53 protein-coding genes and 3 tRNA genes (1 of these 56 running past the window's edge) are annotated in these 56,764 nt (G+C 65.8%); 22 read left to right on the top strand and 34 right to left on the bottom strand.

The features are described from left to right. Window positions 1–169 carry the beginning of an SDR family oxidoreductase gene (locus tag FZ029_RS17415; RefSeq protein WP_149270459.1) on the bottom strand. 692 nt of this gene lie to the left of the window's left edge, so the window shows 169 of its 861 coding nt (coding positions 1–169); it begins with the start codon at window positions 167–169; the stop codon falls past the left edge of the window. A gap of 351 nt (window positions 170–520) precedes the next feature. Here FZ029_RS17415 and FZ029_RS17420 point away from each other — a divergent pair, with 351 nt between their 5' ends. Both FZ029_RS17420 and FZ029_RS17425 read left to right on the top strand, forming a co-directional pair. Further along, window positions 521–745: a zf-HC2 domain-containing protein gene (locus FZ029_RS17420; RefSeq protein ID WP_085089356.1), complete on the top strand. Its 225-nt coding sequence runs from the start codon at window positions 521–523 to the stop codon at window positions 743–745. Between the two features lie 108 nt (window positions 746–853). Continuing rightward, a complete protein-coding gene (locus FZ029_RS17425) occupies window positions 854–2,344 on the top strand; it encodes a hypothetical protein (RefSeq protein WP_149270461.1) in 1,491 nt (496 codons plus the stop codon). 15 nt (window positions 2,345–2,359) lie between these two features. Here FZ029_RS17425 and FZ029_RS17430 read toward each other — a convergent pair whose 3' ends face one another. Then, complete coding sequence (locus tag FZ029_RS17430; protein WP_149270463.1) at window positions 2,360–3,715, bottom strand: tetratricopeptide repeat protein; 1,356 nt, start codon at window positions 3,713–3,715, stop codon at window positions 2,360–2,362. Between the two features lie 669 nt (window positions 3,716–4,384). Between FZ029_RS17430 and FZ029_RS17435 the strand changes: the two genes are divergently transcribed. Together FZ029_RS17435 and rlmJ are read left to right on the top strand one after the other, a co-directional pair. Further along, the gene (locus tag FZ029_RS17435) at window positions 4,385–4,987 is read left to right on the top strand and encodes a transglycosylase SLT domain-containing protein (protein WP_247892354.1); all 603 of its coding nucleotides are present in this window, start codon (window positions 4,385–4,387) and stop codon (window positions 4,985–4,987) included. 70 nt (window positions 4,988–5,057) lie between these two features. Beyond that, complete coding sequence (gene rlmJ, locus FZ029_RS17440) at window positions 5,058–5,900, top strand: 23S rRNA (adenine(2030)-N(6))-methyltransferase RlmJ (protein ID WP_149270467.1); 843 nt, start codon at window positions 5,058–5,060, stop codon at window positions 5,898–5,900. Window positions 5,901–6,016: 116 nt separating this feature from the next. Here rlmJ and FZ029_RS17445 read toward each other — a convergent pair whose 3' ends face one another. From FZ029_RS17445 to FZ029_RS17475, 7 genes are all read right to left on the bottom strand, one after another. Beyond that, window positions 6,017–6,679: a phasin family protein gene (locus tag FZ029_RS17445; protein ID WP_149270468.1), complete on the bottom strand. Its 663-nt coding sequence runs from the start codon at window positions 6,677–6,679 to the stop codon at window positions 6,017–6,019. 236 nt (window positions 6,680–6,915) lie between these two features. Beyond that, window positions 6,916–7,914 carry a branched-chain amino acid ABC transporter permease gene (locus tag FZ029_RS17450; protein ID WP_149270470.1) on the bottom strand — a complete coding sequence of 333 codons (999 nt, stop codon included), beginning with the start codon at window positions 7,912–7,914 and terminating at the stop codon, window positions 6,916–6,918. Window positions 7,915–7,918: 4 nt separating this feature from the next. Further along, window positions 7,919–8,806 (bottom strand): branched-chain amino acid ABC transporter permease, encoded by an 888-nt coding sequence (locus FZ029_RS17455; protein WP_149270562.1) that lies wholly within the window; start codon window positions 8,804–8,806, stop codon window positions 7,919–7,921. A 123-nt stretch (window positions 8,807–8,929) separates the two neighbouring features. Beyond that, entirely contained in the window at window positions 8,930–10,159 is a 1,230-nt protein-coding gene (locus FZ029_RS17460; protein WP_149270472.1) for an ABC transporter substrate-binding protein, read from the bottom strand. Between the two features lie 209 nt (window positions 10,160–10,368). Beyond that, complete coding sequence (locus FZ029_RS17465) at window positions 10,369–11,760, bottom strand: sodium:proton antiporter (protein WP_247892355.1); 1,392 nt, start codon at window positions 11,758–11,760, stop codon at window positions 10,369–10,371. Between the two features lie 180 nt (window positions 11,761–11,940). Next, complete coding sequence (locus tag FZ029_RS17470) at window positions 11,941–12,414, bottom strand: MarR family winged helix-turn-helix transcriptional regulator (RefSeq protein WP_045580172.1); 474 nt, start codon at window positions 12,412–12,414, stop codon at window positions 11,941–11,943. A gap of 265 nt (window positions 12,415–12,679) precedes the next feature. Beyond that, window positions 12,680–13,741 (bottom strand): enoyl-CoA hydratase/isomerase family protein, encoded by a 1,062-nt coding sequence (locus tag FZ029_RS17475; protein WP_149270474.1) that lies wholly within the window; start codon window positions 13,739–13,741, stop codon window positions 12,680–12,682. A gap of 282 nt (window positions 13,742–14,023) precedes the next feature. On the opposite strand from FZ029_RS17475, the gene FZ029_RS17480 reads away from it, so the two are divergent. From FZ029_RS17480 to FZ029_RS17500, 5 genes are all read left to right on the top strand, one after another. Beyond that, complete coding sequence (locus tag FZ029_RS17480; RefSeq protein ID WP_149197042.1) at window positions 14,024–14,917, top strand: diacylglycerol kinase family protein; 894 nt, start codon at window positions 14,024–14,026, stop codon at window positions 14,915–14,917. Window positions 14,918–14,936: 19 nt separating this feature from the next. After that, window positions 14,937–15,860: a metallophosphoesterase gene (locus FZ029_RS17485; protein ID WP_149270476.1), complete on the top strand. Its 924-nt coding sequence runs from the start codon at window positions 14,937–14,939 to the stop codon at window positions 15,858–15,860. A 117-nt stretch (window positions 15,861–15,977) separates the two neighbouring features. Continuing rightward, window positions 15,978–16,982 (top strand): porphobilinogen synthase, encoded by a 1,005-nt coding sequence (hemB, locus tag FZ029_RS17490; protein WP_149270478.1) that lies wholly within the window; start codon window positions 15,978–15,980, stop codon window positions 16,980–16,982. Window positions 16,983–17,073: 91 nt separating this feature from the next. Beyond that, the gene (locus FZ029_RS17495; protein WP_247892356.1) at window positions 17,074–17,631 is read left to right on the top strand and encodes a YbhB/YbcL family Raf kinase inhibitor-like protein; all 558 of its coding nucleotides are present in this window, start codon (window positions 17,074–17,076) and stop codon (window positions 17,629–17,631) included. A 52-nt stretch (window positions 17,632–17,683) separates the two neighbouring features. Further along, the gene (locus FZ029_RS17500) at window positions 17,684–18,544 is read left to right on the top strand and encodes a helix-turn-helix transcriptional regulator (RefSeq protein WP_149270480.1); all 861 of its coding nucleotides are present in this window, start codon (window positions 17,684–17,686) and stop codon (window positions 18,542–18,544) included. Here FZ029_RS17500 and FZ029_RS17505 read toward each other — a convergent pair. After that, complete coding sequence (locus FZ029_RS17505; RefSeq protein ID WP_149270482.1) at window positions 18,516–19,166, bottom strand: TetR/AcrR family transcriptional regulator; 651 nt, start codon at window positions 19,164–19,166, stop codon at window positions 18,516–18,518. The genes FZ029_RS17500 and FZ029_RS17505 overlap by 29 nt on opposite strands. 95 nt (window positions 19,167–19,261) lie before the next feature. Here FZ029_RS17505 and FZ029_RS17510 point away from each other — a divergent pair, with 95 nt between their 5' ends. Continuing rightward, the gene (locus FZ029_RS17510) at window positions 19,262–20,245 is read left to right on the top strand and encodes an aldo/keto reductase (protein WP_149270483.1); all 984 of its coding nucleotides are present in this window, start codon (window positions 19,262–19,264) and stop codon (window positions 20,243–20,245) included. Window positions 20,246–21,013: 768 nt separating this feature from the next. Beyond that, on the top strand, window positions 21,014–22,024 hold the full coding sequence (locus FZ029_RS17515) for a hypothetical protein (protein ID WP_149270485.1): 1,011 nt from the start codon (window positions 21,014–21,016) through the stop codon (window positions 22,022–22,024). Between the two features lie 71 nt (window positions 22,025–22,095). On the opposite strand, the gene FZ029_RS17520 is transcribed toward FZ029_RS17515, so the two are convergent. The 3 genes from FZ029_RS17520 to dapA are packed head-to-tail and all read right to left on the bottom strand — an operon-like array spanning window position 22,096 to window position 24,502. Beyond that, a complete protein-coding gene (locus FZ029_RS17520) occupies window positions 22,096–23,118 on the bottom strand; it encodes a methyltransferase (protein WP_149270487.1) in 1,023 nt (340 codons plus the stop codon). A 4-nt stretch (window positions 23,119–23,122) separates the two neighbouring features. Then, window positions 23,123–23,596 carry an SsrA-binding protein SmpB gene (gene smpB, locus FZ029_RS17525; RefSeq protein WP_042704640.1) on the bottom strand — a complete coding sequence of 158 codons (474 nt, stop codon included), beginning with the start codon at window positions 23,594–23,596 and terminating at the stop codon, window positions 23,123–23,125. Between the two features lie 30 nt (window positions 23,597–23,626). After that, window positions 23,627–24,502 carry a 4-hydroxy-tetrahydrodipicolinate synthase gene (gene dapA, locus FZ029_RS17530; RefSeq protein WP_149270489.1) on the bottom strand — a complete coding sequence of 292 codons (876 nt, stop codon included), beginning with the start codon at window positions 24,500–24,502 and terminating at the stop codon, window positions 23,627–23,629. A gap of 36 nt (window positions 24,503–24,538) precedes the next feature. On the opposite strand from dapA, the gene FZ029_RS17535 reads away from it, so the two are divergent. After that, window positions 24,539–26,524, top strand: a complete 1,986-nt coding sequence (locus tag FZ029_RS17535; protein ID WP_247892357.1) for a lytic transglycosylase domain-containing protein — start codon at window positions 24,539–24,541, stop codon at window positions 26,522–26,524. 208 nt (window positions 26,525–26,732) lie between these two features. Here the strand turns inward: FZ029_RS17535 and FZ029_RS17540 are convergent, their stop codons facing one another. Together FZ029_RS17540 and FZ029_RS33310 are read right to left on the bottom strand one after the other, a co-directional pair. Beyond that, a complete protein-coding gene (locus FZ029_RS17540; protein WP_149197050.1) occupies window positions 26,733–26,921 on the bottom strand; it encodes a hypothetical protein in 189 nt (62 codons plus the stop codon). 39 nt (window positions 26,922–26,960) lie between these two features. Next, complete coding sequence (locus FZ029_RS33310) at window positions 26,961–27,146, bottom strand: entericidin A/B family lipoprotein (RefSeq protein WP_085089334.1); 186 nt, start codon at window positions 27,144–27,146, stop codon at window positions 26,961–26,963. Window positions 27,147–27,457: 311 nt separating this feature from the next. On the opposite strand from FZ029_RS33310, the gene FZ029_RS17550 reads away from it, so the two are divergent. The 4 genes from FZ029_RS17550 (at window position 27,458) to FZ029_RS17565 (ending at window position 32,563) form a co-directional block, all read left to right on the top strand. Further along, entirely contained in the window at window positions 27,458–28,816 is a 1,359-nt protein-coding gene (locus tag FZ029_RS17550) for an MATE family efflux transporter (protein ID WP_149270493.1), read from the top strand. Window positions 28,817–28,975: 159 nt separating this feature from the next. After that, entirely contained in the window at window positions 28,976–31,759 is a 2,784-nt protein-coding gene (gyrA, locus tag FZ029_RS17555; protein WP_149270495.1) for a DNA gyrase subunit A, read from the top strand. Between the two features lie 23 nt (window positions 31,760–31,782). Next, a complete protein-coding gene (gene coaD, locus FZ029_RS17560; protein WP_149270496.1) occupies window positions 31,783–32,346 on the top strand; it encodes a pantetheine-phosphate adenylyltransferase in 564 nt (187 codons plus the stop codon). 141 nt (window positions 32,347–32,487) lie between these two features. Further along, a tRNA-Lys gene (locus tag FZ029_RS17565) sits at window positions 32,488–32,563 on the top strand. A 28-nt stretch (window positions 32,564–32,591) separates the two neighbouring features. Here FZ029_RS17565 and FZ029_RS17570 read toward each other — a convergent pair. The 4 genes from FZ029_RS17570 to FZ029_RS17585 form a co-directional block, all read right to left on the bottom strand. Next, complete coding sequence (locus FZ029_RS17570; protein WP_149270498.1) at window positions 32,592–34,151, bottom strand: calcium-binding protein; 1,560 nt, start codon at window positions 34,149–34,151, stop codon at window positions 32,592–32,594. A 198-nt stretch (window positions 34,152–34,349) separates the two neighbouring features. Next, window positions 34,350–34,426, bottom strand: a tRNA-Arg gene (locus FZ029_RS17575). 17 nt (window positions 34,427–34,443) lie between these two features. Next, a complete protein-coding gene (locus tag FZ029_RS17580) occupies window positions 34,444–34,740 on the bottom strand; it encodes an ETC complex I subunit (protein ID WP_014247573.1) in 297 nt (98 codons plus the stop codon). Between the two features lie 77 nt (window positions 34,741–34,817). Continuing rightward, window positions 34,818–34,895 (bottom strand) — tRNA-Pro (locus FZ029_RS17585). Window positions 34,896–35,050: 155 nt separating this feature from the next. Between FZ029_RS17585 and FZ029_RS17590 the strand changes: the two genes are divergently transcribed. Beyond that, window positions 35,051–35,455: a hypothetical protein gene (locus tag FZ029_RS17590; RefSeq protein WP_149270500.1), complete on the top strand. Its 405-nt coding sequence runs from the start codon at window positions 35,051–35,053 to the stop codon at window positions 35,453–35,455. On the opposite strand, the gene FZ029_RS17595 is transcribed toward FZ029_RS17590, so the two are convergent. From FZ029_RS17595 to tpiA, 10 genes are all read right to left on the bottom strand, one after another. Continuing rightward, on the bottom strand, window positions 35,424–36,656 hold the full coding sequence (locus FZ029_RS17595) for an ABC transporter permease (protein ID WP_149270502.1): 1,233 nt from the start codon (window positions 36,654–36,656) through the stop codon (window positions 35,424–35,426). The genes FZ029_RS17590 and FZ029_RS17595 overlap by 32 nt on opposite strands. Then, window positions 36,653–37,375, bottom strand: coding sequence for an ABC transporter ATP-binding protein (locus FZ029_RS17600; protein WP_282184177.1), 723 nt, complete (start codon window positions 37,373–37,375; stop codon window positions 36,653–36,655). The genes FZ029_RS17595 and FZ029_RS17600 overlap by 4 nt, the downstream gene beginning before the upstream one ends. Beyond that, entirely contained in the window at window positions 37,365–39,011 is a 1,647-nt protein-coding gene (locus FZ029_RS17605) for an efflux RND transporter periplasmic adaptor subunit (RefSeq protein WP_149270503.1), read from the bottom strand. The genes FZ029_RS17600 and FZ029_RS17605 overlap by 11 nt, the downstream gene beginning before the upstream one ends. An 84-nt stretch (window positions 39,012–39,095) precedes the next feature. After that, window positions 39,096–39,566, bottom strand: coding sequence for a DUF192 domain-containing protein (locus tag FZ029_RS17610; protein WP_348771132.1), 471 nt, complete (start codon window positions 39,564–39,566; stop codon window positions 39,096–39,098). A gap of 45 nt (window positions 39,567–39,611) precedes the next feature. Further along, a complete protein-coding gene (kdsA, locus tag FZ029_RS17615) occupies window positions 39,612–40,439 on the bottom strand; it encodes a 3-deoxy-8-phosphooctulonate synthase (protein WP_149270505.1) in 828 nt (275 codons plus the stop codon). A gap of 127 nt (window positions 40,440–40,566) precedes the next feature. Further along, the gene (locus tag FZ029_RS17620; protein WP_149270507.1) at window positions 40,567–41,262 is read right to left on the bottom strand and encodes a dienelactone hydrolase family protein; all 696 of its coding nucleotides are present in this window, start codon (window positions 41,260–41,262) and stop codon (window positions 40,567–40,569) included. A gap of 74 nt (window positions 41,263–41,336) precedes the next feature. Continuing rightward, window positions 41,337–43,166, bottom strand: coding sequence for an autotransporter domain-containing protein (locus FZ029_RS17625; RefSeq protein WP_188051967.1), 1,830 nt, complete (start codon window positions 43,164–43,166; stop codon window positions 41,337–41,339). A gap of 277 nt (window positions 43,167–43,443) precedes the next feature. Next, a complete protein-coding gene (locus FZ029_RS17630) occupies window positions 43,444–45,075 on the bottom strand; it encodes a CTP synthase (RefSeq protein ID WP_149270510.1) in 1,632 nt (543 codons plus the stop codon). Between the two features lie 254 nt (window positions 45,076–45,329). Next, a complete protein-coding gene (secG, locus tag FZ029_RS17635) occupies window positions 45,330–45,653 on the bottom strand; it encodes a preprotein translocase subunit SecG (RefSeq protein ID WP_085089319.1) in 324 nt (107 codons plus the stop codon). Between the two features lie 167 nt (window positions 45,654–45,820). Next, window positions 45,821–46,576 (bottom strand): triose-phosphate isomerase, encoded by a 756-nt coding sequence (tpiA, locus tag FZ029_RS17640; RefSeq protein ID WP_149270512.1) that lies wholly within the window; start codon window positions 46,574–46,576, stop codon window positions 45,821–45,823. Window positions 46,577–46,856: 280 nt separating this feature from the next. Here tpiA and mbfA point away from each other — a divergent pair, with 280 nt between their 5' ends. Then, window positions 46,857–47,813 carry an iron exporter MbfA gene (gene mbfA / locus FZ029_RS17645; RefSeq protein ID WP_149197062.1) on the top strand — a complete coding sequence of 319 codons (957 nt, stop codon included), beginning with the start codon at window positions 46,857–46,859 and terminating at the stop codon, window positions 47,811–47,813. Between the two features lie 113 nt (window positions 47,814–47,926). Next, window positions 47,927–48,439 carry a MarR family transcriptional regulator gene (locus FZ029_RS17650; RefSeq protein ID WP_149270514.1) on the top strand — a complete coding sequence of 171 codons (513 nt, stop codon included), beginning with the start codon at window positions 47,927–47,929 and terminating at the stop codon, window positions 48,437–48,439. Window positions 48,440–48,474: 35 nt separating this feature from the next. Here the strand turns inward: FZ029_RS17650 and FZ029_RS17655 are convergent, their stop codons facing one another. Continuing rightward, window positions 48,475–48,750, bottom strand: a complete 276-nt coding sequence (locus FZ029_RS17655; protein WP_247892358.1) for a hypothetical protein — start codon at window positions 48,748–48,750, stop codon at window positions 48,475–48,477. 168 nt (window positions 48,751–48,918) lie between these two features. Here FZ029_RS17655 and FZ029_RS17660 point away from each other — a divergent pair, with 168 nt between their 5' ends. Next, on the top strand, window positions 48,919–49,620 hold the full coding sequence (locus FZ029_RS17660) for a response regulator (RefSeq protein WP_149270516.1): 702 nt from the start codon (window positions 48,919–48,921) through the stop codon (window positions 49,618–49,620). Next, a complete protein-coding gene (locus FZ029_RS17665) occupies window positions 49,617–51,023 on the top strand; it encodes an ATP-binding protein (protein WP_149270518.1) in 1,407 nt (468 codons plus the stop codon). Before FZ029_RS17660 ends, FZ029_RS17665 begins: the two co-directional genes overlap by 4 nt. Before the next feature lie 131 nt (window positions 51,024–51,154). Here the strand turns inward: FZ029_RS17665 and FZ029_RS17670 are convergent, their stop codons facing one another. Further along, complete coding sequence (locus FZ029_RS17670; protein WP_149197064.1) at window positions 51,155–51,844, bottom strand: response regulator transcription factor; 690 nt, start codon at window positions 51,842–51,844, stop codon at window positions 51,155–51,157. A 525-nt stretch (window positions 51,845–52,369) separates the two neighbouring features. Here FZ029_RS17670 and FZ029_RS33040 point away from each other — a divergent pair. Further along, complete coding sequence (locus FZ029_RS33040; protein ID WP_188051968.1) at window positions 52,370–52,543, top strand: hypothetical protein; 174 nt, start codon at window positions 52,370–52,372, stop codon at window positions 52,541–52,543. A 112-nt stretch (window positions 52,544–52,655) separates the two neighbouring features. On the opposite strand, the gene FZ029_RS17675 is transcribed toward FZ029_RS33040, so the two are convergent. The 3 genes from FZ029_RS17675 to hflK all read right to left on the bottom strand — a co-directional run bounded on the left by FZ029_RS17675 (window position 52,656) and on the right by hflK (window position 56,715). Further along, the gene (locus FZ029_RS17675) at window positions 52,656–54,308 is read right to left on the bottom strand and encodes a DegQ family serine endoprotease (RefSeq protein ID WP_246457439.1); all 1,653 of its coding nucleotides are present in this window, start codon (window positions 54,306–54,308) and stop codon (window positions 52,656–52,658) included. Between the two features lie 204 nt (window positions 54,309–54,512). Beyond that, window positions 54,513–55,448 carry a protease modulator HflC gene (gene hflC, locus FZ029_RS17680; RefSeq protein ID WP_149270520.1) on the bottom strand — a complete coding sequence of 312 codons (936 nt, stop codon included), beginning with the start codon at window positions 55,446–55,448 and terminating at the stop codon, window positions 54,513–54,515. A 13-nt stretch (window positions 55,449–55,461) separates the two neighbouring features. Beyond that, a complete protein-coding gene (hflK, locus tag FZ029_RS17685) occupies window positions 55,462–56,715 on the bottom strand; it encodes an FtsH protease activity modulator HflK (protein WP_149270522.1) in 1,254 nt (417 codons plus the stop codon). Window positions 56,716–56,764 lie beyond the last annotated feature (49 nt).

The following is a 56,764-nucleotide window of genomic DNA, read 5'->3' on the forward strand; positions in this document are numbered from 1 at the left end:
CCCGGCCGATGCCGCTGTCGCCGCCGGTGATCAATGCCACCTTGTCGCGCAGCTTGCCGCTGCCGCGGTAGGCGGGGCGCGTTTCCGACGGCTGGGGAGTCATGGGTGCCTGATGGCCCGGCTGCGTGTTCTGGTGCTGGGGCGGTTGTCTGCCCTCCTGTTGCGCCATAGCCATTCTCCTTCTTCGGCAACCCTGTCAGGGCGCGGATGGGGTGAGTTGCACAATCACAACAGTCCCCATTGCGCGGCGTTCCGTACCAACGGAAACCGGAACAATCGGCTGTACCGCCCTGTTACTTGGCCGGGCGACGCGAAAGAGGATGACAGCGCCGGTTTGCTCGCCTCGAAAGTGAGCTGTGATCGCGCCGTTTGTCGGACTGGTATGGCCGAGGATCATGCCCATAAGATGGGGTATGCGTCCTTTCGGCCGAGCTTTCCGGGAACGGCGGGGCCACCGGACGTGTCACGGTTGATCGTGTCCCAGGGGAGAACCCCGGCGACCCATCCGGGAACGACAGAGATGAAGCGTGTGACGATGACCGATATCAACGCCTATCTGGACGGCGCCCTGGACGAGCGGGAGCGCGCAGAATTCGAAAGCGTGGTCGAGAGCGATCCCGACGCAAAGGCGCTGCTCGCCCAGCATCGCCAGCATGTGGAGGAGCTTCATCGCCTGTACGACCCGGTCCTGAACGAAGAGGTGCCGCCCCGAATGCTGGAGCTGTTGCGCAAGCGGAACGGCTGACCGCCCGTCTACGAGCGCGATAATTTTTTTCGCCGTCCGGCGGCGCCTTGCGCTATTGCATGCGGCAGGCCCATCTTTGGGGGAAGGGCCGGTTCGGACGGATGAAGCATGGCGCCGAGACGAGCGGAACCGAGCATCCTGCTTGGTCCCATCCTGTATTTCCGTGGTGAGCAGCGCGACCGTTGGTGGCTGTCGGCACTGTTCGTTCTGGACGGGGAGGTCGAACCCGACGATCTGCGGGTGGATGGCGTCACCCTGCCCGTCCCGCCGCGTCATCTGACGCACTGGCGCCACCGCCAGCTCTGGCGATTCGACTTCGCCGTTCCGCGCGGCATGCGCGACACCGACGTCACCTACGGCTTTCCCGACGGCCCCCGCTGGACCGCGGTCGTTCCGGGTCGTCATTCACTCCCGCGCATGGCCATTCTTTACGGAAGCGGAATGACCGGCGGTGGCGCTTCGGAGAGCGGAGGCCCGACCGGAGCGTCACCGGCCCTCTGGTCCGATCTCCTGGCCCGGCATTCCCCCGACCGCTATCACCTGATGGTCCATGCCGGCGGACAGATCGACGGCGACGCCGTGACGGCCGCGGCTCCCCAGGCGAATGCCCTGCTGTCCGATGCCTCCCGCCGGCTTGGGCCCGCATTGCCCGGCGTGGCGGAAGAGCTGATGGCCGCCGGCTTCGACCGCATGCTGCGGACTTGGAGCGGTGCCGCCGCAGCGTCGGCGTTGGCCTCGATCCCTTCGGTCATGGTGTGGGACGGCGGCGATCTCGGCCGGTTGCTGGCCGGCGCCTGGGGCGGCCGGGAGGAGGGCGACGCCGCCTCGCGCAGCCTTCGTCCGCTGTTCGCGGCAACCCGCCGGCAGGTCCAGCTTTTCCAGACCGGCTCCGTCGCCGACAGCCCGCCCGATTGCCTGTGGGGATCGGAGTGCGGAACGCTGGCCCAGGGTTTCACCATGGGCGAAGTCGGACTGCTGACGCTCGACAATTGGAGCGACCGCAACGGCCGGCGCATGCTGTCGGAACGCAGCTGGAGCATGCTGCCGGACTGGCTCGACCGCTTCGCCGCCTGTCGCCACCTGATCCTGGTCAGCGGCGGGCCGCTGCTGACCCCGGCCGCCGCCTTGCTCGACCGGCTGGGCGGCGTGCTCCCCTCCCGGCTGCGCAGCCGGTTCGGCGATCACTGGTCGGCACCGGGACGCCATGCCGAATGGGAGCGGATGATCGGCACGCTGGCCGAATTCTCCCGACGCAGCGGCTGCCGGATCACGGTCGCTTCGCGCGGGATCGCCGGTGGGGCGGGGGCGCGGGGCGTGTTGCGCGGCGGCGGACTGGAGATGTGGCAGCTCTACGCGCCGCGCTTCACCACGACCACCACCCCGGCGGGGGGATGGAGGTGGCGGCTGGCGGAACCACTGGCCACCCGCCCTGACCATCCCCTGCCCGCCCACCGGTTCGAAATGCCGCCCTTCGCCGATGGCGGCCGGCGCTTGCTGTACGGTTCCGGCTGGATCGCCTGCAGCTTCGACGCCAAGGGGCAATTGCATGTACGCTGGTGCCTGCCCGGCGATACCGGCCGCTATACGCAGGCGATCTGACCCGCAACCGGATCGCTACCGTGCCGCCCGTTCCACCACGAACAGGAGACCGGGGACCGGGATGCCCTTTTCCCGTCGCGGAGTGCAGGGTTCCATCAGGCGGATGAGGAAGCCGGCCGCTTCTGCCGTTGCCCGGACATAATGTTCGGAATGGGCATAGCGGCGTGTCGCACCGAGCACGAAAGACTCGCCCGTAAGCGAGGCCGGTTCGCCCGGCAGGCGTTCGACGGTGGCCGCGAAACGGCCTCCCGGCGGAAGGGCGTGGGCGGCGGCCGCGAAGACAGGAACCAAGTCGCCGATATAGACCAGGACGTCGGCGGCGACCAGCAGGTCCCAGCCACCGGGCGTCCGCTCCATCGCCTCGACGACGTCGCCGACGGTCAGTTCATCATAAAGGCGGCGTTGCCTCGCCTTCTCGACCATCCGCGGCGACAGATCGACTCCGGCGAGCCGAGAGGCCAGTTGCTTGAAGGCGACGCCGGCCAGTCCGGTACCGCAACCAAGATCAAGGATGCGCAACCCAACAGCGCCGGGCGTGATGCGGTCGAGCGCCGACCTCAGCAGTTCAGGTGCCGCGTAGCCGAGCTTGCCCACCAGATCCTGGTCGAATCGGTCGGCATAGCGGTCGAACAGGGCGCGGACATAGGAGGCGGACAGGTCGGTGCCCTCCCCGGCCTCCAGCGCCGCGATCAGGCGTTCGATCGCCGCCGCCTCGTCCCCTTCGGCGACGGTTCGGGCGTGGCGCAACGCGGCCAGCGCCTTCGCCGGTTCGCGCAGGGCAAGCCAGCTGCGGCCCAATGCGTGATGGACGGACGCATCATCCTCAAGCCGCCGGGCCAGCGGCTGAAGCAGTTCTACCGCCGCCAGCGCATCACCGGACAGGGCAAGCGCCTCCGCCAGCGCGAGGACGGCGTCGCAGTCGTTGGGACGCAGCGCCACCGCCTCCCGGTACTCCTCCAACGCCTCCTCCTGGCGGCCGGCTGCGGCGAGGCAGCGGGCAAGGCCGAGTCGCGCCGGTGCCGAATCGCTCCGTTCCGCCACCAGGGCGTGGAACAACGCGTGTGCAGCATCGGTTTCGCCGCATTGCCGCAGAGCATCGGCCAGCATCAGCCGCCAGCCCCAATTGCCGGGTTCCAGAGTGACGGCGCGCCGGAAACAGGCGGCCACCTGCCCTATCGCCTCGGTCCCGCCGCCGGCTTCCGCCAGTGCGGACCATGCCTCCGCATGGGCGGGGTCGACGGCGACGCCGGCGCGGAATGCGCGCGCGGCTCCGACATTATCCCCCGCATAGAGCCGGTCGTAACCGAACCGGAACATTTGATGGAGATTGTAGATTTGCGGCTCGTCGCCGATGGAGGGATCCGCGGACACGGATGAAGTTCCTCTGATCGCGGGCTTCGGCCAGGGAAATGCCGCCGGCCCGGATAGCCCACCTCCGCCCGCCATCGGGCCGTCCCGGGCGTCGCTGCGGCACCGACCTGGTCCAGGGAACCGAGTCCAGGGAAACAGGGCGGCGGAGTTTACTGCCCCAACATGCTGCGCCGCGCAAGGGGGGTGCGAAAATCCTTCCGAAGTGTGATTCGGGCGACACGCGGTCGCAGTAGCCCCTTTTTTGTCCCCCATCCGAAGGGTCAAGAGGGGCAGCAGCACCACCCCAATCGATTTTGCCGGAAAATGTGGCGATTCAATGGCTTATGAACCTGACCGAAGCGCCTAAGCCGTCCGTCCGGCGAGCCCGAGTGACATCTGACGGACGAAAGCTGTGGTATTACCAGGGTGCAAGCGGGTTGACGATGGATCAAATTTTTGGAAGTGTTGCCGCGGCGCCCAATCGGGAGGCGCTGAACATCTGGGTAGGAGGCGGTCGCCGTAAGCGACTCGGTGACCGGAACAACGGCCCCGCGCGGGGGGTCAAACAGCCGCCGTATAACACGGGGCGACAGCAGAAGGAGGTTTGGGATGCGGGGACGAAATCAGCGCGTAGGCGCCACAACGTGTGGACGCTTCGCACTGGCTGCGGGACTGCTGACGGCTCCCCTGGTGGCGCTCTCCGTTTGCGGAACCGCCCAGGCCCAGACCGTTTCGAAGGAAAGCTGCGTCACCCACGCGGTGGAAGCCGAACAGAAGCTCGGCATTCCTTCCGGCATGCTGGTGGCCATCGCCCTGGTCGAGAGCGGCCAGGATGGCACTCCCCATCCCTTTGCCATGAGCGTGCAGGGCCGTCCCTACTACGCCCGCAACGTCAGCGACGCCGCCCGCCACCTTCGCGACCACCGCGGCCAGCTCCGCTCCAACACCTATGTCGGCTGCATGCAGCTGTCGGTCGCCACTCACCGTGGCGAGTTCCAGCCGCTGGAGAAGATCGTCGAGCCGCGCGACAACGTGTTCTACGCCGGTCAGCTTCTGGTCCGCTTCCATGGTGAGGAAGGCAACTGGAAGACCGCGCTGGCCCGCTACAACGGCAGCTCCGGTCGCCGCGCCCAGGCCTATGTCTGCAAGATCTGGCAGAGCCTGGGTGAACTGGACACGCAGAGCGCCAAGCTGCTGGCCTCTTCCCGCTGCGAGGATAGCGATCCCGTCAGCGTCGCCCCGCGCACCCGCCGCAGCTTCCACAATGCACAGCAGGTCGCGGCGATCAACTGATCCGTCCACCGACCGGCCGCGCCGGCAAGAGCGCTGGCGCCGCGTTGCATGATCGGGTAAACCCCGACGCATGAACTACCGCCACATCTTCCACGCCGGCAACCCGGCCGACGTGATGAAGCACGCCGTGCTGGCGCTGATCCTTGATCATCTGCGCGCCAAGCCGACGCCATTCTGCGTTCTGGACACCCATGCCGGCATCGGCCGCTACGACCTGACATCCGAAGCGGCGCGCAAGACCGGTGAGAGCGACGAGGGCATCGGCCGGCTGTTCGGCCATCCCCTGCCGCATCCGGCGCTGGCGCCCTATCTGGATGCCGTCCAGGCGCAGAACCCCGACGGCGCCCTGCGCTGGTATCCCGGCTCCCCGCGCATCGCCCGCGCCGCCCTCCGCCCGCAGGACCGCATGGTGCTGGTCGAGCTGCATCCGGATGACGCCGTCAGCCTGAAGGCGGAGTTCGCCGGCGACCGCTCCGTCGCCGTCCACCAGTCCGATGCCTACACCGCGCTGAAGGCCCATCTGCCGCCCAAGGAGAAGCGCGGGCTGGTGCTGATCGATCCGCCCTTCGAGCAGCCCGACGAGTTCGCCCGCATGGCCGAAGGGCTGGCGCAGGCGCACCGCCGCTGGTCCACCGGCATCTTCGCCCTGTGGTATCCGATCAAGGAGCGTGCGGCGGTCTGGCGCTTCCAGGATGCGGTGGAGAAGACCGGCATCCCGAAGGTGCTGATCGCGGAACTGACCTGGCATCCCGAGGACACCCATCTGCGGCTGAACGGCTCCGGCCTGCTGATCGTCAATCCGCCCTGGAAGCTCGACGAGACGCTGAAGGAAATGTTGCCGGCCCTGCACGGCAGCCTGCCCTCCACCGGCGGCGGGGCCGCGGTGAGCTGGCTCACGCCTGAAGCGTCCTAACGAGCGGGTAGGCCGCCTGTCCGGCGCAGAAAAAACCCCGGTCCTTGCGGGCCGGGGTTCAGTCAGGATGGAGACCGTTCGTTATCGATGGCGTGCCGGTGCAGTCGGCCAGACGCTCAGAAACGGCGTTCCGTTTGCTGCGCCGCACCTTCCAGGCGGGCGTTCAGCTTGCCGATCGCCGTGTTGGCGGTGCTCGCCGACATCTCCGAGATCTTGACGCTGCGGCTGAGGACCATCTGCATGTTGTCCTTCAGCATGCGGCTCTGCGCCGCGTAGAAATCGGGGACGGTCCGGCTGCGCAACAGCGCGTTCATTCCCTCGGCATTGCGCGAGGCGACGTCCTGCGCCAGCCCCATCCATTCGCGCCAGGCATTCTGCCAGCCGTCGGCCAGAACGCTGCCGCACTGGACCATGACGTCCATGGTTTCGCGGGTCTGGCTGGCGACCTCGCCCTGCGCCTCCTTCGACAGGCCCAGCGCACGCTGGAGCTGCTCGGTGGTGCGGCCGGCGACATCGGTGGCCTTGTTCATCATGGTGCCGGCGGTCTCGGCACCGCGGCGGGTCATGTCGGCACCCGCCCCCATTGCCTTCTGACCAGCGTTCAGGCTGGCATCGGCGGCCTGCCGGCCGGTCTCCGCCGCGTTCTCACCCATCGAGCGGGCGGCATCGGCGGCGCGGCGGGTGGTGGCCTCTCCGGCGCGCGTCATGTCCTCGACCGTGCCTTTCGCCCGGTCAGCGGTTTCACGCGCGCTGGTCGTGGTGTCCTTGTCCATAGCCATGCGGGATGCTCCTCGAATACGTTCGTCCGGGTGGACGCTTCTTCCCAAACCTCGCGTCGGTCATTTTGCTGCACCGCCGCACGCGTTGAGAGCTATAACACCCGATAAGCAGAACGTTCCAGGACGCAAAATAATAACCGCGCACCCGTTCTTTCGGGGTATGCGGTATTTTGAAACCGTAAGGTCTTACGGACGAAACACTTCTTAATATATTTGTCGTTTTTCAGACAAGTGATTCAACTGACCGGTTTCTGCTTCCCAAAGCGCGCCGCGATCTCCCCGGCGATTCCCCGGCGGAAGACCAGGACGCAGACGACGAAGATGCAGCCGATCACCACCGGCACCGGCAGGCTGGTCGCCGCCAGATAATTTTCCAGCGTCACCACCAGGGCGGCACCGATGACCGGGCCGGTCAGCGTACCCATGCCGCCCAGCAGCGTCATCAGCACGACTTCGCCCGACATCTGCCAGGTCACGTCGGTCAGCGTCGCCAATTGGAAGACGATGGCCTTGGTGCCGCCCGCCAGGCCGGCCAGCGACGCCGAGAGCACGAAGGCCAGCAGCTTGTAGCGGTCGGTGCGGTAGCCCAGAGAAATGGCGCGCGCCTCGTTCTCGCGGATCGCCTTCAGCACCTGCCCGAACGGCGAATGCACCGTTCGCCAGATGATGGCGAATCCGATCAGGAAGACGCCCAGCACCGTGTAGTACATGGCAAGAGGGTTGTGCAGGTCGAAGACGCCGAACAGGACCCCGCGCGGCACCGCCTGGATGCCATCCTCGCCATGGGTGAAGGGCAACTGCAGGGCCAGGAAATAGACCATCTGGCTCAACGCCAGCGTGATCATGGCGAAATAGATGCCCTGCCGGCGGATGGCGATCATACCGAACAGCAGCCCCAGGACGGCCCCGGCCAGGGTGCCCAGCAGGATCCCCAGTTCCGGCGACCAGCCCCACTCCTTCACCGCATGGGCGGTGACATAGGCGGCGCTGCCGAAGAATGCCGCGTGACCGAAGCTGAGCAGCCCGCCGAAGCCGATCAGCAGATTGAAGGCGCAGGCGAACAGCGCGAAGCACAGCACCTTCATCAGAAACACGGGATAGAGCAGGAACGGCACCGCCAGCAGAGCGGCCAGCACCACCAGCGCGCCAACCTTCGCCAGGGTCAGCCCCACCGTCGCTGGTCCGCCGGCCGCCTGTGCGGACGCTCGGCCGCTGCTCTGCGAATGAAGGCTCATGCGCTTACCTCTCCCGTCCGAACAGGCCGGCGGGCTTTACCATCAGCACCACCGCCATGATGACGAAGACCACGATGTTCGAGGCCTCCGGGTAGAAAACCTTGGTCAATCCTTCCAACAGGCCCAGCCCGTAGCCGGTCAGCACGGCGCCGAGGATGGAGCCCATGCCGCCGATCACCACCACCGCGAACACGACGATGATGAGGTGCGAGCCCATCAGCGGCGATACCTGATAGATAGGTGCCGCCAGCACGCCGGCGAGCCCGGCCAACGCCACGCCGAAGGCGTAGGTCAGCGTGACCATCCGCGGCACATTGATGCCGAAGGCCTGGACCAGCACCGGATTCTCCGTCGCGGCGCGCAAATAGGCGCCCAGCTTCGTCTTCTCGATGGCGATCCAGGTGCCGATGCAGACGAACAGCGATGCCACCACCACCCAGCCGCGGTAATTGGGCAGGAACATGAAGCCCAGGTTCCGGCCGCCACTGAGTTCGGCGGGAATGGGATAAGGCTGGCCGGAGACGCCATACTGGTGACGGAACGCCCCCTCGACGATCAAAGCCAGCCCGAAGGTCAGCAGCAGCCCATAGAGGTGATCCAGCTTGTAGAGCCGCGACAGCAGCGTCTTTTCCAGCACGACGCCGAACGCGCCGACGATCAGCGGCGCCAGCAGCAGCGCCCACCAATAGCCGATGCCGAGCTGATTCAGCAGCAGCCACGCCACGAAGGCGCCCATCATGTAGAGCGCGCCATGGGCGAAGTTGATGACGTTCAACATGCCGAAGATCACCGCCAGCCCAAGACTGAGCAGCGCGTAAAACGATCCGTTGATCAGCCCCAGCAGAAGCTGGCCGAACAGCGCCTGGGGCGGAATGCCGAAAATCGTTCCCATCATGAGCGTCGCACTCCTCAGCGGCATCCCCGCCGCGGCACCGGTCCGAAGACCACCGTTCTGGCGGGGATGCCGCTCCGTCACGTCACGGCTGTTGCCCTGTCGTCCTGTTTACCGACGCGATCACTTCGGCAGCTTGCAGCCGCTCTCCTCGAAGGTTGCAAAGGCCTCCTTGCCGGGGATGGTGCGCAGGATCTGGTAGTAATCCCAGGCGCCCTTGGACTCCGACGGTTTCTTCACGCGGGCCAGATACATGTCGTGGACCATGCGGCCGTTCGGCAGGATCGTGCCGTTCTTGGCGAACATGTCGTTGACCGGCATCTCCTTCATCTTGGCGGCGACGGTCGGGCCGTCGTCGGTCCCGGCGGCCTCGATCGCCTTCAGATAGTGGCGGACGGCAGAATAGCTGCCGGCCTGCACCATCGTCGGCATCTTGCCGTAGCGGTCGAAGAACTTCTTGGACCAGGCGCGGGTCTCCTCGTCGCGGTCCCAATAGAATCCGGTGGTCAGCACCAGATCCTGGGCGACCTGCAGCCCAAGCGCATGGACGTCGGACAGGAAGATCAGCAGGCCCGCCAGCTTCTGCTGACCGCTCTGCGTCAGGCCGAACTCGGACGCCTGCTTGATCGAGGTGATGGTGTCGCCGCCGGCATTGGCGAGGCCGACGATCTTGGCACCCGAAGCCTGCGCCTGCAGCAGGAAGGACGAGAAGTCGGCGGTGTTCAGCGGCGCCTTCACCGACCCGACGATCTTGCCGCCCGCCTTCTTCACCTCCGCCGAGGTGTCGGCCTCCAACTGGTGGCCGAAGGCGTAGTCGGCGGTGATGAAGAACCAGCTGTCGCCGCCCTCCTTCACGATGGCCTGCCCGGTGCCGACCGCCAGGGCGCGGGTATCGTAGGCCCAGTGGAAGCCGGTGGGAGAACAGGCGTCGCCGGTCAGGCGCGAGGTCGCCGGACCTTCCATCAGGAAGATCTTCTTCTTCTCCTTCGTCACCTCCTGAACCGCGAGCGCGACGCCGGAATTCGGCACGTCGACGATCGCGTCGACGCCGTCCTGGTCGATCCACTGGCGGGCGAGGTTGGACCCAATATCGGGCTTGTTCTGATGGTCGGCGGTGATGATCTCGATGGGCTTGCCGAGAATCTTATTGCCGAACTCCTCGGCCGCCATCCGGGCGGCGATGGCCGACCCCTCTCCGCCGAGATCGGCATAGAGGCCGGAGCGGTCATTCAGCACACCGATCTTGACCATGTCACCGGAAAGCTTGCCCTGCTGGGCCATGGCGGGCCCGGTGGACATGACACCGATCGTCAGGGCAGCAAGGGCGGCACCGGCCAGAAGACGTGCGATCATACGTGAATTCCTCCCCACAGCGTTGCGTTGCGCATGTTGCGGAAGACCGTCCGGATCGGTTCGTCCGGCGGTTCCCGGGCGGTCGCGTCGGTCCGCCTGATTGGTTTCATCCGAAACCGTCAGGTCGTCCACGCCGCCCCTTCCCGATCACTATGCAGGCGCATCGCCTTGTACGGAAAGCGGAAATTCAGCTTCACAAACAATTTTCGTCAAGAGTCGGCCGAAACGCGCGCTTTTTCCATTCGGCGGTGTATGGAGGGCGACGGTGGCGCCACCGCGGCCTGCCGGCGCCGGTCGATCCGCCGCATGACCGGCGTCACACTGATGCCATGGACGAGAATCGAGAGAAGCACGATCAGGCCGGTGACCGCCCACAGGGCGTTGGGCACGTCGAATTCCGCGGCGTTCAATGCATAGGCGACGTAATAGATGCTGCCCATGCCGCGGATGCCGAAGAAGCCGATGGCCAGCGTCTCGCCCACCGGCATCGGCACGCCGGCCAGACCCGCCACTCCGGCAATCGGACGCACCAGAAGCAGGATGACGGCCGCGGCGCCGACGGCGCTCCAAGATAGGGCGTCGATCAATCCATGAGCCAGCGTGCCGCCGAACAGCACCAGCATCAGCATCATCAGCAGCCGTTCGGTCTGCTCGACGAAATCATGCAAGCGCTCATGATATTCGCTGTTCCGCTCGGCATCGCGCAATGCGAGTGCAGCGACGAACACCGCGAGAAAGCCGTATCCGCTGACCAGCTCCGTCAGGCCGTACGCAATCAGCGTGATGCCGAGCGATACGAAGCCGTCGCCGGTCCGTGACAGATTCGCCCGATTCGGCACCCGGAAGGTGACATAGCCAAGGAACCGCCCCACCAGCCAACCGACTCCGACGCCGGCCCCCAGCTTCCACACCACATCCAGCAGCACCCAATGTTCCAGCATGCCCCAGGGTGGGTTGCCGTTCAACAGGGCGACCCCAATGGCAAGATGGACGAAGGGAAAGGCCAAGCCGTCGTTCAGTCCGGCTTCAGAGGTCAGGCTGAAGCGGATCTCGTCCTCCTCGCCGGACTTGGGCGGACCGACCTGGATGTCGGATGCAAGGACCGGATCTGTGGGCGCCAGCGCAGCCCCCAGAAGAATCGAAGCCGCCAACGGGAAATCGAGCCAGTACCAGCCGATCAGCGCGATCATCAGGATCGACAACGGCATGGTGATGCCCAACAGCCGCCAGGTGATGATCCACCGCCGCCAGCCGATGCGGCGATCCAGCTTCAAACCCGCGCCCATCAGCGAGACGATGACGATCAGTTCGGTCAGCCGCTCCGTGGCCTGGGGAAAGAGCAGTGGTTCCGGGTTCTCCAGCTGCAGGGTGCTGAACGCCGCGAAGCCAAGCCCGACGCAGATGATCGGCAGGGAAAGCGGCAGTTCCTTCAGCACCATCGGCAGCCAGGCCACCAACAGAATCAGGACCCCGAGCCCCACCATCATGACGATATAAGACATAAGCCGCCCGTTGCCTTGGCGCCTTCGGCACGGCTCGGCGGCCGGAAATCGTCCGGCCGGACCAACTGTGGCCGTGCGAAAGCCAATCCCCGTCAACACGCGAAGGCGCCGATGGGTTCAGGGCGGATGCGGGAACGATGCGGATAGTATGGCGGAGGTGCCGGCTCGCTCGACTTCGCTCCGCCGCCGGCCACGATAAGGGTGGAGGCCGATGGGAAGCGGGAACCCGATGCCGCCCGCGGGAGCCGGAACCGCGGGGGCCTCGCAAATACCGGCCGGTCAGGCCGCAGAGGTCATCGGAAAGCCGCTGTAGTCGAGCGACGCCGACCAGAAGCGTTCCAGCTTGCGCAGGGTCTCGTTGGCCTTGGTCAGTTCCTCGTCGCTGAAGCCGGCCTTTTCCAGGGCGGTCAGATGACGTTCGAACATGACGCTGATCTTCTCGCGCAGGTCCAGGCCCTTCTCCGACAGGCGGACACGGACCGACCGGCGATCGTGCGGGGAGCGTTCCTGGCCGAGATAGCCGTTCTCGACCATCTTCTTGACGTTGTAGGAGACGTTGGAGCCCAGATAGTAACCGCGCGCGGTCAGTTCGCCGACCGTCATCTCATCTTCGCCGATGTTGTACAGGATCAGGCTCTGGACGTTGTTGATGTCCTGGATCCCGAGCCGGTCCAACTCAGTCTTGAGCACTTCAAGAAAGTGGCGGTGAAGCCGCTCGATCAACAGAATGCTCTCATAATAGGGTTTGCGCACCGCGGTCTCCTTTGGCTCTAACCGGCCGTTCCCCGCGCAAGGACGATACCGGGACCTTAAAGTGAGATTAACCGATCATTCGTCGGCAATCATCCTAATAATTCCAGAAAAAGTCTGGCACAACCCGTCTGTACAGGCGCCTTTTGCCGGGTGTCCCCACACGAAGGTTTTCGGCCGGGCGGTGTGACCGGCATAAGCGGAAAGGAATGGTCCCGCGACCGATTGCGCGACCATTCCCCCGGAATCTTTACCGGACGGCGGTTCGTCAGTCGCGGAACACCAGATCGCCACCAGCCGGCTCGGCGAAGTGCCGCTCGACATCCGACGGGCCGACATCGGCCAGTTCCGCCGGTTTCCATTTCGGGTTCTTGTCCTTGTCGACCAGCACCGCGCGAATGCCTTCGTAGAAATCATCCCCGGCAAGGCAGGCGAGGCTGAGGCGCAGTTCCTGCACCATGCAGCCTTCGAAATCCAGCTTGGCCCCGCGACGGAGTGCGGCCAGCGTCACCTTCAGACTGGTGGGCGAAACCCGGCGCAGGGTGGCAAGCTGGCCGGCCGCCCAGTCGGTCCCCTCGGCCTCCAGCGCCTTGAGGATCGCCTCCACGCTGTCGAAGGCATAGCAGCGGTCGACAGCGGCCCGGATGGCGCTCACCGCCGCTTCGCCGGCGTCGCCGCGATGGGCCGCGATCGCCTCGTCGGCCGGGACTCCGGCGGCGAGATCGTCGATCAGCGCGTCGATCCCGGCGCTCGGCACGAAGGCATCAGCGGCCCCGATGGCCAGCAGGTCGGCCGCCTTCAGCCGGTCGCCGGTCAGCCCAAGCCAGATGCCGACCTGTCCCGGCAGCCGCGGCAGGAAATAGGTGCCGCCGACGTCTGGATAGAGGCCGATGCCGGTTTCCGGCATGGCGAACATCGTGCGCTCGGTGACGATGCGGTGGGTGCCGTGGACCGACAGGCCGACGCCGCCGCCCATCGAGATGCCGTCGATCAGTGCGACATAGGGCTTGGACAGACGCTTGATCCGACGGTTCAGCACGTATTCCTCGCTGAAGAAGGCACGGATCGGCCCGGTATCGCCGCGCCCTTCCTTCACCGCCTTGCCGGCTTCGTACAGGCTGACGACGTCGCCGCCGGCGCAGAAGGCCTTTTCGCCGGCGCCGCGAATCACGACGGCCTTGACCTCCGGATCGGCATCCCACGCCCGGAGCTGCGGATCGAACAGCCTGATCATGCCCAGCGTCAGCGCGTTCAGCGCCTTGGGTCGGTTGAGCGTGACGAGGCCGATCGCGCCCCGACGTTCGAACAGAATCTCAGCAGCGTCGCTCATCGTCTTGTATTTTCTCGGTTATCGTTGCGAATCGGGCGGTGGCGAGCAGTCTGTTCCATCCCCGCGATGATCCAGGGCGTGAAGACCGGCCCAGAGTGATGATACGGGAGCCGGCGGCTCTGTCAAACCTACCATACGGATCCGGATGTTCGCCGATACGCGGATTAGGAACAACGCCCCTCTTGGACCGTTGCGATCACGCTCTCATCTGAGAACGGCTCCTCTCTGAAGCATTACGGAAAGTCAGATGCCGATGCCGCTCCACATCCTGCCGGGTGACGCATGAAGGTCGCGATTGTACTCAACCGGCAGGCGGGGTCGCTGGTCGACCGGCCGATCGAAGGCGCCGAGGCGGCGATCCGCAACGCCTTTCAACGGCACGGCGCCACGGTGGACCTGCATACGGTCGACGGTGCGCAATGCACCGATACGATCCGGCAGGTGCTGGACTCCGACGCAGATACGGTGGTGGTCGGCGGCGGCGACGGCACGCTGCACAGCGCGGTGAAGCTGGCGCTGCCGACCGGGAAGACGCTGGGCGTCCTTCCCTTGGGTACTCTCAATCTCCTGGCGCGTGATCTTCGCATTCCACTTGAACTTGGGGATGCGGCGGAGGCCCTGGCCGCGGGCCGGGTTCGGGTCATCGACATCGCCGAGGTGAATGGGGAACCCTATACCAACAGTTCCGTCCTCGGCTTCTATCCGCAGGTGGTCCAGGAACGCGAACGCCAACGCAAGCAGCACCGGCTGCTGAAATGGCCGGGAGCCGCGGTGGCCATGGCGAAAACGCTCTACCGTCTGCCTCTGCTGGATGTCCGGCTGGACTGGGGAGAGGGTCTCCGGCGCATGCGCACGCCGATCCTGGTCGTTTCCAACAACGTCTATGACGAAGGATTCGGCCTCGTCCTCAGCCGGCAGGCGCTCGATGCCGGAAAGCTTGGGGTCTATGTGGCCCGCGAACGGAACGCATTCGCAATGCTGCGGTTGATGGGAAGGCTGATTACCGGTTCCTGGAAGCAGGACGAGGGTTTGGAAACCTATGCGGTGACCAGCCTGACGGTCCACAGCCGCCGCCACCACCTGAAGATGGTCAACGATGGCGAGGTCCGGAAGCTGCACGCGCCGCTTCACTATCGGATTCTCCCGGGGGCTCTGAAGGTTCTGGCGCCGGGCTGAGAAAAAAGATGAGGATGGCGTGAAACGGCTCGCTCACATCTCCGACCTGCATTTCGGGCGTATCGACCAGCGCGTGGTGGACGGGCTGCTGGCCGACCTGACCGCGCAGGTGCCCGACCTGATCGTCATCTCCGGTGACTTCGTGCAGCGGGCGAAAGCGCGCCATTTCCAGGAGGCCCGCGCCTTTCTGGAAAAATTACCCTTTCCTTACATGGCTGTACCGGGAAATCATGACATCCCGGTTTATAACGTGTTCAAACGCTTCACCGACCCGTTCGGCCATTACCGGCGATACATCACCTGCGATTTCAGCCCGCTGCATGTCGACGACGAGATCGCGGTGCTCGGCATCAACACCGCCCGTCCGGTCATCATGGATTTCTCCGAAGGGCGGATGAACCGGCGCCAGATCGCGCGGGTGCGCGAGGTGTTCTGCGGCATGCCGGACACCGTGTTCAAGGTGCTGTTCACCCACCACCCCTTCCTGCCGCCACCCGACCTGCCCAAGACCCAGTTGGTCGGCCGTCACAAGCTGGCCTTGCCGGCGCTGGAAAGCTGCGGAGTCGACCTGTTGCTGGCCGGCCATCTGCACAAGGCCTATTCCGGCGACATCATGAGCTTCCACACCCAGATCGCCCGCTCCATCCTGGTCGCCCAGGCCTCCACCGCCACCTCCACACGGCTGCGGAACGAAACCAATGCCTACAACCTCATCACCATCGACCATCCTTCGGTGACGTTCGAGGTGCGGTCGTGGGAGGGTGCGGCCTTTACCGGCGGGCTGACCTCGAGCTATCGCAAGCAGGGGAACCTTTGGACGCTGCAGGGGCAGGACACCGGCTTTCGTCCTGTCGCCGGGGGGCAGGCAACCGACAACCCGGTCGCGGCCCATTGGGACAAGGTCGCCCGACATGCAAGCGGGGAGGCCCACGGCGGGGCATGAGACCTGCGCAAGGCAGACGGCCCGGTCCCAAAGGACTGGAGCCGCCGCCGCGGCTTGAGTTCACTATGCGGGAAGGCGTAGGATCGCCGCACTCGTTCTAAGTGCATGGTCTCCCCGATGCCGATCACCCTGCCCGCCGCCTTCCCGCGCACCCGTCTGCGCCGCAACCGCGCCGACGCCTGGACCCGTCGTCTGGTCGCCGAGAACACGCTGACCGCCGACGACCTGATCTGGCCGGTCTTCGTGATCGAAGGCGAGAACCGGCGGGAACCGGTCGCCTCCATGCCCGGCGTGGAGCGGCTGACCATCGACCTGCTGTGCGAGGCGGTGGCGCAGGCCGGCTCGCTGGGTATCCCCTGCATCGCGCTGTTCCCGGTCGTCGGCTCGGACGCCAAGTCGGAGGACGCGGCGGAAGCCTACAATCCGGAAAACCTGATGAACCGCGCCATCCGCGCGGTGAAGGCGGCGGCGCCGGAGGTCGGCATCCTGGGCGACGTCGCGCTCGACCCCTACACCACCCACGGCCATGACGGCCTGCTGCGCGACGGCTACATCCAGAATGACGAGACCGTCGAGGTCCTGATCCGCCAGGCCCTGTCGCAGGCGGAGGCCGGCGTCGACATTGTCGCCCCGTCCGACATGATGGACGGCCGCATCGGCGCCATCCGCGACAGGTTGGACGCCGAGGGGTACCAGCTGACCCGCGTCTGCTCCTACGCCGCCAAATACGCCTCCGCCTTCTACGGTCCGTTCCGCGATGCGGTGAATTCCGGCGGCTTCCTGAAGGGCGACAAGACCACCTACCAGATGAACCCCGCCAACACCGACGAAGCCCTGCGCGAGGTCGCCTGCGACCTGCAGGAAGGGGCCGACATGGTGATGGTGAAGCCGGGCCTGCCCTATCTCGACATCATCCGCCGGGTCAAGGACCAGTTCGCGGTGCCGACCTTCGCCTATCATGTGTCGGGCGAATACGCGATGCTGCGTGCCGCCTCCGCCAACGGCTGGCTGAACTACGACAAGGCGCTGCTGGAGACGCTGATGGGCTTCAAGCGCGCCGGCTGCGACGCCATCCTGACCTATGGCGCGGTGGACGCGGCGAAGCTGCTCAAGCAAGGCTGAGCAGTTCGGGACCATCTTTGAGCAGTCCGGGGCCGCGGAGCGATCCGCGGCCCTTTATCGTCTGGGCATCCCGATCAACGGAGACGCCCCGATGAGCCCGATGAACCCCGTCCGCCCGGCGTTGTTCGCCGCCCTGCTGCTGGCCGCCTTCCCCGCCGCCGCGTTCGAGCTGCACAGCCCCGACTTCACCGACAAAGCGCCGATCCCGGAACGGAATGTGTTTTCCGGCTTCGGCTGCACCGGCGCCAACCAGTCGCCGGCCCTCAGCTGGACGGAGCCGCCGGCCGGCACCCGCAGCCTTGCCGTCACCATCTATGATCCCGATGCGCCGACCGGCAGCGGATGGTGGCATTGGGTGGTGTTCAACCTGCCCGCCGACACCCGCGGCCTGCCCGCCGGGGCCGGCGATCCGGAAAAGCCGTCACTGCCGGCAGGAGCCGTTCAAAGCCGCACCGATTTCGGCACTCCCGGCTATGGCGGCCCCTGCCCTCCGCAGGGCGACAAGCCGCACCGCTATGTCGTCACCGTCCATGCGCTGAAGGTGGACAACCTGCCGCTGCCGTCCGACACGTCCGGCGCGATGGTCGGCTTCAACCTGAATGCCGCCAGCTTGGGCAAGGCGACGCTCACCGCCCGCTACGGCCGTTGATCGCCGGCACCGGCCGGTCCTAGGATGTGCGAAGGCCAGAAGGATGAACGTCATGGGTCCGGACCTGCTCGCCCGTCTGTCCCGCTTCGCCGCCCGCGACCAGCGCCCCGGCGGCGGCGACCGGCCGCATCGGCCGCAGCTGTGGGCCTTCATCGCCCATGACCGCGAACGTCTGGCCGATGTGCGGATCGAGCGCACCGCGCTGATTGCCGTTCTGGAAGGCACCAAGGAGCTGACCGACCAATCCGGCACCACCCGCCGCTTCCCGGCCGGTAGCGCCATGCTGCTGCCGCCGGGCTGGTGCGGCTCGGTGGTGAACGATCCCGGCACCGGTGGCCGCTACCGGGCTTTGGTGCTGGAATTCCCGGCGGAGATGGTCCGGCGGCTGCTGCGCGCCCATGGCACCGACGGGCTGGCACCGCGCGCCCGGCCCGGTGACTGGCATGTCGCCCTGATGCCGGCCCTGACCGACGCCATCCACCATGCCGCCGCCGGCCTGACCGCCGACCCGCCATTGCCGTCCAAGCTGGTGGAGCATCGCTGCATGGAGGTCCTGCTGGCCCTGCTGGAAGACGGCGTCTGGTGGCTGGGGCCGGTGGCGCCGACCGGAATCGCCGACGCGGTGCGTCAGCTTCTGCGTACCCAGCCGGACATGCCCTGGACCGCGGAGCGCGTGGCGGGCGCGCTCAACCTCAGCACCGGCACGCTGCGCCGCCGCCTGACCGAAGAGGGCTGCTCGGTCCGCAGCATTCTGACGGAGGAACGGGTCGCCCACGCCCGCGACCTCCTGCAGGGCGAGGGACTGAGCGTTCAGGAGGCGGCGGAAGCCTGCGGCTATGCCAACCGCTCACATTTCGCCCGCCGCGTCCGGGCGGTGGTGGGCATCAACCCTTCGGGCCTGCGGGGGCGTTGAGCGGCGCGGTGCCATAGGCGCGAAGCAATGCCGCGACCGAATCGGCGATCACCCGCTCCGGATCGGCAGTGACCGGCAGGCCCAGCATGGTCGGCCAGAACAGCACCTCCTTCATGCCGCCGAGCAGCTGGGTCGCCACCACATGCGGGTCCGGTGCATTCAGGCGACCGCGCGCATGCTGGGCGGCGATGTAGTCGTCCAGCAGCGCGTAGGCCTGGCTCTTCCCGCCCTCCAGATAGTCCTGTGACAGTTCGGGAAAACGCTGGTGCTCGGCGATCACGAGGCGGAGCAGGCCGCGCACTTCCGGCCGCCCAGTATGGATCAGCAGGGATCGCAGGAAAGCGGGCAACGCCTGCTCCGGCGGCTTATCGTGGGAAAGCAGGCTCTGGCCGTCGGCGCTGCGGAATCCTTCGTACAGGCCGGACACCACGGCCTGGAACAGCTCCCGCTTGCCGGGGAAATGGTTGTAGACGGTGCGTTTCGACACATTGGCGTCGGCGGCGATGGCGTCCATCGAGGACGCCTCGTAGCCTTGGGTAAGGAAGGCACGGGTCGCCGCCTCCACCACCGCATCCCGCTTGACCGAACCGCGCGAGCCACCTCCCGCCTGAGACGTTGACATTCCCCACCCTCTAAGTACACTGCACAGTGTAGTGTAGTTGTTGCCGCAGGCTCCCAGGGTAATCCGCCCGGCCGCGGCACGGGAGGGGTAAAGCGATGAAACAGCGCAATATCGGCGGCAATCTCTCGGTTTCCGAAATCGGGCTCGGCTGCATGGGCATGTCGGAGTTCTACGGCCCGACCGACGACGCTCAATCGCTCGCCACGCTGGAACGGGCGTTGGAGCTTGGAGTCACCCATTACGACACCGCCGACATGTATGGCAGCGGCCACAACGAATCGCTGCTCGCCCGCTTTCTGGCAGGCAAGCGTGACCGGGTGACGGTCGCGACCAAGTTCGGCATCGTCCGCCAGCCCGGTGAGTATGCCCGCCGGGTCGACACCAGCCCCGCCTATCTCGCGCAAGCCTGCGACGCCTCGCTGAAGCGGCTGGGGGTGGAAACCATCGACCTCTACTACGCCCACCGCGTGAACCCGGAGATTCCGGTGGAGGAGACGGTCGGCGCCATGGCCGATCTGGTGAAGGCCGGGAAGGTCCGGGCGCTCGGCCTGTCGGAGGTGTCGGCCGCCACCCTGCGCCGTGCCCATGCCGTTCACCCCATCGCCGCGGTGCAGAGCGAATATTCGCTGTGGACCCGCGACGTGGAGGCGGCGGTGCTGCCGGCCTGCCGCGAGTTGGGCATCTCACTGGTCGCCTACGCCCCGCTCGGCCGCGGCATGCTGACCGGTGCCGTCAACAGCCCCGACCAGTTCGCCGAGAACGACTTCCGCCGCATCGCGCCGCGCTTCGCCGGGGACAATTTCGACCGCAATCTGGCCCTGGTGGAGCAGGTGAAGGCACTGGCGGCGCAGAAGGGCTGCACGGCTGGACAGGTGGCGCTGGCGTGGCTGCTGGCCCAGGGACCGGAGATCCTGCCGATTCCGGGCACCAAGCGGATCAAGTATCTGGAGGAGAATGTAGGCGCCGCCGCGGTGACTCTGTCCGATGCCGAGGTGAAGGCGCTGAGCGATGCGCTGCCGCCGGGTGTCGCGGCGGGGGATCGCTATACGGCGGAGGGGATGCGGGGGGTGAATGTGTGAATCCCCGAGCAATATGACTTCGACTTGATACGGATCTGTGCTGGTGCTTCCCTGTGCGACACATAGTTTATATTTAGTTAACTTGCCATGTGCCTTCACTACCTGTCTGTAGCAGACTGAGCACTGTCCGATGCCCCATGACAATTACAACATATTGCTTATCATTGCCGAGCAGGAAACAATATGTTGCAATTTTCATGGGGCATCGGACGGCGCGCGATTCTATCGCAACACCTCGTTCCAAAAGAAAATAATTGAAATTTATATATAGAAATTTATTATACATATTGTCATAAACCCATCAACCAGCATAAAAATAGATAATTTCTTAGGAAAATCTCAATTTAGTTGTATCAACCGTTAGATGCCTTAATTAGGATTACGATAGACGAATATGTTTACCATCTCGGATTCTCAACTCACTGAATTAAGTGATAAGGCGTTACAACAGTTTCATCTGCGCCTTTCCTTGATCTGCCATTCGCTCGAACACACGGTTAGCGGACAGCCCCCGATCCGTTGCGACTCTCAGACAATTGGCCGGTACGTCGAGCATGCTCGGCGCGCTGGATTTACAATCGAGCGGGATATCGCCCGCTTTGTCATCCTCTGCGTATTCTTCGAGGGAAGGATCCCTGTCAATTCGATGGCACGTGCAGCTTTGCTGGACTACACAATAAATTCGACCACTAGGCTGGTCCGCTTGTATGAGGCTGCTTTGGAAGCGCTCACTACGCCAAGTATTTCCAAAACTGGAGCAAAACTTTAATGACAAACATCATTGATCGACAAAGTGCCCGTGACGTTCTAGCCAAAGCTTGGATTTCCACAAATTTAAATTTCGGACTAGAGAAGCCGGGCCGTGCCTTCTCTTCTTGCAGCAAGCCATCTGAGATGTGGTTTTCGGCCAACGAGGGCAATCTTCCCTCCAGCATTGTTCAGGTGTTTCTGCAAATGAACTCGCAGAAGGTCTACGGCCCTCTGCGAGAATTAGACAATTCTGCATTTGACGAGCGAAAAAAAATTGTTGCGGAGAAAGTTAACCTTTTCACAAAGAATGAAATGTCAATATTAAGTACTGATGATAAAATATTCCTTCTTAATGAAATTTCCTCAAAGAAAATGTCCTCCGAACAGATGAAAGCGCGAAGGAAAATATACAAATCTTTTTCTCTTGATCAAAGATTTGCTGCCTGGGATGAAATGAAACGCGAGAAATTAATTAATGAATTAAAAGCAGATGGCGAAATTTTAGATGCAAGAGAAAAATGGAAATCACTTACCGACGCTGAACGTATCAAAATACTCACTAAGGTTGCCAGCATTCAAGCGAGAATATATGGATTTTATGAGGTTCCAATTTATCTAAGATGCTTTACGAAAAGTGACGGAACGGAAGACAAAAGCTATCATGGCGGATACGATATAGGAAGAGAAGAAATATCGATAAATCTAAATGACCGATCAACACTGGAATCGTTTTCTGAATCTATAAATACTATTACCCATGAAAGCGCCCACAATATGCAAGCACAACTTGCTTCCGATTTCTATGGGAATAAACTAACTCCCGATGATGAACGCTATAATCAAGCGAAGATATTTTATGCCAACTGGGCTACAGGTGGATATGTGACACGGTATGAAGATCCTAGCGAATATCAAATCATTCTGGATGCGGGCTATAAAAATCAACCTGTGGAGGTTCAAGCAAGAAAAACCGGGGATGCAGTCGGCGCGGCACTTGAGATAGGCTTATTGGAGAAAATCGGATTTTGAAGGAAATCAGTTCATATCTTCAAAATATTCATTATTAACCTAAAATCCAAATAACCGCAGCCAGATGTTACCTACTTCGGCGTCCCCGCCCAGACCTGGAACTGCGTGGTCTCCAGCAGCATGTCGCTGTGGCCGAAGGCGGTCTTGAACAGCTTGCCGACACCGGCCGTCCGCTGCGTCACCGCCACCAGCGTGCCGCGCAGCTTCAGATACTGCTTCGTCCCCGCGACCAGCGCGTCGAGCATGCCGAAATCCTCGTCCCTGCCGCGGTGGAGCGGCGGGTTGGACAGGATCAGGCCGAAGCGCTCGCGGGTGCCTAGCCCGGCCAAGCCGTCGCTCAGCACCAGCTCGGCGTCCGGCACATTTTGACGGGCGGCGTGCAGGGCCACCGCGTCGATGTCCAGCAGGGTCAGCAGTGCGTCCGGCTGGCGTTCGCGCACGGCCCGCGCGATCACCCCGGCGCCACAGCCGAAATCCAACACGCGGGTGCCGGCCGGCACTTCCGGCAGCACCTTCAGCAGGCATTCGGTGCCGGCATCGAGATGGCCATGGGCGAACAGGCCCGGATAGGATACGAGGTCCAGCGTCCGGTCGGGCAGCGTCAGCGTGACGGTCTGCCGCCAGTCCTCCAGCTCCCCCTTGGCCGGCGCATCGGTGCGGCGGGTCAGCAGCAGCCGGGCGCGTTTCTTGATGATGAGGGTTTCCGGGTCTTCGGCGAGCCCGTCGAGATGCTTGGACGCACTGGTCACCCCCTCGTCGTTGCCGCCGGCGATCCACAGCGGGGCACCGGGGGCAAGGCGGGAGGCCAACGCGTGCAAGGCCATTTCGAACCCGGCCCACCCACGCGGCAGGCGCAGGACGGCGCCGTCGAAGGCGCCCTCCGCCGGCCAGGGCGAGGCGTTCTGCCCACCTGTGGCGAGCCGGTTCCACACCACCACCTCGGCCCCGCCGTCGCGGAGCGCCTCGGCGATGGCGCCGTCGCTGTCGAAGGCGACGAGGATCCGGCCCTGCGGCCGGATTTCGGACAAGGCTTCGGCGGCCACGGCGGCGACGGTCTGGTCGCGGTCCGTGGCCCGGTTGTCGAGACGTGCCAACGATTTAACCCTTGTCGCGCATCAGCCGCGCCTTGTCGCGCTGCCAGCTGCGTTCCTTCTCGCTCTCGCGCTTGTCATGCTTCTTCTTGCCGGTGGCGAGACCGATCTCGACCTTGGCGTAGCCGCGGTCGTTGAAATAGACCGACATCGGCACCAGCGTGACGCCCTTCTGCTTGATGCCGGCCGCGAGCTTGTCCAACTCGCGGCGGCGGACCAGCAGCTTGCGGGGGCGCTTCGGCTCGTGCTGATCGATGCGGCCGGCCTGGAGATATTCGGGGATGTACGCGTTGAACAGGTACAGCTCCCCACCCTTCAGGCCGGCATAGGCCTCGTTCACACTGGCGCGGCCGCCACGCAGCGACTTCACCTCCGACCCGGTCAGCATGATCCCGGCCTCGAGGACATCATCGATGAAGAAGTCGAACCGCGCGCGGCGGTTCTGCGCCGCATATTTTTTAGCTTCTTCGCGCGTCGCCAAATCTCTCTCCTATACGGCCCGTTCCGTCGCTCAGGACAACAGGCCGGCTTTGGTCATGGCTCCACGCACAGCGGTACGGGCGGCGTCGGACGCCGGAACCAGCGGCAGGCGCACCTCGTCGGTGCCCAGGCCCAGCAGGCTGGCGGCGAACTTCACCGGGGCCGGGCTGGTCTCGACGAACATCGAGTCGTGCAGCGGCGACAGCACGTCGCGCAGGCGGAAAGCTTCCCGAAGGTCGCCCTTGGCCCAGGCGGTCTGCATGGCGGAGCACAGCGCCGGCGCGATGTTCGCGGTGACGGAGATGCAGCCCACGCCACCCTGCGCGTTGAAGCCCAGCGCTGTGGCGTCCTCGCCCGACAGTTGGATGAAGTCGGGTCCGACCTCCTGCAGCAGGCGCGACGGACGGGACAGATCGGCGGTGGCGTCCTTCACGCCGACGATGTTGGGCAGCTTTGCAAGCCGCGCCATCGTCGCCACAGACATATCCACGACACTGCGGCCGGGAATGTTGTAAATGAAGATCGGCAAATCCGCCGCGTCATGGATCGCCTTGAAATGCTGGTACAGACCCTCTTGAGACGGCTTGTTGTAGTAGGGCGTGACCACGAGCGCCGCCTGCGCGCCCGCCTGCTTGGCATGGCGGGTCAGGGCGATCGCCTCGTCGGTCGAGTTGGAACCGGTGCCGGCCATCACCGGCACCTTGCCGCCGGCCGCCTCGATGCACAGTTCCACGACGCGGTTGTGTTCCTCGTGGGACAGGGTCGGCGACTCGCCGGTGGTGCCGCAGGGCACCAGACCGTGGGTACCCTGGGCGACCTGCCACTCCACGAAGGACTGGAAGGCCTTCTCGTCCACTTTCCCGCCCTTGAACGGAGTCAGAAGGGCGACGATGGAACCGTGGAACATGGCTGCCTCCTCAGTCGGCTTAGCTGGAAAAAAGAGTTGCGCACATTATCCCTCCCCGCCGCCCTCGGCAAGAGCGCCCGGATCTCTGTTTTCGCGGGTCTCCTCACCCTTTTCGCGGCACTTCCCGGCGCCCTTCCCGCCGCGGCGCTGAGCCAGCAGGACATCGCCATCTATCGCGAGGCTTTCAAGCTCGCCGATGACGAACGGCTGGCCGACGCATTGGCCGCGGCGTCCCGCGCGCAGGATCCGTTACCGGCGAAGGTTCTGCGCTGGATCGCGCTGGCCAATCCCGGCGGCGGCAGCTTCAGCGACATCACCGCCTTCATCCGGGAGAATCCGGATTGGCCGAACATGGCGGCGCTGCGCCGGCAGGCGGAAATGGCGATGCCGGACATCCCGCCCGCCGATGTGGTGGAGTGGTTCCGCCAGAACCCGCCGCTGACCAACGACGGCTTCGTCCGCTATGCCGACGCGCTGATCGCGACCGGCAGCGCCGAGCGCGCGACCACCCTGATCCGCAAGCAGTGGGCCGACGGCACCTTCACCGCCGACGAGGAGGCGACCTTCCTCGCCCACTACACGCCCTATCTGCGCCAGCAGGACCACAAGGCGCGCATCGACCGGCTGCTGTGGGCCAAGCAGGAGGCTCCGGTGCGCCGGATGCTGCCCTTCTTCGACGAGGCCTATGACACGCTGATCGAGGCGCGCATCGCGCTGGACGGCGACCGTGCGGGTGCCGATGCGGTTCTGGCGCGCGTTCCGCCAAGCCTGCTGAACGATCCGGGGTTGATGTTCGACCGCGCCCGCTACCTGCGGCGCAAGGGCGACGATGCCGGCGCGCTGGAGATCATCGCCCAGGCCGGCACCGACATGGGCCGCCCACAGGCCTGGTGGTCGGAGCGCCATCTGCTGGCCCGCCGGGCCATGGAGCGGGGCGACTACAACCTCGCCTACCGTCTGGTCAGCGCCAACGGCATGAGCGAGGGCAGCTCCTTCGCCGACGCGGAGTTCCTGTCGGGATTCCTGGCCCTGCGCTTCCTCGACAAGCCGTCGGAAGCGTTCGCCCATTTCCACAAGCTGTATCGGTCGGTCAGTGCGCCGATCAGCAAGGCGCGCGGCGCCTATTGGTGCGGACGCGCGGCGGAAGCGCTGGGCCAGACCGGTCCGGCGCGCGAGTGGTATGCCAAGGCCGCGACCTACCCCACCACCTTCTATGGTCAGCTGGCCTTCCGCCACGTCTCCGGTGGCGCCGTCACCCTGCCCACCCCGCCGTCGGTGTCCAGCGCCGAGGCGGCCGCCTTCAACAAGCGTGAAGTGGTGCGCGTCGCCCGCCTGCTGTCGGAAATCGGCGGGAACGCCGCCGATCAGGTGACCGGCTTCGTCCGCCGCATCAGCCTGGATGCCAAGACGCCGGCCGACTATGTCCTGACCGCGAGGCTGGCGAGCGAGGTCGGCCGCCGCGATCTCGCCGTGGCTGCCGCGAAGGACGCCGCCCAGAACGACGTGTTCCTGGTCGAGGCCGGCTATCCTATGATCGACGCCCGTCCGTCGGCGCCGGAACTGGCGCTGGTCCATGGCATCATCCGGCAGGAAAGCACCTTCAACCCGACCATCGTCTCGTCCGCCGGTGCGCGCGGGCTGATGCAGCTGATGCCGACGACGGCGCAGCTGGTGGCGGGAAAGCTGGGGCTGAAGCACACGAACGCGCGGCTGACGTCCGACCCCGGCTATAACGTCACGCTGGGATCGGCCTATCTGTCCGAACTGATCGACCGCTTCAACGGCTCCTGGGTGCTGGCCATCGCCGGCTACAACGCCGGTCCGAACCGTGTCCGCCAATGGCTGCAGACCTATGGCGATCCGCGCACCGAATCCATCGACGTGGTCGACTGGATCGAGCTGATCCCGATCTCCGAAACCCGCAACTATGTCCAGCGCGTGCTTGAGGCCGTCCAGGTCTATCGCGCCCGCCTGAACGGCGACCGTGCGGAGCCGAACCTGGACAAGGACCTGCGGCGGTAGGAAGGATGGGGAGGGGCTTGTGAGAGGCTCAAGCCTTGATCCACGGTCGGTCGGATCGCAGCCTGAGCCTCTCTCGGCCGTCATTCCCGCGAAGGCGGGAATCCAGTCGCAACACGCACTTGTATTGGAAACCCTGGATCCCCGCCTCCGCGGGGATGACTGCATTGACTGGCGACGGCGAAATCACAACACGCCGTATTCACCCCGGTTAAGCCGTCGTCGGATTCGGCATGCCAGGCATCGGCTCGTCCGCCGGCGGGGGGACTTCCGGCAGGATGCCGGGGTTGTCCGGCACCGGGTAGGGATCGGGGGTCGTCGGGCGGCCGGGCTGCGGCGGGTTCGGATTGGACGGGGGCGGGATCTCGCCGGGGGTGGACGGCTTCTGCGGATCGCTCATGCGGCAACTCCTGATTAGGTGGGTCCCTCGGATAACGCTTTACTCTGCCGTCCGTTCAATCGCCCGGCCGCCGGACTGGAGGTCCTGCCCGGCCCCCTCGACCGTGTTGCAGCCGGTCAGCATGGCGGCGAGCGCCATCAGGAAGGTCAGGATCACCACCTCGCGCGCGGGGAACGGGATGGCGCGGGCGGTGGCGCGCTGCCGGCGGTTCTTGGCGTGCTGCATGGTGTCTCTCCGGTCTGGGGTGAGGGGACTGGGGTTGTAAGGAACTGCGGTTGTAAGGAAATGAGCGGTGGTCTGGGTGTCGTTCGTCTCTGCTTTCGACAACGGGGCTGCGACGGCTTGGTTCCGCACCCACCGGCGCCGCCATGCAGAGAATGCAACGGTCCTTTCGGGGCGCCTGAAATCCTTGACGCGGTACAACCACCGGGCAAGATGACCGGCTTTTGCGCAGTCTGCCCGCTTTCCGGCCAAGCCTTACGGTCCGGCGGCGCGGCACGGGCCGCCGTCATCCCTCCGTCGCCACAGGTCCAGTCATGAGCACCGCCACCCTGCCCGCCCCCGAGCCGTTGCGCGCGCGTCTTGCCGCCCACATCGGCGAGTTGCTGCGGCTGGCGGCGCCGGTCATCGTCTCCCGCGCCGGACTGATGGTGATGATGGCGGTCGACACCGCCATCGTCGGCCGCTTCTCGGCCCAGGAGCTGGCCTATTACGGGCTGGCCCACCTGCCGGGCAACATCATGGTCGGCACCGGCGTCGGGCTGCTGATGGGGACGGTGATGATCACCGCCCATGCCTTCGGCGCCGGCAGCGACGTGGAGTGCGGCCGGGCATGGCGTCGGTCGGTCCCCTACGCTCTGCTGCTGGGCGTGCTGTTCGCGCTGATCTCACTTCTCGGCGATCCGCTGTTCCAGGCCGGCGGCCAGACACCGGAGATGGCGGCCGGCGGCGCCCATGTGCTGACGGTGCTGGGGCTGGGGGCGCCGGGCATGATGCTGTACATCACCACCGGCTTCTTCCTGGAGGGCATCAAGCGCCCGCTGCCGGGGATGGTCGCCATGGTGATCGGCAATCTCGTCAATGCCGCGCTCGCCTGGGCGCTGGTGTGGGGCCATGTCGGGCTGGAACCGCTGGGCGCCGTCGGGTCCGCCTGGGCGACCACCATCGTGCGCTGGGGCATGGGGCTGGGGCTGGTCGCCTATGTCTGGTGGATGCACGACCATGAGCGCTGGCAGGTCCGCCTGCCCGTGTCCGGCTGGTGGAGCGGAGCGGCGCGCCAGCGCCACCTCGGCTATGCCGCCGGGCTCAGCATCGGTGTGGAGAGCGGCGCCTTCGCGGCGCTCGGCCTGTTCGCCGGCATGATCTCGCCGCTGGCGCTGGGCGCCTACACGGTCGGACTGAACCTGACCGCCCTGCCCTTCATGGCGGCGGTCGGTCTGGCGTCGGCCACCGCCGTGCGGGTGGGCGTCGCCTATGGCCGCGGCGACCGCAGCGACATGGCGTTGGCGGGCTGGACCGGCCTCGGCGTCACAAGCGCGATCCTGGCCTGCGTCGGCGTGCTCTATCGCAGCCTGCCCGACGCGCTGGGCGCCATCTACACCAACAACCCGGAACTGCTGGAGGCGGTGGCGCCGCTGATCGCCTTCGCCGCCTGGATCCTGATCGCCGACGGCGGCCAGACGGTGATGGCGAACGCGCTGCGCGGCCGGCATGACGCCTGGGTTCCGACCGCGCTGCACTTCTTCTCCTACGCGGTCGTGATGATCCCGGTGTCGGCCTTCCTGGTCTTCGGTCTCGGCCACGGTGCCCACGGGCTGTTCGAGGGAATTCTCATCGCCAGTCTGGTGTCGGTCACCATCCTCTCCCTGCGATTCGCACATCTCAGCCGGCGTTGAACCGGCATCTATGGGGGCGTCGGCGGGCACTTTCGCCCCGAATCATTGTGTGCAATTGCGAGAGTTGCTATAATTCCTGGGCAAAACCTTCGGCCCGCAAGGCCAGTGACTGCCGCGGATTCCTAAAGCGGCGGCGCATTCGAAGAATGAGTGTCCTGCTTGAGCAATACGCCCCTTCCTCCCGCCTCCGACATCGCGCCGATCAACATCGAAGACGAGATGCGGAAATCGTATCTCGACTACGCGATGAGCGTGATCGTGAGCCGTGCCCTGCCCGACGTCCGCGACGGGCTGAAGCCGGTGCACCGGCGCATCCTCTACGCGATGAAGGAGGGCGGGTACGACTCGACCAAGCCCTATAAGAAGTCGGCGCGCATCGTCGGCGACGTGATGGGTAAATACCACCCGCACGGCGACAGCGCGATCTACGACGCCATGGTCCGCATGGCGCAGGACTTCTCCATGCGCCTGCCGCTAATCGACGGCCAGGGCAATTTCGGTTCGATGGACGGCGATCCGCCCGCGGCGATGCGCTATACCGAGGCGCGTCTGGCCAAGGCAGCGGAAGCGCTGCTGGACGACATCGACAAGGACACCATCGACTTCCAGGCCAGCTACGACGATTCGGGCCGCGAGCCCACCGTCGTGCCGGCCCGTTTCCCGAACCTGCTGGTGAACGGCGCCGGCGGCATCGCCGTCGGCATGGCCACCAACATCCCGACCCACAATCTGGGCGAGGTGATCGACGCCTGCTGCGCCTACATCGACAACCCGGACATCACGCTCGACGAGTTGATGGAGCATGTGCCCGGCCCCGATTTCCCGACGGGCGGCCTGATCCTCGGCCGGTCGGGCAGCCGGGCGGCGCTGCAGACCGGGCGCGGCTCGGTCATCCTGCGCGCCAAGACCCATTTCGAGGAGGTGCGCAAGGACCGCACCGCCATCGTCGCGACCGAGATTCCCTATCAGGTCAACAAGGCCAAGCTGATGGAACGCATCGGCGAGGTCGTGAACGACAAGATCATCGAGGGCATCTCCGACCTGCGCGACGAGTCCGACCGCGACGGCGTGCGCGTGGTGATCGAGCTGAAGCGCGACGCGGTTCCCGACGTCGTGCTGGCGCAGCTGTTCCGCCACACCCAGCTCCAGACCTCCTTCGGCGTCAACATGCTGGCGTTGAACGGCGGCCGTCCGGAGCTGATGAATCTGCTGCAGATCATCACCGCCTTCATCCGCTTCCGCGAGCAGGTCATCACCCGCCGGACCGAGTTCCTGCTGGGCAAGGCACGCGAGCGGGCGCACACCTTGGTCGGTCTGGCGGTCGCCGTCGCCAACCTGGATGCGATGATCCAGCTGATCCGCAGCGCCCCCGATCCGGTCTGGGCGCGCGAGGAGATCATGAACCGCGAATGGCCGGTCCATGACGTCGGCCCGCTGATCGAGTTGATCGACGAGCCCGGCCGCGGCGTCAGCCCGCAGAACACCTACCGCCTGTCGGAAGTCCAGGCCCGCGCCATCCTCGACCTGCGTCTGCACCGCCTGACCGGGCTGGAGCGCGACAAGATCGGCGCCGAACTGACCGACGTCACCGACCAGATCGCCGATTTCCTCGCCACGCTCGCCAACCGGCCGAAGCTGATGGGGATCCTGCGCGACGAGCTGGTGGAGATGAAGGAACGGTTCGGCAATCCGCGCCGCACCGAAATCCAGGATCTGGAGTTCGAGGCCGACATCGAGGACCTGATCCAGCGCGAGGACATGGTCGTCACCGTCAGTCAGTCCGGCTATGTGAAGCGCGTGCCGCTGTCGACCTACCGCGCGCAGAAGCGCGGAGGCAAGGGCCGCTCCGGCATGTCGATGAAGGCGGAGGATGCGGTCAGCGACCTGTTCGTCGCCAACACCCACACGCCGCTGCTGCTCTTCTCGAACCGCGGCATGGTCTACAAGCTGAAGGTCTACCGCCTGCCGCTGGGCAACCCGCAGGCGCGCGGCAAGGCCTTCGTCAACCTGCTGCCGCTGATCGACGGGGAGACCATCACCACCGTCCTGCCGTTGCCGGAGGACGAGGCCGCGTGGGCCGATCTGCATGTCGTCTTCGCCACGTCGAAGGGCAACGTGCGCCGCAACCGCATGTCGGACTTCGCCAACATCCGCTCCAATGGCCTGATCGCCATGAAACTGGAGGAGGAAGGCGAGCGTCTGATCGGTGTCCACACCTGCTCCGAGACCCACGATGTCCTGCTGGCGACCCGTGGCGGCAAGTGCATCCGCTTCCCGGTCGACGACGTGCGCGTCTTCGCCGGCCGCACCTCCACCGGCGTGCGCGGCATCAGGCTGGCCGACGGGGACGAGGTGGTGTCGCTGTCGATCCTGACCCATGTCGAGGCCACGCCCGAAGAGCGCGCCGCCTTCTTCAAGATGAAGCGCGACGAAGGTCTGGAGATGGAAGGCGAGGCTGCGCCGGAAGCCGACGAGGTGCCGACGGACAGCGTCACCCTGTCGCAGGAGCGGTACGAAGAACTGAAACAGAAGGAACAGTATATTCTGACCGTCTCCGACCGCGGCTATGGCAAGCGCAGCTCGTCCTACGAGTATCGCACCGCCGGACGCGGGGGCCAGGGCATCTGGAACATGGAGATGGGCGAGCGCAACGGCTCCATCGTCGCCGCCTTCCCGGTCGAATCGAACCATCAGGTGATGATGGTCACCAATGGCGGCCAGGTGATCCGCATGCCGCTGCACGATGTGCGGGTGGCCGGCCGCAAGACGCTTGGCGTCACGCTGTTCCGCGTGGGGGCGGACGAGCGTGTGGTGTCCGTCGCCACCATCGCCGAGGAAGAAGGCGAGAACGGCGTGGATGCGGGCGTTGAGACTGGCGATGACGCCAACGGTTCGGTCGAGCCCACCGGTGATGCCGGCAGCTCGGCCGCGCCGAACGAATAACGGACGGGCCTAAAGGGGAACCCATGGCGACCAGCCAGACCGAGACCAGCGAAGGTCGTCGAATCGGTGTCTATCCCGGCACCTTCGATCCGATCACCAACGGTCACATGGACATCATCCAGCGCGCCGCCCGTCAGGTCGACCACCTGATCATCGGCGTCGCCCGGAATGCCGGCAAAGGGCCGCTCTACTCCACGGACGAGCGGGTCGCCATGGTTCGCGAGGATGTGGCCGCGTTGAACGCCGGCGGGGCCAGCATCGAGGTGCGGGCGTTCGACAATCTGCTGATGCATTTCGCTATCGAGATGAACGCCAGGGTCATCATCCGCGGTCTGCGGGCCGTCTCGGACTTCGAATATGAATTCCAGATGGCGGGCATGAACGCGCGGCTGAACCCGAAGGTCGAGACGATCTTCCTGATGTCGTCGGAGAAGCACCAGTTCATCTCCTCCCGTTTCGTGAAGGAGATTGGGCGGCTTGGCGGCGACATCCGCCATTTCGTCTCACCCCGCGTCGCGGAACGGCTGGCCGAACGCTTCGCTCTGGAGGCCGGCAACGGCACGGTGCCGACGACCAGCCAGACCTGATCCCGGAACCATGGGCTTGAAGGGTAGGCTTGATGGCAAAATCCTGCATTTCCCATCAAGCCCATGGTTGACCTTTCGGGCGCGTCTTTCTATGGTGCGCCCACTTCCGGCGGTGGTCAGTTTCCCACCGCGGAACAGGATGATCCGGTAGCTCAGTCGGTAGAGCACGTGACTTTTAATCATGTGGCCGTGGGTTCGAATCCCACCCGGATCACCAATCTCCCTTTGGACGCTTCCTTATTGTCTTAGCCTATTGTGAAGGCTGACGCTGACAATTGCGCCATGCTGACGTTATGCAGTTCAATGGTCAGTAGCGTGCCGCCATAGGCCAACGGAAAATCGGACGCACTGAAGATTCCGCGCACACCGCTCGAATAGCCAGGAGTCGTCGAACTGTAGTCGGAAAACCGCTCCAACACCTGCTGTGCGTTCAGCGAGCTTCCCAGCAATCGAACGTGATCCTCGCCCGGCTGGAAATCGGTGATTATCGTGGTGCCGGAAAATCCCGTCGACTTGTCCAATGTTACGGCCGCGTAGCGCGATGTGGTGGCGAAATCGTAAAGAAACTCGTCGGCGCCACTGCCCCCACTCAACCAGTCGATGCCAGCCCCGGCAACCAGCGTGTCATTCCCTTCGTCGCCGTAAAGCGTATCGTTTCCGGATGTCAGCACATTGTCCTGATAGCGGAATTGACGCCAATAGCTCGAAGAGATCAGGTCATTGCCGCTTCCACCATGAATCAAGCTGTCGCGAAGCCCGACGATGGTGTCGTTGCCGGCACCGCCAAATATCTCAATCGACGAAGGAACCAAACTGTCGCTGTCGTACCTTTGCTCCGGAAGAGCAATCACGTCGCTTGATGTCGTGCCAACAATGGTCAGAGGAGACGAAAAGCCGTAAGTCAGCCGGACATTTTCGACATTGGCGGGGAGGTTGAATGTTCCTGAAAACCCGATGTAGACGGTATCGTTGCCGGCATTCAGACCTTCCGTGATCACCACGCCGGCGCTGTTGGCATAATATGTATCGTCTCCGGAACCGCCATTCAGGGTGTCCGACTGAAGGCCGTACAGATAATCGTTTCCCGTTTCGCCGAAAATGACATCGCTGCCGTCACCGCCTTGGAGGATATCATTGCCGGCTCCACCATTGACCGTGTCGCCATAGTTCGGCGCGCTGTAGCCGCTGATGACGCTGTTATCCCCCGCCAGGGCATCCGGGGAGTTCGGCAGACGGCCTTCACGCTGTCCGAACGCTGCGTAATGAGCCGATGCGGTCGTCAGACCGGCATTCACAGCGTCGCGAACGTCAGGATAAGCCGCTAGATACCATGCCTCGTCGAGTGCACCGCTCCGCGGTACCGACGGTGGCGGCGCCGCATAATAAGCGATTCCTTCGTAACTGTAATTGGGAAGATTGGCGAGTACGGCATCGCGTTCCGAGTCATTCGTCGTAAAAAAATGCACGCCACGAGACGCGTCGTAAAAGCGATAAACTGCCTGCTTAGCTGTTCCTGTTGGCGTGCTGGCGGCATTGAAGGCAGGACCTTCGTAAGAATATACATCACTCAAATTTGAAATAATGGAATCTCGTTCGGCCGCATTGGCCGTGTAGAAATGCGTGCCCGTATCTTTCCGATAGAACCGATAAACCGCCTGCGTACTGCCCCCGATGGGGATGGTCATTGCGATCCCCTCGTATCCGAAGTCCGGTAGCTGATAGATGATATTGTTACGTTCAGCAGGGTCGGACGTATAAAAATGCTCTCCCGATCTCTGGTTGAAAAAACGATAAACGTAGCTCACGGAAATCCCTCCATTTTCAACAACCTTGGGTGTTATTGTACAAGATGAAATTTAAAATCCAACTTCGAAAATAAGATTACCATACCCACTCCCGATGGCAGATGCACTGCCGACCGGAGAGCGTAGCCTGACAGCACATGGGCAAGAAAAAACCCCGCCAAAGCGGGGTTTGATCATATCAAAAGCAACTGTTTCCGGTGGCGACCCCAGCTGGATTCGAACCAGCGACCTGCCGCTTAGAAGGCGGCTGCTCTATCCAACTGAGCTATGGGGCCTTGTCCCGGATTCCCGTTCAGAAGCGCGGGCGGTCGGTGCGGAAGTTGTCGGCGTAGTTGCGCGGACGGACGCGGCGAACCGGGGCTTCCTGAACGGTGTAGTTCCAGCCCTCGCGCTCCGCGAACGCAATGGCCTCTTCCTTCGTTTCGAAGGACAGGCGCACCTGGTTCAGCGTGTCGCCCGAGCTGGTCCAGCCCATCAGCGGTTCCGGACGGCGCGGCGTCTCGATCTCGTAATCCAGCATCCAACGGTGAGTCTTGGCCCGGCCGGATTGCATGGCCGTCTTGCTCGGCTGATAGATCCGGACGTTCATGGCTCGCTCGTCTCCCCAAATGCCTGCGGTAGCGTCCCGGGCGCGGATGGCCTGGACGCGGAGTTGTCCCCTGGCGATGGTCGGGGCGCCCGGATTCGAACCGGGGGCCTCCAGTACCCAAAACTGGCGCGCTGACCAGACTGCGCTACGCCCCGTCGCCGCGTTGTGAGATACACGAACGCCACGCCCACGGCAAGCGGACGGCGCACCGCATCTGCGGTCTTTTCCATCCGGCATGCCGCCTTGGGCATTTGGTGCGGCGTTCCGTCGCTCGACAGCCTGCCTCCAACACCGTTCCGGATCCGTTTCGTTGCCATCGCTCGCCCCCGCTCCGCTTGCCGTCGCCCTGTTTCTGCCCGACATGGAAGACCGGCCGGACCGCCGCTCAGCGGTCGACCTCGCCCATGGATTGCTGCGCGCCGGCGTTGCGGTGGATGTGGTGGCGCCGATGGGCGGGGGACCGCTGCGCGCGGCGCTGAACCCGGCCGTCGGGCAGATCGACCTCGCCAAGCGTCATGCCGCGACCTCGGCCCTGGCTCTGGCCCGTGTGATCGCGGAACGGCAGCCGTCACTGCTCGCCCTGCCGCGCGACGTGGCATGGGTCGGGCGGCTCGCGCTGTGGCTGGGACGCGGCGATGCGCGGCTTGTCGTGCTGGAGGGCGATGCGGAGACGGATTTCGCGGCTATTCGTGCCGCAGCGCCTCGATGGGGTTGAGGCCGGCGGCCCGACGCGCCGGATAAAGGCCGAAGAACACGCCGACCAGCCCGCTGACCACCACCGCCAGCACGATCGAGTCGATCCGGATCAGCGTCGGCCAGCCGGCCAGCGCCGCAACCGCAACGGCGGTGCCGATGCCCAGCGTCACCCCGACCGCGGCACCGATCAGCGACAGGGTGATCGACTCGATCAGGAACTGAACCAGGATGTCGCGCCGCCGCGCCCCGATGGCGAGCCGCAGTCCGATCTCCCGCGTGCGCTCGGTCACCGAGACCAGCATGATGTTCATGATGCCGATGCCGCCGACCAGCAGCGAGACCGCCGCCACGGCGGCCAGCAGGAAGGACAGGGCGCGCGAGGACTCGTCGCGGGTGGCCGACACCTCCGACAGGTCGCGCATCCAGAAATCATCGTCCTGGCCGGGGATCAGCCGGTGGCGCTGGCGCAGCAGGTCGCGGATCTGCGCCTGCGCCTCCGCCATGTCGGCACCGTCGCGCATCTTCACCACCATGGTGTGGATGAAGCGCGGGTTGCTCTTCGCCATGCCTGGGATGTTGCGCTTGGCGGTGGACAGCGGCACGAAGATGACGTCGTCCTGGTCCTGACCCTGCGTGTTCTGCCCCTTCTCCGCCAGCACGCCGACGACGGTCAGCGGGGTGGAGAACAGGCGCACCGGCTCTCCGATGGGATCGCCGCCGCCGAACAGGTTGCGCACCACCGTCTGACCGAGGACCACGACCTTGTTCGCCTGCGCCACGTCCTCGTCGGACAGTCCGCGTCCCAGCGCGACGGTCCAGTCGCGGGCGTCCATGTAATCCGGCGTGATGCCGAACAGAACGGTGCCCCAGTTCTGGTTGCCGGCGACGATCTGCAGGCCCCAGCGTACCGACGGCGCCGTCACCACCACGCCGGGGATCTCCGACAGTACCGCCAGCGCATCGTCCTCCGTCAGCGACGACGCGGTGCCGGCGCCCAGCTTCACCCCGCTGCGGACGATGCTGCCCTGCCCCACCAGGATCAGGTTGGTGCCCAGGCTGGCGATCTGGCGCAGCACCTGATCGCGGGCACCGGCGCCCACCGCCACCATGGCGATCACCGCCGCCACGCCGATGACGATGCCCAGCATGGTCAGCGCACTGCGCAACGGGTTCGCCCGCAGGGACTCGAGCGCGGCGCGCAGGGCGTCCCAGGCGGTCATGCCGCGACCTCCGGTTCCCGCCTCACATCGTCAATCAGGCGGCCGTCACGGAACTGCAGGATACGGGCGGCGAAGCGCGCCACCTCCGGCTCGTGCGTCACCAGCACGACGGTGATGCCGCGCCGGTTCAGCCGCTGGAACAGACCGATGATCTCCAGGCTGGTGGCGGTGTCGAGCGCGCCGGTCGGTTCGTCGGCCAACAGCAGCAGCGGATCGTTGACCAGCGCGCGGGCAATGGCGACCCGCTGCTGCTGCCCGCCGGAAAGCTGGGTCGGCCGGTGTCTTGCCCGTTCCCGCAGCCCCACCGATTCGAGGGCCGCCAGCGCCCGCTCCACACGCCGGGCATGGCCGATGCCGGCATAGACCATCGGCAGCATGACGTTGTCGAGCGCGGTCTGGCGCGGCAGCAGGTTGAAGGACTGGAAGACGAAGCCGATGCTGCGGTTCCGCACCGCCGCCAGCGCGTCGGAGGACAGGCCCGCGACCTCCTGCCCATCCAGACAGTATCGACCGGAATCGGGACGGTCCAGGCAGCCCAGCAGGTTCATGAAGGTGGATTTTCCCGACCCGGACGGCCCCATCACCGCAACGAACTCGCCCCGGCGGATGGTGACGGTCACGCCGTCCAGCGCGTGGACGGTCTGCGGCCCCATGCGGTAGTGGCGGCTGAGGCCTTCGACAGCGATCAGGGGTTGGGGAGCAGTCGACTCAGAAGCCAAGGCGCGGTCCCCGGCGGCTGTCGCGGTCGGGGGCCAGGATGCCGGTGATGACCTCCTGACCGGCACGCAGATCACCGGACATCACCTCCGTATAGCTGCCGTCGCCTATGCCGAGCCGCACCGGTATGCCGACCGGGCCGCCATTTCCCGGACCGGGCACCCAGACCGTCCGCATCGCTTCCGCCGCCCGGCCGGGAGCCACCAGAGCCTCGAAGCGGTCGCGCTGTTCCGGGTCGAGCAGCCCGGCAATTCGCTCCAGGGTCGCGGTGCGGATGGCATTGACCTCCACCCGGCGGCGTTCCGGATCGCCGCCCTCGGCGTCCAGAGCGGCGAAGCGGTCGCGGGCTTCCGCGACCAGGGTGGCGATGTCGCGGCGCCTCGTCTCGTCCAACTGCAGCCCGTCCATCGCCCGCTTGGCCGCCGCCTCCAGCGCCGCGGCGCCGCGCCCGCCATTGGGGCCGCCGATGGTCGGCGTCGGCGCATCGGTCGAAACCTCGGCTCCCGGCGGGCGGAAGCGCAGGGCGGCATTGGGCAGCTTCAGCGCCGACGGCCGCTCGTCCACCGTGATGCGCAGGTTGGCGGTCATGCCGGGCAGCAACCGCAGCTCCGGATTCTCCACCGTGATGACGACGATGTAGGTGACGACCGTCATGTCCTCCTTCGGCGCCAGCCGCACCTGCGCCACCCGCCCGGTGAAGCTGTCGCCGGGAAAGGCGTTGACGGTGAAGCGTACCGGCATGCCTTCGCGCACCCGGCCGATGTCGGCCTCGTCGATGTTGGCCAAGACCTCCATCTGCCGCAGATCCTGGGCGATGGTGAACAGGGTGGGAGCCGACAGGCTGGCCGCCACCGTCTGGCCGGTGCTGACCGCCCGGTTCACCACCACCCCGTCGATGGGCGAACGGATGACGGAGCGGTTGAGATCGACGCGGACCAGTTGCAGTGCCGCCTCGCGCTGGGCCACCTGGGCGCGGGCGACCTCCACCTGGGCGGCTGCGACCGCCAGCGAGGCGTCGGCCGACGCCTCCGCCGCTTCGGCCTGCCGCTTCTGGGCCCGGGCGGCGATCAGCTGGGCCTGGGCGCTGTGGGCGGCGGTTTCCGCCTTCTCCAGGTCGGCGGCGGCGACGACGCCACGGCCCTGCAGGTCGCGCCGGCGCCGCAGGTCGCGCTCCGCGTCACGCTGGGCAAGGTCGGCGCGGACGATTTGGGCATCGGCATTGGCGACGCTGGCCTTGGCGCTGGCGAGATCGGCCCGCGCCTTGTCGTGCAGCGCCTGCTGCTGGATGAGTGCCGCCTTGGCGGAATCGACATCGGCGCCGGCCTGGGCCAGACGGGCGGCCAACTGGTCGCCGTTCAGCCGGGCGAGGATCTGGCCGCTGGTGACCCGGCTGTTGAAATCGGCATACAGCTCCGCGATCTGGCCGGAGAGTTGGGAGCTGACCTCCACCGTCACCAGCGCGCTCATCGTGCCGGTGGCGGTGATGGCGCTGACCAGCGGGCCCTGCTCGACCCGCGCCAGCCGATAGGCCGGCCCCGGTTCCGCCCGCGCCAGCACGACATAGGCGGACAGGCCGGCCACGGCGCTGAGCGCCAGTCCGAGGAAGATCGCCGACCGGCCGCTTGCTCTCTTGGCCATCCCAGCCCTCCGCGCCGCCCAAGTCCGCGCGATTGATTTGGGCGAGTTTACGCGAAAGTCATGGGCGAAGGATCATCTATCGGCTTAGGGCTTGGCGATGTCGGGAGAGACCACGCGGTCGCCGGGACGAATGCCCAGCCGCGAGGCCATGCCGCCGTTCAGTTCCAGGATCGCCTTCACCGGCCCGTCGGAATTGACGGAGTCCAGCGATTCCGGCACCGCGCGCTCGTGGATGTTCACGATGCGGCCGTCGGCGGCGATGAACAGCATGTCGAGCGGGATCAGCGTGTTCTTCATCCAGAAGCTGGCCGGCTGCACCCGGTCGTAGACGAACAGCATCCCGGCATCGGCCGGCATCGACTGGCGGAACATCAGCCCCTGGGCCTGCTGGCCGGGCGTCAGCGCCAGTTCGACATCGAAGCGGAACTTGCCGCCGCCCGACGTCTCGACGGTCAGCTTGGATTTCTGAAAGCTCTCCAGCGCCATCGCCGGGAAGGCGACCACCAGCAGCAGGAGCGCCACCACCGCACCCCGAAAACTCCGACCGACCATCATGACTGTCCCCGAAGGCTGAACCGGCCCGTTCCAAGTTACACGTTTTTAGGACTTCGCCAGACGGTCGAAGGCCTGGAGCTTCGCCAGCAGGGCCGGCATATCCTTCAGCGGGACCATGTTCGGGCCATCGCTGGGGGCGCAGTCCGGGTTCTCGTGCGTCTCCATGAAGACGGCGGCGACGCCGACCGCGATGGCGGCACGGGCCAGGACCGGTACGAACTCGCGCTGGCCGCCCGACGTGGTGCCCTGCCCGCCCGGTTGCTGGACGGAATGGGTGGCGTCGAACACCACCGGGAAGCCGGTCTCCGCCATGATCGGCAGCGACCGCATGTCCGACACCAGCGTGTTGTAGCCGAAGCTGGCGCCGCGCTCGCACAGCAGGACGCGCTCGTTGCCGGACGCGACCAGCTTGGCGGCGACGTTCTTCATGTCCCACGGCGCCAGGAACTGGCCCTTCTTGACGTTCACCGCGCGGCCGGTCTCTGCGGCGGCAATCAGCAGGTCGGTCTGGCGGCAGAGGAAGGCCGGAATCTGCAGCACGTCCACCGCCTCGGCGACCGGAGCGCACTGGGCCTGCTCATGCACGTCGGTGATGACCGGGCAGCCGAAGCGCTCGCGGATTTCCGCGAAGATCGGCAGCGCCTTGTCCATGCCCAGGCCGCGCGCGGTGGTGATGGAGGTGCGGTTGGCCTTGTCGAAGCTCGACTTGTAGATCAGCCCCATGCCCAGCGCGCGGGTCATCTCCACCAGCGCGGACGCGGTCTCCATCGCATGGTCGCGGCTTTCCATCTGGCAGGGGCCGGCGATCAGGACGAAGGGACGGTCGTTGGCAACGGTCAGGTCGCCGATCTGGACAGGGCGCGGCGTGGTCATCGGAGTGCTCCAAAACGAATACAGGCGAGAGGGCGCCGCCCTCCCGCACTCATCCGGAAAGGGATGGGGCAAGGGTCGGATGACCCTTGCATCCCACTATTTCAGAAGCCGGTCAACGGCGCCCATGTCAGGACAGATGCGTGCGGAAGAACTCCACCGTCAGCCGGTTGGCCTCGTCGGCCGCATCCTGGTCGTAATGCTCGCCACCCGGCCGGGCGAAGGCGTGGTCCATGCCGGGATAGACCTTCGCGGTCACCCACCTGTTGTCCTTCACCCCGGCCACCACCGCGTGGCGCTTTTCGGGGCTGGAGAACTTGTCATTCTCCGCGATGTGCAGGAGCAGCGGCTTGCCGATGTTGCCCGCCTCGCCCAGCAGCCCCTCCAGCTCGACGCCGTAATAGCCGACATTGGCATCGGCGTCCGACCGCGTCGCCATCATGAAAGCCAGCCGGCCGCCCAGGCAGTAGCCGACGCTGCCGGCCCTGCCGGTACAGCCATCCTGCCCGCGTACCCAGGCCAGCGCCGCCTTCAGATCCTCCACCGCCTTGTCCTGGTCCATGCCGTTCAGCAGGGCGAAGGCCTTGTTCCACTCCGCTTCAGTCTTGTCGGTCAGCTGGATGCCCGGCTGCTGGCGCCAGAACAGGTCGGGGCACACCACCATGAAACCCTGCGAGGCGTACCAGTCGCATTGCTCCCGCATCACCGCGTTGACGCCGAAGATCTCCTGGATCACCACCAGCCCGCCGGCGGGCGTCACCTTGGGCTTGGCGACATAAGCCGAAAAGCGGCCGCCATCGGCGGCGTCGATCATCACCTCGGACATGGCTTTCTTATCCTCCCGTTGGCAAATCCGCCCCTGATATGGAGCGGACTTGCCCCCGGTCATCCCGCCATTCGTCAGAAACCGACGCTGACACCGACAAACCCACCGTAATCGCGGCGGTTCTCCTCCCCCAGCCGGGCATTCAGGCCGAGCGTGCCGGTCACCGACTCCGCCAGCTTGAAGGAGGCGCCGGCGGTCAGATCGACATAGCTGCGGTCGGGCTTCGCCACCGCCACGTCGTAGGCGAGCGTGGAGATGCTGCGGCTTTCCACCGTGATGCTGCGCTGGTCGTCCTTGAACTCCCGGTTCAGCGTCACCTTGGCATAGGGCAGCACGCTGCCGAAATCATAGGCGGCCTGATAGCCGACGCTGCCGACCAGCGAGTTGCGGGTCTGCGAGCGATAGGTGAAGCCGAACAGGCTGCTGTCCTCGCTGAACCCCTCCACCTCGACATGCTGATAGCGCAGACCCAGCACCGGGCCATGGGTCAGCCCGCCCATGGTGAACTCATAGCCGCCCTCGGCACCGATGGAGGCGTTGAAGCCCTCGGTGCTGCCGCCGGTGGAATGGTCGGTGCCGTTGATGGTCACGCCGCGCCGCAGGTCGTAGTCGGCGAAACCAATGGACCCCACCCCGTTCACGAAGGCGCCGCCCATGCGATAGACGCCGTAGCCGCTCAGCACATACTCCCGCTGCTTGTAGTCGCCGCCGGTGGAAAAGCTGCCGCGGTAATGCGACGCCGTGCCGGCCACGCCGAGCAGCAGGTTCTCGGTGAAGCGCTTGTCGATGCCGACGCTGACCGACAGCGGCGTGCCGCGCACCTCCGCCTGCCCGCCGATGCCGGGATCGCCGGTGCGGTCGCCGGTCAGCCGGCCGACTCCACCGCTGATCCAGGCGCCGCTGGTGCCGGGCTTGCGGCTCCACAGGCTGCTCGCCGCCTGGGCGAGGATGGTGGCGGTCAGGCGGTCGCGGGTGTGGATCGGCGATTCGGCGAGTTGCGCGACGTTGCCGGGGGCGGTCAGCGCGTTCAGCACGAAATCCGACACTGCGCGATGCCCGGCCGTGGTCGGGTGGACGCCGTCGGCGAACAGGTAGCTCTGCGCCGCGTTCGGCGTCACCAGCGAGGCGGAGGTGCAGAGCAGCGAACTGCTGGTGGTGCAGGCGGTGCCGGTCACATTGGCGAAGCCGAAGGAGGCCGGATTGGCCACCGCCGCCCGCAGAAGCGAATAGGTGTCGATGGGAATGACCGAGACGCCGGCATTCGCCAGTCCCAGCGTGACCAGTTGGTTATAGCCGCTGACCAACTGCGTGATCTGCGCCGCCGCCGTCGCGCCCTGCGCCTGACCGAACGGGGTCGATCCGATATCCGGCACCGTCGGCACGAGGATGGTGCGCGCACCGGCGGCGCGCAGCCTCGCCACCTGCGTCACCAGATCGCCGGCCGCCTGCGTCACCGTCGCCTGGGCGGTCGCCGGGTTGTTCAGCGCCGCGAAGATGTCGTTGGCTCCGCCCCAGACGGTGTAGAGCGCGTTCGGATCGGCCCGCCCGCCGGTGGAGGCGAGATAGCCGGTGACCTGGGTCGCGACGCTGGGTGCCAGGGCCGTCGGGCCGGTCGCCGGAACGCCGACCGACGTGTTCACCCGCGCGCCGCCGACCGCGTAGTCGGTACCGCCGCGTGCCGCGGTGGTGGCGGAGGTGCCGAGCGCGCCGGCAAGGTTCTCCGCCCACACAGGGCCGGGATTGGTGGTGAACTTGCCGCCGAAGGGCAGCAGCGACTGGAATGCCCCGCTGTCGGTCAGGCTGTCGCCGAAGAAGATGGTGGAGGAATAGTCCGCCGCGGTTGCCGGGACCGCGGCGAGCGCGGTCAGGCAGGTGGCGAGCGCGGCGATCCTGACGCGATTCATGGTCACTCCCCGATCCGATTGTTTGATTGTGCGATTTTCCGCGGATGGTCGCACAAGGTTTTCGGACGCGCAAGGAAGCTGACGTATAGGGAAGGTCGCGGGCATGAAAACGCCCCGCCTGTGGGGGCGGGGCGTTTTTTGGTGCAGAAGTTCGCGCTTCGCTTGCCCCCTCCCCAACCTTCCCCCGCTTCGCGGGAGAGGGAGCTTAGTGTCGGAGCGGCGGAGTTCCCTCTCCCGCGAAGCGGGGGAGGGTTAGGGAGGGGGCTAATACTTTTTGTCAGACCAGCCGGCTCTGATCGATGGCTGCCTTGATGAAGGCGGTGAACAGCGGATGCGGCTCGAACGGTTTGGACTTCAGTTCCGGGTGGAACTGCACGCCGATGAACCAGGGATGGTCGGGGATCTCGACGATCTCCGGCAGTTCCCCGTCGGGCGACAGGCCGCTGAACCGCATGCCGCAGCGCTCCAGACGCTCCTTGTAATACACGTTCACCTCATAGCGGTGGCGGTGCCGTTCGGAGATGTCGGTGGTGCCGTAGACCTCGGCGACCTTGCTGCCCTCCAGCAGCTTGGCCGGATAGGCGCCGAGCCGCATGGTGCCGCCCAGGTCGCCGACCTCGGCACGACGCTCCAGCGTGTTGCCGCGCATCCACTCCGTCATCAGGCCGACGACCGGGTTGCCCGGCTTGCCCAACTCGGTGGAGCCGGCATCCTCGATCTTCGCCATGTTGCGGGCGGCTTCGATCACCGCCATCTGCATGCCGAAGCAGATGCCGAAGTACGGCACCTTGCGCTCACGCGCGAATTGGGCCGCCCGAATCTTGCCTTCCGTCCCGCGGGAACCGAAGCCGCCCGGCACCAGGATGCCGTGGACGTTCTCCAGCCGCTTCACCGCCGCGTCGTCGTCCTCGAAGATCTCCGAATCGATCCAGTCGAGGTTGACCTTGACGTTGTTGGCGATGCCGCCGTGGGTCAGCGCCTCGGCCAGCGACTTGTAGCTGTCGAGTAGGCTGATGTACTTGCCGACCACCGCGATTGTGACCTCGCCCTGCGGCTTGCGCACCCGCTCCATGATGCGGGTCCAGCGCGACAGGTCCGGCTCCTTGTCGGTCGGCAGGCCGAAATAGCTCAGGACCTGGGTGTCGAAGCCTTCCTCGTGGTAGCTGATCGGCACCTGATAGATCGAATCGACGTCGAGCGCCGCGATCACCCGCTCCGGACGGATGTTGCAGAACAGCGCGATCTTCTTGCGCTCGTTCTCCGGAATCGGACGGTCGGCGCGGCACAGCAGGATGTTGGCCTGGATGCCGACGCTCAGCAGTTCCTTCACCGAATGCTGGGTCGGCTTGGTCTTCAGCTCGCCGGCGGTCGGGATGTAGGGCAGCAGGGTCAGGTGGATGTAGAGGACGTTCTCCTGCCCGACCTCGTTGCCGAACTGGCGGATCGCCTCCAGGAAGGGCAGCGACTCGATATCGCCCACCGTGCCGCCGATCTCGATCAGGACGAAGTCCTCGTCGGTGGCGTCGGCGCGGATGAACTCCTTGATCTCGTCGGTGATGTGCGGAATGACCTGGACGGTGCCGCCCAGGTAATCGCCGCGACGCTCCTTCGCGATCACGGTGGAGTAGATGCGGCCGGTGGTGATGTTGTCGCCCTTGCGGGCCGACACGCCGGTGAAGCGCTCGTAGTGGCCGAGATCCAGGTCCGTCTCAGCCCCGTCGTCGGTCACGAAGACCTCGCCGTGCTGATAGGGGCTCATCGTGCCGGGATCGACGTTCAGGTACGGATCCAGCTTGCGCAGCCGCACCTTGTAGCCGCGCGCCTGGAGAAGCGCCCCAAGCGCCGCCGATGCCAGACCTTTGCCCAGCGAAGAAACGACGCCACCGGTGATGAAGATGTAGCGAGTCATGTCCGTCCGAAGAGCTTGAGAGCTGTTCCGTGTCCCCATAGGGGACGCATGTTTCAAGTCCCCATAGGGGACCCATGTTTCATGTCCCCGGAGGGGACGCATGTTTCCCGTCCCCATAGGGGGCGGATATTTCATGTCCCCGAGGGGTCGGCGCCGAAACTTACGTCGCGGTCGTCGGCCCTCAAAAGAAAGAGGCGGCTTCGGGGAGGCCGCCTCGCTGTCCGCTTCTTACCCGTGCGCTGGGAACCGTCCCTTTACTGGGACACCGGCGGCGCGGGTTGGGCCGGAGCGGCCGGCTGCGCCGGAGCCGCCGGAGAAGCCGGCAGCGTGTCGATGATCGACGCCGGGCGCGAATGGCCGCCGGCCAGGATCGCCAGCACGATGCTGGTGGCGAAGAAGCAGCCCGCCAGAATGCCGGTGGTCCGCGTCAGCAGGTTGGCCGTGCCGCGGGTGCTCATCATGCCGCCCATGGTACCGCCACCGATGCCGAGTCCGCCGCCTTCCGACCGCTGGATCAGGATCACGCCGACCAGCCCGACGGCGATCAGCAGGTGAATGACCAGAATCACCGATTCCATGCGATGCTCACCCCACGCCCATCCCAAAAATCGAATAGCGCGCCACAGGCCGTCTTAAGGGCCCGTGGCGCGCGCCCATTGTTTGTACCGCGCCGCCGCGGGATATGCCAGCGCCAAAATACCCAGGGCATATCCATTGGCGGCATGGCTGACACCAGCGCGGCGTATCAGCGGCAGGCGGTGGCGATGGCCCAGAAATCGTCGGCCTTCAGGGCCGCACCGCCGACCAGCGCGCCGTCGACATTCTCCACCGCCATCAGCTCGGCCGCGTTGTTCGGCTTGACCGAGCCGCCATAGAGGATGCGGACCTTCGCGGATTCGGCGATCTTGCCGGCCAGCTCGGCGCGGATGTGGGCATGCATCGCCTTCACGTCGTCCGGAGTCGCGGTCTTCCCGGTGCCGATGGCCCAGACCGGCTCATAGGCGATGACGGTGTTCTCCGCCGTCGCGCCGGCGGGGATGGAGCCGGCAAGCTGTCCCGCCACCACGGCATTCGCCTGACCGGCGTCGCGCTGCGCCTCGGTCTCGCCGACGCAGATGATGGCGACGAGGCCCTCCTTGTGGGCGGCCACCGCCTTGGCGTTGACCACGGCATCGCTCTCGCCATGGTCGGCGCGGCGCTCCGAATGGCCGAGGATGACGAAGCGGCAGCCGGCATCCTTCAGCATGGTCGGCGCCACGTCGCCGGTGTGGGCGCCGGAGGTCTTGGGCGCGCAGTCCTGGCCGCCCAGCGCCAGCGGGCTGTCGGCGATCGCCTCGCCCACCGGAAACAGCAACGGGAAGGGCGGGCAGACCAGCATGTCGAAAACGACCGGACCGGCGCCCTTCAGCCGACCGGCGAGGTCGGAGGCGAGATCCAGCCCGTCGGCCTTCAACCCGTTCATCTTCCAGTTTCCGGCGATCAGCTTCCGGTTGGCGGTCATGGTCGTTTCCTTCTTGTCTCGGCTTTATATGGGAACTTGTGGAACGTTCTTGGCCTCTCGTGACCCAAGCCCATAGCAAGCCCGCCGCGGAATTTCCACTCACCCGACCGGCACAACGACCCCCGAAAGCCATAAGAGACATCTTGTAGCAGTCCCCTGGCGAAGGTCCGCCGGACCCACGGCGGAGCCGGACCAGACGAAGTGCCATGTTGCAGATGCCCTTTTACGGAATAGCATCATTCGCAACGCACCATTCCCCCGTGGCGAAGGCCTGACCCCCATGAAGAACTTCTCGGACCTGACGGAAAAGGAGCTGCTGGCGCTCGCCATTGCGCTGGAGGAGGAGGACAGCCGCATCTATGACGAGTTCGCCCACGCCCTCTCCGACAATTATCCCGACACGGCCAAGCTGTTCAGCGCCATGTCTTCGGAGGAGGACGGGCACCGGCACCGGCTGCTGGAGCTGTTCCGCGCGCGCTTCGGCGACCACATCCCGCTGATTCGCCGCCAGGACGTGAAGGGATTCGTGGAGCGCAAGCCGGTCTGGCTGACCCGGCCGCTGGGCCTCGACACCGTGAGGCGTCAGGCGGAACTGATGGAGGCGGAGACCAAGCGCTTCTACACCCGCGCCGCCCAGCGGTCGCAGGATGCCGCCATCCGCCAGCTGCTGGGCGATCTCGCCGAGGAGGAGCGGCGGCACGAGGCCAAGGCCGAACGGCTGGAGGCGAAGTACGTCTCGCCGGAGGTTCGGGAGCAGGAACACGAATCGGAACGCCGCCTGTTCCTGCTGCAGGTCGTGCAGCCGGGTCTGGCCGGGCTGATGGACGGGTCGGTGTCCACCCTGGCCCCGCTGTTCGCCGCCGCCTTCGCCACCCAGGACAGCCATGAGACCTTCCTGGTCGGTCTGGCCGCCTCGATCGGCGCCGGCATCTCGATGGGCTTCGCCGAGGCGCTGTCCGACAACGGGTCGCTGACCGGGCGCGGCAGTCCCTGGCTGCGCGGGCTGGTCTGCGGCGCCATGACCACGCTGGGCGGGCTGGGCCACGCCCTGCCCTATCTGATTCCGCATTTCTGGACCGCGACCGCCATCGCCGGCGCCGTGGTGGTGGTCGAACTGGCCATCATCGCCTGGATCCGCAACCGCTATATGGACACGCCGCTGCTGTCCGCCGCCTTTCAGGTGGTGGTCGGCGGGCTGCTGGTTTTCGCCACCGGCATCCTGATCGGCAGTGCCTGAGCGACGGCGAGAAAAGCCGTTTGCGGGAATGAGCTTGTTCTTGTAACCGAGCGCACGATTGTTTATGTCTGACTTGCTGTCCTAATTAGAACAAATCGAACCAACCGCGTGCCATGGCTGACCTTAAAGCGGGTGTGAACCAGCTCTTCCTCCGCGAGGAGGAACTCCGTACCGGGATGGAGCTGCTTTTCTACGCCTACCGCGAATTCACCGCCGAACCGGATGAAATTCTGGGGGAAATCGGCTTCGGCCGCGCGCATCACCGCGTGATCTACTTCGTCGGCCGCTATCCCAAGATCACCGTGTCGGAACTGCTGGCGATCCTGAAGATCACCAAGCAGAGCCTGTCGCGCGTGCTGGGCGAGCTGGTGCGCCAGGGCTTCATCGACCAGCAGACCGGCGCCCGCGACCGGCGGCAACGGCTGCTGGAGCTGACGGAAAAGGGCGTGGAGCTGGAGCGCCAGCTGTCGGAAACCCAGCGTCAGCGCATTGCCCGCGCCTATCGCATGGCGGGGGCCGAAGCGGTGGAGGGATTCCGCAAGGTGATGATGGGCATGCTGGACGAGGAGGACCGGGCGAAATTCGCTCCGCCCGTTCCCCCCGCCCGTCTTGCCGCCAAACGCTAAGTCTGGAAACCTAAGTCTGGAAACGCTGGACCGGATCAGCCGGTCTTCGATTCGGTGGTCTCCACCGGCGTTGCGGATTGGGTTTCCGCCGGCTTGCCATCGGTTGCGCCGTCAGCCGGCTTTTCAGCGGCCGCCTTTGCCTCGTTGGGATTGCGGCGGCGGAAGCCGCCCTTGCGGTAAACCACGTTTTCGGAGGCGCCCGGCGGGCATTGGACGATGTTCCCCCCCTTCGCGAGGAAGGCGCGGGTCATATCGGCGAGGTCTTGGGCGTCCAGGTCCTTGGGGTCGTTGGACCTGTGGTGGTCGGCCATCGTGATCGCTCCTCGTGTCTCTCGGCCCTCGTAGAGGACATATGGAGGATAACACGGATCGAGGCCGAAACGGCCAAACGCTTACACGCCTGCCCGCCATGCATACCCAATGTATGTCCCGCATGGCGCCTCTATGTCGATTGCGGGGACCCGCGTTATAGTCCCGTCATGACCGAAGATCAGCCTCATATCCTGGTCGTCGACGACGACACCCGCCTGCGCGAACTTCTGCGCAAGTATCTTGCCGGCAACGGCTTTCTGGTCAGCACGGCCCGCGACGCCGCCGACGCGCGGGCGCAGCTGGGCGGGCTCGCCTTCGACCTGCTGGTGCTCGACATCATGATGCCGGGCGAGTCCGGGCTGTCGTTGACCGAATCGCTGCGGCGCGAGCGCGACCTGCCGATCCTGCTGCTGACCGCCCGCGACGAGCCGGACGACCGCATCGCCGGACTGGAGGCGGGGGCCGACGATTATCTCGCCAAGCCCTTCAATCCGCGCGAACTGCTGCTGCGCATCAATTCCATCCTGCGCCGGCAGGCGACGCGCCCGCCGGAGCCGGCAGCCCCGCCGGCGGTGCCCGTTCGGCTGGGTCCGCTCATCTATCTGCCCGACCGCGACGAGCTTCGCCAAGGCGACGAGGTGATCCGCCTGACCACGGCGGAGGCCAGCCTGCTGCGCATCCTCGCCGCCTCCCCCGGCGTGACCTTCACCCGTGACGAACTGACCGAACGCAGTAAGGTCGCCGGCAACGCCCGCACCGTCGATGTCCAGGTGACCCGCCTGCGCCGGAAGATCGAGGCCGACCCGCGCGAGCCGCGCTATCTCCACACCGTCCGCGGCGAGGGCTATGTGCTGAGGCCGGATCCGTGACGGCCACCGGCAGCGGACGGGCCGGCGCCGACGGTGCGGCGGCCGGCCGGGCGGCGGCGCGGCGCGCCGAACGGCGGCGGCGTACGCCGTTCCTGAAGCGCTTCCTGCCGCGCACCCTGTTCGGCAGGTCGCTGCTGATCATCGTCACGCCGGTGATCCTGGCCCAGGCGGTGGCGACCTGGATCTTCTACGACCGCCATTGGGACACGGTGACCAACCGGCTGGCCTATGCGGTCGCCGGCGATATCGCCACCGTCATCGCCATGCTGGAGCGCGACCCGTCGCAGGACGGCCGCGACTGGACGCTGGCCACCGCCGCCCGCACCACGGACCTGATCGTCACCGTGGAGCCGGACCAGACCCTGCCGGACCAGCGCCGGGAGCTGAGTGGCCTGCTGGAACGCACGCTGGGCAAGGCGTTGGACGAGCGGGTCGGCCGCCCCTTCACCATCAACACCCGCGTCGCCCATGAATGGTACGAGATCCGGGTGCAGATGGCGGACGGCGTGCTGTCGGTGATGTCGCCGGAACGCCGGCTGTTCACGCCGACCAGCTATATCTTCATCCTGTGGATGGTCGGGTCGGCCATCGTGCTGTTCGCGGTCGCCATCCTGTTCATGCGCAACCAGATCCGGCCGATCAAGCGGCTGGCCATCGCCGCCGACGCGCTCGGCAAGGGCCGTGACGTCTCCAACTTCAAGATGGAGGGCGCGACCGAGGTGCGGCAGGCGGCCTCCGCCTTCCTGCTGATGCGCGAACGCATCCAGCGCCAGATCAACCAGCGCACCGAGATGCTGGCGGGCGTCAGCCACGACCTGCGCACGCCGCTGACCCGGATGAAGCTGGCGCTCGACATGATCGAGGATCCCGACCTCGACCCCGAAGTGGAGGAGCTGAAGGCCGACGTCGCCGAGATGGAGGAGATGATCGAAGGCTATCTCGCCTTCGCCCGCGGCGAGGGGACGGAGGCGGTGCAGCCGACCGACCTGACCCGCCTGCTGAACGAGGTCGCCGCCGGCGCCCGCCGCGAGGGCACCGAGGTGACGCTGACCGCACCGGAGGGTCTGACCCTGCCGCTGCGCCCCAACGCGGTCCGCCGCTGCATCGCCAACCTGCTGGTCAATGCCGGCCGCCATGCCGGCACCGCCTGGGTCAAGGCCGAGCGCAAGGACGGCGTGATCGAGATCACGGTGGACGACGATGGACCGGGCATCCCCGCCTATCTGCGCGACGACGTTTTCAAACCCTTCTTCCGCGTCGACAGCAGCCGCAATCTCGACACCGGCGGGTCCGGCCTCGGGCTGACCATCGCGCGGGACGTGGCGCGCGGCCACGGCGGCGACATCACGCTGGACGACAGCCCCTATGGCGGCCTACGCGCGGTGATCCGGCTGCCGGTATGATCCAATGACGTGATTCCATGAAAAAGCCCGCCTTTATTCAGGCGGGCAATTCATGTCATGCAGCAACGGCGTCATCCCACCTTCCCTGCGGACAGGCAAGGTGGGGATGGGGGCAATGGACGGGTGTGTCTTTACTGATTCGCCGCCGCCGCGACCACGTTGGCGCCGGCCAGTTCACCGCCGATGCCGTTGTTCAGCGCCCAGATGGCGGCCTGGGTGCGGTTGGAGGCGTTGATCTTGCGCAGCAGGCTCTTCAGGTGAACCTTCACGGTGGCTTCCGTGATGTTCAGGTGGTTGGCGATCATCTTGTTGCTGTCACCGTTCAGCAGGCAGCGCAGGATCTGCACCTCGCGCTGCGACAGGCCCTTGCGCGACACCGGCATCTCGGTGCCGTTGCCGTTGACGCGGCCGGAGATCAGCAGCGCCGCCAGATGGGTCGGGAACACCTTCTCGCCCATCATCACCAGCTTCAGCGACTGGGCCAGCGCGTCGGACGACAGATCCTTCATCAGGTAGCCGTCGGCACCGGCTTCCAGCGCATTGGCAAGGCGGCGGGTGCACAGGTCGCTGGTCAGGATGACCATGCGGGTTTCCGGAAGCAGGGCGCGCAGGCGGCGCATCCCGTCGGCTTCCTCGTCGCCGCCATTCTGCAGATCCAGAAGAACAAGCTGAGGCCGCAAGCCGCTTTCAACCGACCCCAGCGCCTCCCGCAGGTTTCCCGCCTCGGCAGCGATCTGGAAAGGCGAATCCTCGAGCAGGCGCTTCAGCCCCTCGCGAAACAGTTTGTTCGAGTCGATAAGAAAAGCGCGCACTGAGTCCATCGTCCGCTCCCGCAATTTTGGTCGATCGTCATGACGTCGTGGCCAGGGTGGAGGCCGTCGTACAGAGGAAGGTCCCGACGCATTGGCGATTCGGCGATTACCCCTGGATAGCTTCGGCAGGCCGTTATTTAGGGGGAGGTTACCCCCGTGTCGTGTCCTACGGTACCACTCTCCGGAGTTAAAAGAAGAACGCATTGGGCATATGCGCAAAGCCTCTCCAAGTTTGCCGGTTCCAAAGATATCACAGTAGCGAACATTGACGCGCTCGAAGGCGTTAACTGTTTTGTTAACCACCACTTATTTGCGTAAGCCGGCCTCTCTTAAGCGAGGAAGGGCACAATTTTCTCACACGAAGTTGCATTCGCAGCCGCCGACGTGGTGATGCCAACAGATAACCCGAATGGAGGGGCTACACTTTCGATATAGACGCGGCTGCGGCCATGGTCGTACCGCTTGACCGGCCCCGGCCGCGCATGCGCATTTCTGCCGGCGTCCGCCGCCCGGCGGGTACAGGACGAGGACGGGATGGGCTGGCAGATCATCGTCGCCGCCATGGCGGGCTATCTGGCGCTTCTGGGGCGCAGTGCGTGGAAGCAGGGTGAGTTCCGTCAGTTCCTGCGCAGCCTCGCCATCGTCGCCGCCCTGTGCGCATTGCTGGCCGGCGCGGTGGCCCTGGCGATGCTGCTGGACCGGACATAGCACCGCTCAGCCGCCTCCCCGCCCCCACTCCTTACCGCCCCAATAAGAAAGGGCGCCGGCGGTTTCCCGCCGACGCCCTTGTTCGGAAGCGTTTTTCCTTCGCCGCGGCCGATCAGCTCAGCGGGATCGCCACGAAGCGCAGGTCGCCCTTGCGGTCGACCAGAAGCAGGACGGACTTCTTGCTCTGCTCCTTGGCCTTCTGGACCTTGGCGGTCACGTCCTCGGGCTTGCGGACCTCTTCCTGGCCGACCTCGATGATGACGTCGCCCGCGCGCAGGCCCTTTTCCGCCGCGGTGGAGTTGCCGGCCACCTCGGTGATGACCACGCCCTTCATGTCGGGCTTGATCTCGTACTGCTGGCGCAGCTCCGGCGTGATGGCGGTCAGCTTCATGCCCAGCGTTTCGGTCGGCTTCTGGGCCGGGGCCTTGTCCTTCGGCTGCTGCTTCTCATCCGGACCGGCGGCGAGCAGACCCTGCTCTTCCGCGGCTTCCAGTTCGCCGACCTTGACCTGGACGGTCTGCGACTTGCCCTTGCGCCACACTTCGACCGGGACGGCCTTGTCGATGCCGGTCTCGGCGACGACGCGGGGAAGGCGCCGCATCTCGTCGATTTCCTTGCCGTCGAACTTGGTCACCACGTCGCCGGCCTGGATGCCGCCCTTGGCGGCCGGACCTTCCGGCGTGACGGAGGCCACCAGCGCGCCCTTGTGGTTGGGCAGCCCCAGGCTCTCGGCGATCTCCGGCGTCACCGCCTGGATGCGCACGCCAAGCCAGCCGCGGCGGGTCTTGCCGTATTCCTTCAGCTGCGCCACGACCTGCTTGGCGAGGTTGGAGGGGATGGCGAAGCCGATGCCGACCGACCCGCCCGAAGGCGAGAAGATCGCGGTGTTGATGCCGATGACCTCGCCGTTCAGGTTGAACATCGGGCCGCCGGAATTGCCGCGGTTGATCGAGGCGTCGGTCTGCAGGAAATCGTCATACGGGCCGGCGTCGATGTTGCGCTGGCGCGCCGAGATGATGCCGGCGGTGACGGAACCGCCCAGACCGAACGGGTTGCCGATGGCCAGCACCCAGTCGCCGACGCGCATGGCGTCGCTGTCGCCGAAGGGAACGGCGACCAGCGGGTGGCTGGTCTTGATCTTCAGCAGCGCGAGGTCGGTCTTGCTGTCCTTGCCGACCAGCTCCGCCTTGATGTTGGTGTCGTCCTGCAGGATGACGGTGATCTCGTCGGCATCCTGAACGACGTGGTTGTTGGTGACCACGTAGCCGTTCTTGGCGTCGATGACGAAGCCGGAGCCCAGCGAGGTCGCCTTGCGCTGCGGCTGGTCCTGCTGCTGCTGGCGGTCGAAGAAGTCGCGGAAGAAATCCTCGAAGGGCGAACCCGGCGGGAATTGCGGGATCTCCGGCCGCTGGCCCTGCGGACGCTGCGGCGCATTCTGGCTGGTGGAGATGTTGACGACCGCCGGCAGCAGCTTTTCCGCCAGATCCGCGAAGCTTCCGGGCGCGTTGCGGGGCGGTGTCGCCGCCTGGGCTTGGGCGGGGGCGGCACCGGCGAGCGCGCCGATGACGGCACCGCCGGCCATGACCGAGGTCATGCCCCAGACGATGGCGGCGACCAGAGGCCGGACGCCCGCCTTGCGAGGCCGGGCTTCGGCCACGGCGCCGCGCGTGGCGGGTTCGAAGTTGGGTATGCGAATCAACGTGCTCTCCCTACCAGACGTCCGGCCGATTCCGTGGGCGGGAGCGGCCGCCCGGTTCTGGGCCATATATGTGTTGGGCCACGAGTATGGCCGCAAGATGGCGTGCCGGTCCAGTCGGCACCAGTGGAAATCTTAAGCCTTCGGATTTCCATTGAAACAATGCTGTGGACCGCCTGCCGTGGACACGGGGTATGCCGAACATGCCTGCGGCCGGATCGGGGATGACCCCGACCCGGCCGCAAGAGCGCGTCGATCCCGCGTTGCGGGGGCTTACTGCGCCGGCGCGGGGGCCGGCACGGGGGCCGGAGCCTGAGCCGCATTGGCGGCCGGACCACCGCCCGCCTGCGGACCCGGACCGCTGAAGTAGCGGAAGAACTCCCCGTTCGGCGACAGCACCATGGTGGTGTCATTGCCGTTCAGCGACTTCCGGTAGGCTTCGAGCGACCGGTAGAAGCCATAGAAGCCGGGGTCCTGCGACGTTGCCTCGGCGATCAGCTTCAGCGCGGTGTTGTCGCCTTCGCCGCGCAGGATCTGCGCATCGCGCTGGGCCTCCGCGATGATGACCGTACGCTCGCGTTCGGCGCGCGACTTGATCTGCTGCGACTGTTCCTGACCCTGGGCACGGGCCTCCGACGCTTCGCGTTCGCGTTCGGAGCGCATGCGGGCGAAGATCGACTGGCTGGTCTCTTCCGGCAGGTCGGCGCGGCGGATGCGGACGTCGACGATCTCGATGCCGAAGCGCTTGGCCTCGTCGTTCACCTGCCCCTTGATGTCGGTCATGATCCGGGCGCGTTCGTCCGACAGGACGGCCAGCACCGTGACATTGCCGAGCACACGACGGAGCGCCGAGTTGACGATGGAGTTCAGGCGCGTTTCGGCCACCGCCTCGGTCCCGGCGGTCTGGTAGAAGCGCAGCGGATCGTGGATCCGGTAGCGGGCGAAGGCGTCGACGTCCAGTCGCTTCTGGTCGGCCAGGATGACCTGCTCCACCGGCGGGTCGAGGTCGAGCACGCGGCGGTCGAGCAGCCGGACTTCCTGGATGAAGGGGATCTTGAATTTGAGCCCCGGATCCTGGATCACCCGGCGGGGTTCGCCGAACTGCAGGACCAGCGCCTGCTGGGCCTCGTTGACGGTGAACAGGGCGGAGGACGCGACGACGCCGAGTGCCACGATGGCGATGCCGGCGATGGCGAGGGTGCGTTTCATGATGCGATCCTCCTCACTGGCCGGACATTGACGGATTCTGGGGCAGCGAGGACAGCGGCTGCGTCTGCGTTCCAGACCGCGCGCCCCCCTGGTTGCCGCCCTGGTTGGACGGAGCCTGACGCGGCGCCTGCTGCTGCGGGACCGGCGTGGCGTTCGGAGCCAGCTGGTTGAGCGGCAGATAGGGCACAACGTTCTGCGCCGATCCGTCGACGATGATCTTGTTCCGGCCGCGGAAGATTTCCTCCATGGTTTCCAGATACATGCGCTTGGCGGTGACGTCCTTGTTCAGCGCATAGGCCTCGTACACCTTGCGGAAGCGGTCGGCATCGCCCTGCGCCAGGCTGACCACCTGCTCGCGGTAGGCCGAGGCCTCCTGCACCAGCCGCTCCGCCTCGCCGCGGGCGCGCGGGATGATGTCGTTGCGGTAGGCTTCCGCCTCGTTGCGGGCGCGTTCGCGGTCGGCGCGGGCACGCTGCACGTCGTTGAAGGCGTCGATGACCGGCTGCGGCGGATCGGCCTTCTGAAGCTGGACCTGGGTGATCTCGATGCCGGCCTGATACTCGTCCAGCATGGTCTGGAGCAGCTGGCGGGTCGAGGTTTCGATCTGCTGGCGGGCCTCGGTCAGGGCGGGCTGCAGGTCGGTGCGGCCGATGACCTCGCGCATGGCGCTTTCGGCGGCCTTCTTCACCGTCACTTCCGGTTCGCGAATCTTGAACAGGAAGTTGCCGGCGTCCTTGATGACCCAGAACACCGTGAAGTCGATGTCGATGATGTTCTCGTCGCCGGTCAGCATCAGCGACTCGTCCGGCACGTCGCGGTCGGTGCGGCCGCCGCCGACGGAGGAGCGGTAACCGACCTCGATCCGGTTGACGCGCGTCACCTTGGGCAGCAGCACCGTCTCGATCGGCGACGGCAGGCGGTAGCGCAGGCCGGGCTGCTCCGTGCGCACCCATTGGCCGAAGCGCATGACCACGCCCTGCTCGTCCGCCTCGACGCGGTAGATGCCGCTGGCAAGCCAGATCAGGCCGAGCACGCCCGCGACCAGCGCGATGCCGCGGCCGCTGCCGAAGCCGCCGGGCATGGCGCGGCGCAGACGATCCTGGCTGCGGCGCAGGAGATCCTCAAGGTCGGGAGGCTGCGGGCCACCGCCACCGCCGCCATTTCCCCCGCCCTGGGGACGCCCCCATGGGTTGCCCGGGCCGTTGTTGCCCGGCGGGGGACCCCAGGGACCGCCACCGCCGCCCCCACCTTGATTGTTCCACGGCATCCGACTGTGTCCCCCTCTGCGATTCGTCCCATCATGTGGAAGCGCAATG

Origin of the sequence: Azospirillum sp. Sh1, from assembly GCF_008365135.1 — a bacterium.
Classification (GTDB): domain Bacteria; phylum Pseudomonadota; class Alphaproteobacteria; order Azospirillales; family Azospirillaceae; genus Azospirillum; species Azospirillum oryzae.

Excerpts from the sequence above, each read along its gene's own strand:
- FZ029_RS17580 (WP_014247573.1), bottom strand. The coding sequence starts at position 34,740 with ATGAACGTCCGGATCTATCAGCCGAGCAAGACGGCCATGCAATCCGGC.
- FZ029_RS17510 (WP_149270483.1), top strand. The coding sequence starts at position 19,262 with ATGAAACAGCGCAATATCGGCGGCAATCTCTCGGTTTCCGAAATCGGG.
- rlmJ (WP_149270467.1), top strand. The coding sequence starts at position 5,058 with ATGAACTACCGCCACATCTTCCACGCCGGCAACCCGGCCGACGTGATG.
- FZ029_RS17675 (WP_246457439.1), bottom strand. The coding sequence starts at position 54,308 with ATGGCCCAGAACCGGGCGGCCGCTCCCGCCCACGGAATCGGCCGGACG.
- FZ029_RS17660 (WP_149270516.1), top strand. The coding sequence starts at position 48,919 with ATGACCGAAGATCAGCCTCATATCCTGGTCGTCGACGACGACACCCGC.
- FZ029_RS17475 (WP_149270474.1), bottom strand. The coding sequence starts at position 13,741 with ATGAGCGACGCTGCTGAGATTCTGTTCGAACGTCGGGGCGCGATCGGC.
- FZ029_RS17605 (WP_149270503.1), bottom strand. The coding sequence starts at position 39,011 with ATGGCCAAGAGAGCAAGCGGCCGGTCGGCGATCTTCCTCGGACTGGCG.
- FZ029_RS17450 (WP_149270470.1), bottom strand. The coding sequence starts at position 7,914 with ATGAGCCTTCATTCGCAGAGCAGCGGCCGAGCGTCCGCACAGGCGGCC.
- FZ029_RS17550 (WP_149270493.1), top strand. The coding sequence starts at position 27,458 with ATGAGCACCGCCACCCTGCCCGCCCCCGAGCCGTTGCGCGCGCGTCTT.
- FZ029_RS17540 (WP_149197050.1), bottom strand. The coding sequence starts at position 26,921 with ATGAGCGATCCGCAGAAGCCGTCCACCCCCGGCGAGATCCCGCCCCCG.
- FZ029_RS17460 (WP_149270472.1), bottom strand. The coding sequence starts at position 10,159 with ATGATCGCACGTCTTCTGGCCGGTGCCGCCCTTGCTGCCCTGACGATC.
- FZ029_RS17515 (WP_149270485.1), top strand. The coding sequence starts at position 21,014 with ATGACAAACATCATTGATCGACAAAGTGCCCGTGACGTTCTAGCCAAA.
- FZ029_RS17655 (WP_247892358.1), bottom strand. The coding sequence starts at position 48,750 with ATGGCCGACCACCACAGGTCCAACGACCCCAAGGACCTGGACGCCCAA.
- FZ029_RS17670 (WP_149197064.1), bottom strand. The coding sequence starts at position 51,844 with ATGGACTCAGTGCGCGCTTTTCTTATCGACTCGAACAAACTGTTTCGC.
- FZ029_RS17625 (WP_188051967.1), bottom strand. The coding sequence starts at position 43,166 with ATGAATCGCGTCAGGATCGCCGCGCTCGCCACCTGCCTGACCGCGCTC.
- FZ029_RS17500 (WP_149270480.1), top strand. The coding sequence starts at position 17,684 with ATGGGTCCGGACCTGCTCGCCCGTCTGTCCCGCTTCGCCGCCCGCGAC.
- hemB (WP_149270478.1), top strand. The coding sequence starts at position 15,978 with ATGCCGATCACCCTGCCCGCCGCCTTCCCGCGCACCCGTCTGCGCCGC.
- FZ029_RS17420 (WP_085089356.1), top strand. The coding sequence starts at position 521 with ATGAAGCGTGTGACGATGACCGATATCAACGCCTATCTGGACGGCGCC.
- kdsA (WP_149270505.1), bottom strand. The coding sequence starts at position 40,439 with ATGACCACGCCGCGCCCTGTCCAGATCGGCGACCTGACCGTTGCCAAC.
- FZ029_RS17425 (WP_149270461.1), top strand. The coding sequence starts at position 854 with ATGGCGCCGAGACGAGCGGAACCGAGCATCCTGCTTGGTCCCATCCTG.
- FZ029_RS33310 (WP_085089334.1), bottom strand. The coding sequence starts at position 27,146 with ATGCAGCACGCCAAGAACCGCCGGCAGCGCGCCACCGCCCGCGCCATC.
- coaD (WP_149270496.1), top strand. The coding sequence starts at position 31,783 with ATGGCGACCAGCCAGACCGAGACCAGCGAAGGTCGTCGAATCGGTGTC.
- FZ029_RS17650 (WP_149270514.1), top strand. The coding sequence starts at position 47,927 with ATGGCTGACCTTAAAGCGGGTGTGAACCAGCTCTTCCTCCGCGAGGAG.
- FZ029_RS17455 (WP_149270562.1), bottom strand. The coding sequence starts at position 8,806 with ATGGGAACGATTTTCGGCATTCCGCCCCAGGCGCTGTTCGGCCAGCTT.
- dapA (WP_149270489.1), bottom strand. The coding sequence starts at position 24,502 with ATGTTCCACGGTTCCATCGTCGCCCTTCTGACTCCGTTCAAGGGCGGG.
- tpiA (WP_149270512.1), bottom strand. The coding sequence starts at position 46,576 with ATGACCGCCAACCGGAAGCTGATCGCCGGAAACTGGAAGATGAACGGG.
- secG (WP_085089319.1), bottom strand. The coding sequence starts at position 45,653 with ATGGAATCGGTGATTCTGGTCATTCACCTGCTGATCGCCGTCGGGCTG.
- FZ029_RS33040 (WP_188051968.1), top strand. The coding sequence starts at position 52,370 with ATGGGCTGGCAGATCATCGTCGCCGCCATGGCGGGCTATCTGGCGCTT.
- FZ029_RS17495 (WP_247892356.1), top strand. The coding sequence starts at position 17,074 with ATGAGCCCGATGAACCCCGTCCGCCCGGCGTTGTTCGCCGCCCTGCTG.
- mbfA (WP_149197062.1), top strand. The coding sequence starts at position 46,857 with ATGAAGAACTTCTCGGACCTGACGGAAAAGGAGCTGCTGGCGCTCGCC.
- FZ029_RS17505 (WP_149270482.1), bottom strand. The coding sequence starts at position 19,166 with ATGTCAACGTCTCAGGCGGGAGGTGGCTCGCGCGGTTCGGTCAAGCGG.
- FZ029_RS17620 (WP_149270507.1), bottom strand. The coding sequence starts at position 41,262 with ATGTCCGAGGTGATGATCGACGCCGCCGATGGCGGCCGCTTTTCGGCT.
- hflK (WP_149270522.1), bottom strand. The coding sequence starts at position 56,715 with ATGCCGTGGAACAATCAAGGTGGGGGCGGCGGTGGCGGTCCCTGGGGT.
- FZ029_RS17480 (WP_149197042.1), top strand. The coding sequence starts at position 14,024 with ATGAAGGTCGCGATTGTACTCAACCGGCAGGCGGGGTCGCTGGTCGAC.
- FZ029_RS17630 (WP_149270510.1), bottom strand. The coding sequence starts at position 45,075 with ATGACTCGCTACATCTTCATCACCGGTGGCGTCGTTTCTTCGCTGGGC.
- FZ029_RS17595 (WP_149270502.1), bottom strand. The coding sequence starts at position 36,656 with ATGACCGCCTGGGACGCCCTGCGCGCCGCGCTCGAGTCCCTGCGGGCG.
- FZ029_RS17445 (WP_149270468.1), bottom strand. The coding sequence starts at position 6,679 with ATGGCTATGGACAAGGACACCACGACCAGCGCGCGTGAAACCGCTGAC.
- FZ029_RS17610 (WP_348771132.1), bottom strand. The coding sequence starts at position 39,566 with ATGATGGTCGGTCGGAGTTTTCGGGGTGCGGTGGTGGCGCTCCTGCTG.
- hflC (WP_149270520.1), bottom strand. The coding sequence starts at position 55,448 with ATGAAACGCACCCTCGCCATCGCCGGCATCGCCATCGTGGCACTCGGC.